General features: G+C 64.9%; 44 protein-coding genes and 1 pseudogene (2 of these 45 cut by a window edge). 23 read left to right on the forward strand and 22 right to left on the reverse strand.

All coding sequences use genetic code 11. From position 1 onward, the window contains the following. The 3 genes and pseudogenes from ACRECS_RS00255 to ACRECS_RS00265 form a co-directional block, all read right to left on the reverse strand. Nucleotides 1-214: the 5' portion of a FecR family protein gene (locus ACRECS_RS00255; RefSeq protein ID WP_431580944.1), read on the reverse strand. It extends 803 nt beyond the left edge of the window; only the first 214 of its 1,017 coding nucleotides appear in the window; its start codon is at nt 212-214; its stop codon lies off the left edge, out of view. After that, on the reverse strand, nt 211-321 hold the full coding sequence (locus ACRECS_RS00260; protein WP_431580945.1) for a sigma factor-like helix-turn-helix DNA-binding protein: 111 nt from the start codon (nt 319-321) through the stop codon (nt 211-213). Before ACRECS_RS00260 ends, ACRECS_RS00255 begins: the two co-directional genes overlap by 4 nt. A gap of 184 nt (nt 322-505) precedes the next feature. Further along, nucleotides 506-742: pseudogene (locus tag ACRECS_RS00265) on the reverse strand (RNA polymerase sigma factor); the annotation flags it as partial. Nucleotides 743-1,201: 459 nt separating this feature from the next. Between ACRECS_RS00265 and ACRECS_RS00270 the strand changes: the two are divergent. After that, nucleotides 1,202-2,245, forward strand: coding sequence for a rod shape-determining protein (locus ACRECS_RS00270; protein ID WP_431580946.1), 1,044 nt, complete (start codon nt 1,202-1,204; stop codon nt 2,243-2,245). Nucleotides 2,246-2,341: 96 nt separating this feature from the next. Beyond that, nucleotides 2,342-3,637 carry a M20/M25/M40 family metallo-hydrolase gene (locus ACRECS_RS00275; RefSeq protein ID WP_431580947.1) on the forward strand — a complete coding sequence of 432 codons (1,296 nt, stop codon included), beginning with the start codon at nt 2,342-2,344 and terminating at the stop codon, nt 3,635-3,637. Between the two features lie 330 nt (nt 3,638-3,967). On the opposite strand, the gene ACRECS_RS00280 is transcribed toward ACRECS_RS00275, so the two are convergent. The 12 genes from ACRECS_RS00280 to ACRECS_RS00335 all read right to left on the reverse strand — a co-directional run bounded on the left by ACRECS_RS00280 (nt 3,968) and on the right by ACRECS_RS00335 (nt 27,081). Next, a complete protein-coding gene (locus tag ACRECS_RS00280; protein ID WP_431580948.1) occupies nt 3,968-4,567 on the reverse strand; it encodes an OmpH family outer membrane protein in 600 nt (199 codons plus the stop codon). Then, nucleotides 4,567-5,385 carry a SapC family protein gene (locus ACRECS_RS00285; protein WP_431580949.1) on the reverse strand — a complete coding sequence of 273 codons (819 nt, stop codon included), beginning with the start codon at nt 5,383-5,385 and terminating at the stop codon, nt 4,567-4,569. The genes ACRECS_RS00280 and ACRECS_RS00285 overlap by 1 nt, the downstream gene beginning before the upstream one ends. Before the next feature lie 52 nt (nt 5,386-5,437). Beyond that, nucleotides 5,438-17,758, reverse strand: coding sequence for a filamentous haemagglutinin family protein (locus tag ACRECS_RS00290; protein ID WP_431580950.1), 12,321 nt, complete (start codon nt 17,756-17,758; stop codon nt 5,438-5,440). Between the two features lie 22 nt (nt 17,759-17,780). After that, nucleotides 17,781-18,257: a hypothetical protein gene (locus tag ACRECS_RS00295; RefSeq protein ID WP_431580951.1), complete on the reverse strand. Its 477-nt coding sequence runs from the start codon at nt 18,255-18,257 to the stop codon at nt 17,781-17,783. A gap of 8 nt (nt 18,258-18,265) precedes the next feature. Continuing rightward, on the reverse strand, nt 18,266-19,828 hold the full coding sequence (locus tag ACRECS_RS00300) for a putative porin (RefSeq protein WP_431580952.1): 1,563 nt from the start codon (nt 19,826-19,828) through the stop codon (nt 18,266-18,268). Nucleotides 19,829-19,855: 27 nt separating this feature from the next. Beyond that, nucleotides 19,856-20,575: an energy transducer TonB gene (locus ACRECS_RS00305; RefSeq protein WP_431580953.1), complete on the reverse strand. Its 720-nt coding sequence runs from the start codon at nt 20,573-20,575 to the stop codon at nt 19,856-19,858. Between the two features lie 3 nt (nt 20,576-20,578). Then, entirely contained in the window at nt 20,579-20,983 is a 405-nt protein-coding gene (locus ACRECS_RS00310; RefSeq protein WP_187760892.1) for an ExbD/TolR family protein, read from the reverse strand. A 9-nt stretch (nt 20,984-20,992) separates the two neighbouring features. After that, a complete protein-coding gene (locus ACRECS_RS00315; RefSeq protein WP_431580954.1) occupies nt 20,993-22,789 on the reverse strand; it encodes a DUF2341 domain-containing protein in 1,797 nt (598 codons plus the stop codon). Nucleotides 22,790-22,820: 31 nt separating this feature from the next. Beyond that, nucleotides 22,821-24,446: a ShlB/FhaC/HecB family hemolysin secretion/activation protein gene (locus tag ACRECS_RS00320; protein ID WP_431580955.1), complete on the reverse strand. Its 1,626-nt coding sequence runs from the start codon at nt 24,444-24,446 to the stop codon at nt 22,821-22,823. A 422-nt stretch (nt 24,447-24,868) separates the two neighbouring features. Next, on the reverse strand, nt 24,869-25,846 hold the full coding sequence (locus ACRECS_RS00325; protein ID WP_431580956.1) for a FecR family protein: 978 nt from the start codon (nt 25,844-25,846) through the stop codon (nt 24,869-24,871). After that, entirely contained in the window at nt 25,843-26,301 is a 459-nt protein-coding gene (locus ACRECS_RS00330; RefSeq protein WP_431580957.1) for an RNA polymerase sigma factor, read from the reverse strand. Before ACRECS_RS00330 ends, ACRECS_RS00325 begins: the two co-directional genes overlap by 4 nt. A 141-nt stretch (nt 26,302-26,442) precedes the next feature. Continuing rightward, entirely contained in the window at nt 26,443-27,081 is a 639-nt protein-coding gene (locus tag ACRECS_RS00335) for a DUF1826 domain-containing protein (RefSeq protein ID WP_431580958.1), read from the reverse strand. A 79-nt stretch (nt 27,082-27,160) separates the two neighbouring features. On the opposite strand from ACRECS_RS00335, the gene ACRECS_RS00340 reads away from it, so the two are divergent. From ACRECS_RS00340 to ACRECS_RS00350, 3 genes are read left to right on the forward strand one after another with little or no spacing between them, the layout of a single operon-like run. Beyond that, complete coding sequence (locus ACRECS_RS00340; protein WP_431580959.1) at nt 27,161-27,544, forward strand: MerC domain-containing protein; 384 nt, start codon at nt 27,161-27,163, stop codon at nt 27,542-27,544. 34 nt (nt 27,545-27,578) lie between these two features. After that, complete coding sequence (locus tag ACRECS_RS00345) at nt 27,579-28,742, forward strand: glycosyltransferase (RefSeq protein WP_431580960.1); 1,164 nt, start codon at nt 27,579-27,581, stop codon at nt 28,740-28,742. 14 nt (nt 28,743-28,756) lie between these two features. Next, nucleotides 28,757-29,503, forward strand: a complete 747-nt coding sequence (locus ACRECS_RS00350) for a heparin lyase I family protein (protein ID WP_431580961.1) — start codon at nt 28,757-28,759, stop codon at nt 29,501-29,503. A 514-nt stretch (nt 29,504-30,017) separates the two neighbouring features. Here ACRECS_RS00350 and ACRECS_RS00355 read toward each other — a convergent pair. The 3 genes from ACRECS_RS00355 to ACRECS_RS00365 are packed head-to-tail and all read right to left on the reverse strand — an operon-like array spanning nt 30,018 to nt 33,018. Next, entirely contained in the window at nt 30,018-30,779 is a 762-nt protein-coding gene (locus ACRECS_RS00355; RefSeq protein WP_431580962.1) for a sugar transferase, read from the reverse strand. A gap of 8 nt (nt 30,780-30,787) precedes the next feature. Further along, on the reverse strand, nt 30,788-32,005 hold the full coding sequence (locus tag ACRECS_RS00360) for a polysaccharide deacetylase family protein (protein ID WP_431580963.1): 1,218 nt from the start codon (nt 32,003-32,005) through the stop codon (nt 30,788-30,790). Further along, entirely contained in the window at nt 31,975-33,018 is a 1,044-nt protein-coding gene (locus ACRECS_RS00365) for a GNAT family N-acetyltransferase (protein WP_431580964.1), read from the reverse strand. Before ACRECS_RS00365 ends, ACRECS_RS00360 begins: the two co-directional genes overlap by 31 nt. A gap of 100 nt (nt 33,019-33,118) precedes the next feature. On the opposite strand from ACRECS_RS00365, the gene ACRECS_RS00370 reads away from it, so the two are divergent. Genes ACRECS_RS00370 through ACRECS_RS00405 form a run of 8 tightly spaced genes read left to right on the forward strand, consistent with a single transcriptional unit; the run spans nt 33,119 to nt 43,015 of the window. Then, nucleotides 33,119-34,171: a lipid II:glycine glycyltransferase FemX gene (locus ACRECS_RS00370; RefSeq protein WP_431580965.1), complete on the forward strand. Its 1,053-nt coding sequence runs from the start codon at nt 33,119-33,121 to the stop codon at nt 34,169-34,171. A 44-nt stretch (nt 34,172-34,215) separates the two neighbouring features. Then, on the forward strand, nt 34,216-34,890 hold the full coding sequence (locus ACRECS_RS00375) for an N-acetyltransferase family protein (protein ID WP_431580966.1): 675 nt from the start codon (nt 34,216-34,218) through the stop codon (nt 34,888-34,890). Beyond that, nucleotides 34,887-36,545, forward strand: coding sequence for a murein biosynthesis integral membrane protein MurJ (gene murJ, locus ACRECS_RS00380; RefSeq protein ID WP_431580967.1), 1,659 nt, complete (start codon nt 34,887-34,889; stop codon nt 36,543-36,545). Before ACRECS_RS00375 ends, murJ begins: the two co-directional genes overlap by 4 nt. Then, entirely contained in the window at nt 36,542-37,645 is a 1,104-nt protein-coding gene (locus ACRECS_RS00385) for a glycosyltransferase (RefSeq protein WP_431580968.1), read from the forward strand. The genes murJ and ACRECS_RS00385 overlap by 4 nt, the downstream gene beginning before the upstream one ends. A 37-nt stretch (nt 37,646-37,682) precedes the next feature. Further along, complete coding sequence (locus tag ACRECS_RS00390; protein ID WP_431580969.1) at nt 37,683-38,489, forward strand: polysaccharide biosynthesis/export family protein; 807 nt, start codon at nt 37,683-37,685, stop codon at nt 38,487-38,489. Continuing rightward, nucleotides 38,486-40,498 (forward strand): hypothetical protein, encoded by a 2,013-nt coding sequence (locus tag ACRECS_RS00395; RefSeq protein WP_431580970.1) that lies wholly within the window; start codon nt 38,486-38,488, stop codon nt 40,496-40,498. Before ACRECS_RS00390 ends, ACRECS_RS00395 begins: the two co-directional genes overlap by 4 nt. After that, nucleotides 40,476-41,810, forward strand: a complete 1,335-nt coding sequence (locus ACRECS_RS00400) for an O-antigen ligase family protein (protein WP_431580971.1) — start codon at nt 40,476-40,478, stop codon at nt 41,808-41,810. The genes ACRECS_RS00395 and ACRECS_RS00400 overlap by 23 nt, the downstream gene beginning before the upstream one ends. Beyond that, complete coding sequence (locus ACRECS_RS00405; RefSeq protein ID WP_431580972.1) at nt 41,807-43,015, forward strand: glycosyltransferase family 4 protein; 1,209 nt, start codon at nt 41,807-41,809, stop codon at nt 43,013-43,015. The genes ACRECS_RS00400 and ACRECS_RS00405 overlap by 4 nt, the downstream gene beginning before the upstream one ends. Nucleotides 43,016-43,147: 132 nt before the next feature. On the opposite strand, the gene ACRECS_RS00410 is transcribed toward ACRECS_RS00405, so the two are convergent. Beyond that, entirely contained in the window at nt 43,148-44,071 is a 924-nt protein-coding gene (locus ACRECS_RS00410) for a JmjC domain-containing protein (RefSeq protein WP_431580973.1), read from the reverse strand. A gap of 24 nt (nt 44,072-44,095) precedes the next feature. Beyond that, on the reverse strand, nt 44,096-45,253 hold the full coding sequence (locus ACRECS_RS00415) for a GNAT family N-acetyltransferase (protein ID WP_431580974.1): 1,158 nt from the start codon (nt 45,251-45,253) through the stop codon (nt 44,096-44,098). A gap of 1,022 nt (nt 45,254-46,275) precedes the next feature. Here ACRECS_RS00415 and ACRECS_RS00420 point away from each other — a divergent pair. The 10 genes from ACRECS_RS00420 (at nt 46,276) to ACRECS_RS00465 (ending at nt 56,198) form a co-directional block, all read left to right on the forward strand. Then, a complete protein-coding gene (locus tag ACRECS_RS00420; RefSeq protein ID WP_431580975.1) occupies nt 46,276-46,989 on the forward strand; it encodes an RHS repeat-associated core domain-containing protein in 714 nt (237 codons plus the stop codon). Nucleotides 46,990-47,002: 13 nt separating this feature from the next. Then, nucleotides 47,003-47,395 carry a hypothetical protein gene (locus ACRECS_RS00425; RefSeq protein ID WP_431580976.1) on the forward strand — a complete coding sequence of 131 codons (393 nt, stop codon included), beginning with the start codon at nt 47,003-47,005 and terminating at the stop codon, nt 47,393-47,395. Nucleotides 47,396-47,436: 41 nt separating this feature from the next. After that, complete coding sequence (locus ACRECS_RS00430; protein WP_431580977.1) at nt 47,437-48,426, forward strand: transglutaminase family protein; 990 nt, start codon at nt 47,437-47,439, stop codon at nt 48,424-48,426. A gap of 376 nt (nt 48,427-48,802) precedes the next feature. Then, nucleotides 48,803-49,708, forward strand: coding sequence for a LysR family transcriptional regulator (locus ACRECS_RS00435; RefSeq protein WP_431580978.1), 906 nt, complete (start codon nt 48,803-48,805; stop codon nt 49,706-49,708). Nucleotides 49,709-49,820: 112 nt separating this feature from the next. Continuing rightward, nucleotides 49,821-50,294 (forward strand): formate dehydrogenase subunit gamma, encoded by a 474-nt coding sequence (locus tag ACRECS_RS00440; protein ID WP_431580979.1) that lies wholly within the window; start codon nt 49,821-49,823, stop codon nt 50,292-50,294. Beyond that, complete coding sequence (locus ACRECS_RS00445) at nt 50,291-51,781, forward strand: NADH-ubiquinone oxidoreductase-F iron-sulfur binding region domain-containing protein (RefSeq protein ID WP_431580980.1); 1,491 nt, start codon at nt 50,291-50,293, stop codon at nt 51,779-51,781. Before ACRECS_RS00440 ends, ACRECS_RS00445 begins: the two co-directional genes overlap by 4 nt. Nucleotides 51,782-51,785: 4 nt before the next feature. Beyond that, nucleotides 51,786-54,629: a formate dehydrogenase subunit alpha gene (gene fdhF / locus ACRECS_RS00450; protein WP_431580981.1), complete on the forward strand. Its 2,844-nt coding sequence runs from the start codon at nt 51,786-51,788 to the stop codon at nt 54,627-54,629. After that, entirely contained in the window at nt 54,626-54,865 is a 240-nt protein-coding gene (locus ACRECS_RS00455; protein WP_431580982.1) for a formate dehydrogenase subunit delta, read from the forward strand. The genes fdhF and ACRECS_RS00455 overlap by 4 nt, the downstream gene beginning before the upstream one ends. Beyond that, the gene (fdhD, locus tag ACRECS_RS00460) at nt 54,862-55,653 is read left to right on the forward strand and encodes a formate dehydrogenase accessory sulfurtransferase FdhD (RefSeq protein ID WP_431580983.1); all 792 of its coding nucleotides are present in this window, start codon (nt 54,862-54,864) and stop codon (nt 55,651-55,653) included. Before ACRECS_RS00455 ends, fdhD begins: the two co-directional genes overlap by 4 nt. Continuing rightward, nucleotides 55,650-56,198, forward strand: a complete 549-nt coding sequence (locus ACRECS_RS00465) for a molybdenum cofactor guanylyltransferase (RefSeq protein ID WP_431580984.1) — start codon at nt 55,650-55,652, stop codon at nt 56,196-56,198. The genes fdhD and ACRECS_RS00465 overlap by 4 nt, the downstream gene beginning before the upstream one ends. 269 nt (nt 56,199-56,467) lie before the next feature. Here ACRECS_RS00465 and ACRECS_RS00470 read toward each other — a convergent pair whose 3' ends face one another. Both ACRECS_RS00470 and ACRECS_RS00475 read right to left on the reverse strand, forming a co-directional pair. Continuing rightward, nucleotides 56,468-57,388, reverse strand: coding sequence for a polysaccharide deacetylase family protein (locus ACRECS_RS00470; protein WP_431580985.1), 921 nt, complete (start codon nt 57,386-57,388; stop codon nt 56,468-56,470). Next, nucleotides 57,385-57,671, reverse strand: partial view of a polysaccharide deacetylase family protein gene (locus tag ACRECS_RS00475; RefSeq protein ID WP_431580986.1) — the 3' end only. It continues 604 nt past the right edge of the window; only the last 287 of its 891 coding nucleotides appear in the window; the start codon falls outside the window, past its right edge; its stop codon occupies nt 57,385-57,387. Before ACRECS_RS00475 ends, ACRECS_RS00470 begins: the two co-directional genes overlap by 4 nt.

Raw genomic sequence — 57,671 nt, forward strand, 5'->3', positions numbered from 1 at the left:
CCGCCATGATCTCGGGATCCTGCCCGACCGACCCCAATATGGCCCAATAATGTTCGAGCTCCTCATAGGCGTTGCGATGCGCGGGCGCGCGGTCGAGCCATGACAGGAAGATGCGTTCGTCACGCGCGGTCATGTCGCCCGACCGCTTGAGGTTGAACCAATAGGTCGCCTCCGAACGCAGCGCGTCATTATATGACTGCGGCCCCGCGCTCATCTGTCACCTCCCATCTCTTGCGAGATGCGGACAATGGCACGGTGCATCAGTTCCTTTACCGATTCCTTGGAAATGCCCATTCGGACAGCAATGGCCTGATACGTCATGTTCTCGAACCGATGGAACAGGAATACCGCGCGCGCGCGGGGGAAGGTTGAGGATCACCTCGACGGCGCGCGAATATTCCTGCCGCCCGATCACGATCCGCTCGGGCGACATATCGTCCGCCATCTCGAGCGTTTCCTCATATCCTTCATGAAGGGAGTGGAATCGGATCTTTCCGCGGCGGTACCGGCTGATCAGCACATTGCGCGCGATCGTGAACAGATAGCGTTCGACATTGTCGATCGGCGCATTCAGCTGGACTGCCTGCAATCGCATGAAGACATCCTGCACCAGGTCATCGACATCAGCGTCATGGGCACGGCGGCTGAAAAAACGTCGCAATCCCGGACCATAGCTCGTCATCCACGCCGCGAGGTCGCGCTCCGGTTCAGGCGAAGGCCTGTTCAAACCGGAGTCCGGCATGTTGACCGCCGAACCAATGTCGGACCCGAATCATCCTGCGCGCTTCCCCTGTCTGGCGGCACGAAACCACCATTCACATGCCCAGACGCCCGATATCGCCAACAGGGGGGACGAGATGCGAGATTTAACCGACCCGAATTTTTCCGTCAGGCAATTGTGGCGGCAAGGAAGTTGCGCTTTTGTCGGAAGAACGCAACCGTCTCGCGAACGTGCGATTCCATATGAGCGCTACCCTGGCCTGGGCGGGCATGGCCTGCGCGATCCGACGGAATGGACGCGGCGGGGAAAGAACCGCTTTTTCAAGCCCCGGCACGACCTTCTCCGCCAGTTCGTCACGTTAGCGGGGCGTCGGGCCGAATGTGCGCTTGACCTTGCCAAAAGACCTCCACACCGCAGATCGCTGCGTACGGCAAGCCCGAGAGTTTCGGTCACGCCCTGTTTGAATTGAGACTGTTGACGATGTGGGCTTCCCGATTTCTCAAATTTAATTCTCGCGACATGGCGATCGATCTCGGGACGGTGAACACGCTGGTCTATCTTCGCGACCGAGGCATTGTCCTGAACGAGCCATCGGTGGTGGCGCTGGAGACGATCAATGGCGTGTCACGGGTCAGGGCCATCGGTACCGATGCGCGGCTGATGCTGGGCAAGACTCCGGAAAATGTCCGGACGATCCGCCCGCTTCGCGACGGCGTGATCGCCGACATCGACGTCGCCGAACAGATGATCAAGCATTTCATCGACAAGGCGCATGGCGGCCCGAGCAAGATCCCGCGGCGCCCGGAAATCGTGATCTGCGTCCCCTCCAGCTCGACCATGGTCGAACGCCGCGCGATCCGCCAGGCCGCCACCAATGCCGGCGCGTCGAAAGTGCTGCTGATCGAGGAGCCGATGGCCGCCGCGATCGGCGCTGGCCTGCCGGTCACCGAGCCGGTCGGCGCGATGGTGGTCGATATCGGCGGCGGCACAACCGAAGTCGCCATCCTGTCGCTGCGCGGCCTTGCCTATAGCCTGTCGGTCCGGGTCGGCGGCGACAAGATGGATGAAGCAATCGCCAGCTATACACGGCGCAAATACAGCCTGATGATCGGCGAGGCGACGGCGGAGCGGGTGAAGATCGAGATCGGCCGGGCCTGCAAACCCGCCGAGGGAGTGGGCCCGGTGATGGGCGTGCGGGGCCGCGATCTGGTCGCCGGCGTACCGCGCGAGATCGAGATCAGTCAGCTGGAGGTTGCCGAGGCGCTTGCCGAGCTGATCGGCCAGATCGTCGAGGCGGTGATGACCGCGCTGGAGAATACGCTACCGGAACTGGCTGCCGATATCGTCGACCATGGCATCGTCATGACCGGCGGCGGCGCGCTGCTGCGCGGCATTGACGAGGTCCTCGCCCGCGCCACCGGCCTGCCCGTGGTGGTGGCCGACAATGCGCTGATGTGCGTCGCGACTGGCGCCGGCCGCGCCCTGGAGGATCCGGTCTATCGCGGTGTGCTCGCGTCGCAATAGCCCCTGCAGGAACAGTCCTGGCGAGCAAATTGCGGGATCGCGCAACCGCGAAAGCTGGGGTAGTCCGGGCTGGAATCGCCAACCAGGAGTTTGCCCATGATCCGTTCCTGCGTCGCGGGGTTCGCCGTCCTGCTGCTGTCCACGACATCGGCGATCGCCACGCCGCCCGCCACGCCGGCGGAGCGCGCGGTCGCGGCAATCGCGAACAGTCCGTCCTTTGCCAAGGCGCGCGCGACGCTCGACGCGCAACATGATCAGTTCGTTGCGGAGATCATCAAGCTGACCGAGATTCCCGCGCCACCGTTCAAGGAAGCGGCGCGCGCGGCCGCTTATACCGAGATGTTTCGAACACTTGGGCTGCGCGACGTGACGATTGACCCGGAGGGCAATGTCACCGGCATCCGCCCTGGATCCGATCCCAAGGCGCCGATGATCGTCATGTCGGCGCATCTCGATACCGTGTTTCCCGAAGGGACGGTGGTGACGGTGCGGCGCGAGGGCACAAAGCTCCACGCGCCCGGCATCGGCGACGACACGCGCGGGCTCGGCACGCTGCTCGCCTATATCCGCGCGCTCGACGCAGCCGATATCCGGACCCGCCATTCGATCCTGTTCGTCGGGACCGTCGGCGAGGAAGGCCGCGGCGATCTGCGCGGCGTGCGGCATTTGCTGACCAAGGGCGTCTACAAGGACCGCATCGGTGCGTTCTTCTCGGTCGACGGCAGCGACCCGCAACGTGTCACGCATGGTGGGGTCGGATCGAAGCGCTACCATGTCGTGTTCAAAGGGCCCGGCGGGCATAGCTATGGCGCGTTCGGGATCGTCAATCCGATGGTGGCGATGAGCCAGGCGGTGACCGATCTCTACAAGATCAACCTGCCCGGGACCCCCAAGACCACCTATGCCGCGAGCGTCACGGGCGGCGGCACCTCGGTCAACGCAATCCCTTCCGAAGTGTTCATGGATTTCGACATGCGGTCGGCCGACCCGTTGGCGCTGGCGGATCTGGAGAAGCGTTTCCTCGCGATCGTGAAGACCGCCGCCGACAATGAGAACAAGGCGCGCTCCATCCGGGTCGGCAGCGTCACGGTCGATCCGCAGCCGGTCGGCGATCGCCCGGCGGGCAGCACATCGCGCGATGCGATGCTGGTCCAGACCACCGCCGCTGCGATCGAGTCGATCGGGTATGAGCCGATCTACGACGCCTCTTCCACGGACTCAAACATCGCCATGAGCATCGGCATCCCCGCCGTCACGATCGGTTCGGGCGGCGTGGCCGGCCGGGCTCATTCGGCCGACGAATGGATCGACGTCGCCAAGCCGGAAAGCCTGCGCGGCATGACGGTCGGTCTGCTCGCCTTGCTGACCGCGGCGGAAATGGCGCCGCGCTAGGACCGGGACCGACAGCGATTCAACAAAGCTGCGGGATGCGGCATGGTGACGGTCGGACGAGATGCCGGTCAGGCGCTCTTGCCCCGCTCTTTCTCATGGCCGCGAAGCGTCGGGCGCAATCGCCTGTTTCGATCAAAACGGCTCCTGTTATGGCTCCTGTTCCGCTCCTGTTATCAGTAACAGGGTGGTACCACTAAGTTGTTGAAAACAATCCGATAACCTGGATATCGATCCAACAATAACAGGAGCGAAAAAATAATGCCGCAAAACAGGAGGTAACAGGAGATAACAGCTGGTCGCGGAGGTCGATCAACTCGGACCGAAAATGCGCTAGCGCGCCGGCGCGGGGTTCTGCGCGGGCAGCACTTCACGGTCGAAGCTGATCGTGTCCATCGTGCCGTCCAGTGCGGCGACTGCAGCGGCGGTCAGGTCGTTGTTCAGATTGCCGCCCAGCACCGTATTGCGATCGATCAGCAGACCGCAATTCTTCGCCGTATAGACCTTGGCGATCACCGGCTGCAGCGCAGCGGCGATGCGCGCCATCGCCTTGGCGCGGGTCGCGTCGATCTCGCGGATACTGTGCTGCGTCTTGTCCTGCACGGCCTTGAGCCTGGGCGCGAGCGCCTGTTCGCGCGTGCGGCGCTGTTCCGGACTGAGCTTCGCGGCTTCGGCTTGGAGCGCCTGAACCTCGGTCTCGACCGGCTTGCGCAGCGTATCGACTTCGGCCTGTGCCTGTTCGGCGAGCTGCTGCAGCCGCGCCGTGGCGGCCTTGCCGGCCTTGGCATTGGCGAAGATCGCCTCGCGCGACAACAGGCACACGCCGGGCACGGCCGGCCCGCCCAGGCCCTGCTGCGACGCCGGGGCCGATTGCGCCACGAGGGGTGCTGCGGTGAGCAGCAGGCTCATGGGAAGAGCGCGGAGAGTCGACATCATGATGTTCCTTCGGAATGAGCGGAGGGCGTCGTAACCGCGCCGGCCCGCCGATCAAGCAGGGCCTGGAACCGGTCCAGCGAGGCGAAATGGAACTGGATGGCGGCCAGCCAGCCCTTACGATGCCAGTCGAGGACCGTCGCATCGTCAAGCGCATCGAAGCGGTCGCGGTCGACCAGCTTGAAGCCGTCAATGTCGAAGGCGCCACCGCCGGGCAAGGTCACCGCCGCACGGCGATCGACCAGCAGGTCGCGCTCGAGCAGCGCATCGGCAAACAGCCGCGTGACGGCGCAGTCGCGGCGAAAGGCTTCGCAAAACTGCAGTGCCTGAGCAGTGGCTGCGCTTGCAGCATCGCCATCAAACAGCGCGACACCCCGGTCACCGCCACGCGCGATGCGCGGCGAGGCAACGTCGATGCCCGGTACGAAGCGCTCGGGCTCTTCGGTGGCGTAGAAAATGAACGGATGGCGGCGGATATAGGCCGGGACATAGGTGTCCGCCGTCCAGCGCCCGGATGCGACGAAGTCGTTGTGCCGTTCCAGGCCAAGCAAGGCGATGGGCAGGCCGTCATTGCCGGCAAACAGGATCGGGTAGGAGCGCGAGGCGGCAGCGAACTCGCTCGCCGCCAGCATGACGCTGTTCGCGTCGCGCGCGAATGCCAGATCACCCGGCAGCAAACGCCACGCGCCATGCTTCTCGGCCGTGAGCGGCTCGGTCAGGTCATAGAATTGCGGCGATTCCGCCATGTCCGCCACCGTATCGCCTTCGCCAATCGGCGCAACCTCGGCGCCTGCCGCCAATTCCGTCATATCGATCATGCCCTGTGTCCCATCGAATGGGTGGCGGGGCGCGAACGCCCCGCCGATCCGGTCAGCTGGCGCGGGTACGGCGCAGGATGATGGTCCTGGGCCCAGTGCGCATCGCCGTGATGCCCTGCCGCGCTAGCAGCCGGCTCAGCGCCTGTTCCGGAGTCATCCTGCCGCGCACCGCCGGTGCCTGGCCCTGGGCGAGCGCCGCGTCGTCGTACAGGATGCTGAAGCCCGACGCGCGTCCGACGGCCTGGACCGCGCTGCGGACATCCTGCTCGCCAATGTCGAACGGCATTTCCTGCGCGACATGACGCAGTTCGGCGACCTTGATCGGGACCACTGCCGGCGCCGCTGGAGCAGCTGACGAGACCGTCGCATCACCCTTGGCGCAATCGCTGCGCGCCGGGTCGCACGCCTCGCCATAACCGGTCACCCGCACTTCGATCAGCGATGGCGTCTGGTTCATGTTGTTGTCGCGCACCTTGGCCGTCGCCTTGGTGATCGCGGCGATCACGTCGTTCGACTTGGCCGACAATTCGCCGGTGTCGAGCGAGGTGGGCGGCGCGGCCGGGGTGATCGGCAGGCCGGTCTTCACGCCCGCCACATCGATATTGTCGGTACCGAGGATCTGGACCGCGAAGACGTTGAAATTGCCGCTGACCCGGATCCCGGCATCGCCCGCATCGACGATCCCGTTCGGCGCGATCAGATCGACATCGGCCGGCGGCGACCCTTCCTGCGTCGCCAGCGTGCCGATGCCGGCACCGGTCGGCAGGCCGGCTGGCACGCGCTCCATCGCCGCCCATTGGCTGAGCGTGTAATTGTAGAATTGCGGGCTGATCGAGGTCTTGGCGCCCTTGCCCGCAGCGATGTCGCCATAGGACGACCAGATCATGATGTTGCCGCCCTTGGTGGTCAGCGTGCGCGATTCATTCAATGTCACGCTGTTGTGCGCGAACAGGTTGATCGCGCCGCCATCGGTGGTGACGATACCCGAGCGTAGCGCATCGCCGCGCGGCTTCAGTTCCGAAGGCTGACCATTCTGGTCCGCCGTCGCGGCCGGGTTGGACAGCTTGATCGCACCCCCCGGCGAGACAATCTCCACCTTGCCGCCACCGAACGACATCACCCGGCCGGCATAGGTCTCATAATCGCCGGTCCAGCGCGATTCACCCGCACCGAGCGCTTCATCGGCCTTCTTCTCGGCCCCCGGGAACAGGGTTGCGATCGCGTTGTAGCCGCGGAACGTCGTGCCGAGGCGATCGCTCTTCGGATCATTGGCCTCGCGCCCGGTCGTGCGCAGTTCGAGGAAGAAGACATCGCGGTAGAACGGGGTCTTGAAATCGGTCGCGAGCGTCGACCAGTAACTCCAGGCGGTGTCGAGATAGGCATATTGCTCCGCCTTGGTCTTCAGCGGATCGAGCCCCTGGAGACGCCGGACATAATTGACCAGGCCTTCGCGCCCCTCGGGCGTGGCGAATTCGCCCTCCGCACCGGCGGCGCGGGGATAATCCCGGTCGAACAGATAAGTTGGCAGCTTCTTGCCCAGCGCCCCGTCGTCGAGCAGATAATCGGCGATCTTACCGGCCGTTCCCGGGTTGAGATAGGCATCCTCGAACGCCTTGTAGGATGGCGTCTGGTTGAAACCGGTGCTGATCGCGATATCGGCCGCAGCCTGGTCGGGCCGCCACGGCGTGGTGACCGTTTGCGCCTGGTTGCTCAGCGCGCTGTCCGAATAGAGGCCGATCCGGCTGCTGGTAATGCCCAGCTCGTTGCTCGGCATATAGAATTCGGTGCCCGCCTCGATCTCGAGCCGCCCGGGGCCGGCAAGAGTGATATGCCCCCGGTTGGAACTCATCTGGATCGCATTGTCATAGATTGTGTAATTGGTGTCGAAATACAGGCCCTTGCCGGAACGGATCAGGCTCAGGTCGTTGGGATTATTATGCTGGATCGTATAGCTCGGGAAATAGATATTCCCGCCGGCCTGCATCCACATCGTCTTGGGCAGCACGATGCCGGCCTGGGTCGATGTAACGATGTCCCCGCTGCCGGCATAGATCCGCACCGGCGTCGTATCACCCTGATGCAAATCGGGCAGGATCGTCTGGGTGAAGAGCTGCATGCCGGGATAGCTGAGGCCGCGACCGGCAATCAGATATTGCTGGCGCTCGACATCGCCATAGCCGGCATTGCTCGGGTTGGTGGCGGTGCGCAGCAGGCGATCGAGCGCCTGGCTCATGATGATGCCCTGGCCACCGCTGCGATAATTGGGATTGTCCAGCGCACTGTCGAAAAAGTTCGGATTGATCGCGGTCGTGCCATAGCCGATGTACACATTGCCGGCCGCCAGCAGTTCGAGATTGCCGCGCGGCGCCGGCGCCAGCATCATCTGGCCCAGTGACGATATGTCGCCCGCCGCCGCGACAGCGGTGACCGTCGCGGGACGAAGTTCATAGCCGATCATGCTCAGGCCGCTCTCGGGCGCTTCATTGGTGCCGATGAAATAACTCGGCTGCAAGCCGCTGCGCTTGGTGAGGATGTCGATATTATAGGCGTTGTTCCACATCGTTACGTCGCCGCCAGACGAAAACAGGCTGACTGATGCGTCGGGCGTATAGCTCTGGAATCCGGCGCTGTTCTGACTGGACTGGCCGTCGCTAATATAGGCCCGGCCGATCAGTGGATCCATCACGGCATCGATGTTCAGATCACCGCCGCTCTGCAGCTTGAACTGCCCGGATGAGGTGTAGAGCAAGGCATAGGTCGCATAATCGATCTTCGCGTCGGGTCCGGTATGGATATAGCATTCGTCACTGCTACCGCAGCCGAGACCGGGTGCGCCGCGATCGATCACGCGCGCCGTGGTGCCGGACAGGAACGCGCCACCGGCGGCGATCTCGCCAGTGCCGTCGCCGACATAATAGACGCCGCTGTTGATGTTGCCGCCGGCGCGCATGCGCAGATTGCCGCCGCCGGTGGTCACCAGCACACCGACCGGCTCGCCGATCACGGTGTTACCCGGCAACCGTCCGCTGGTCGGGATGGCCACGCCCAGATTGGAGATGTCGCCACCGGCGTCGATCGAGATATCGCCGCCGCCCAGTGTGCCGATACCACCCTGGAACGCCGAGAAGTCGACCCACCAGCTGGTCTGGCCGTAACCGTCGTCGGTCTGGTCGAACAGGCCGGTGGTGGGATTGAGACGGAACCGTTGCCGCAGCCAGCCGGCCGGCGTCTGCGGTGTCGGGCTGGCCACGATATTGCCCGTTGCACGGACCGAGATATCGCCGCCATTGACTGAATAGGTCGCCCCCGTCGGCGCATAGAAGCCGGCAACCGGTGCGGCAGCCTCGCCGGCGGTGTAGATGACCGACGCGCGCTGTTTCAGGATCAGGTCGCGGCCGGCCGAGACATTGATCCCGCCAGTGCCGGTGCGGACCATATAGCCGGTCGAATTGTCGCGCTGGATAAATTTGGCCTGCTCCACGGCGCTGCCGGGATAGCTCAGCGTGCCGTCCTGTTCTTCCGACTCATATCCGCCGCCCCAGGAATAGAAGACCCAGGGCAAGGGCCGCCGCGCATAATAGCCGGTATCGACATAATCGCCCGTCACCGGGTCCTTCGGGATCGGCACGCCGGTCAGCGGATCGAGATAAGCGCCGGTCACCGGATCCCGTTCGAGCTCCAGGAAGCCGATATGGTAATTGTCCTGGTTGGGGTCGCGGATGAAGCGCCCCTGGCTGTCGGTGCGGTACAGCCGGTTTTCATTGCCATGCGCGGGATCGTAGAAATATTCGATCGTATCGGCCTTGCCGCCGATGACCACCGAGCCCTTGCCGAGCGCAAGCTGCCCTGTGGCGAGCACCGCGAGCGAATCCGGGCTGACCAGATTGGCGCCCGCGGTCAGGTTGATGCTCCATGAGGCATTGCCGTCCAGCGCGGCATTGGTTGAGCTGTCGACGAACCCGTCGCTGAGATTGGCATTGATCAGCAGGTCGCCCTTGGCCCTGAGCGTCAGCACCCCGGCGCTGCCGTCGAAGCGCAAATCGTGCAGGTTCCAGTCCTTGGTCAGCTCCATATCACCGTCACTGCGCAGCTCGATACCGGCGGCGACGCGGGCCAGGCCACCCAGCCGCGCATTGATCGCAGCGGCATTCTGCATGAACAGGCCCGCATCGGTGGACACACGGTCGATCACGCCCTGGTCGATCGTGTCGATGCCCTCATACACGCGGTATCCTTCGGCAATGACCGAGCGCGCACCGGTGATAGTCCCGCCGATCGTGCCGATGGCGAGGTCGTTACCACGCTGCGGCGCGCGCAGCCGGACCACCCGGCCGCCGGGTCCGGTACCGCTGACATCGATCAACGATCCGGCCAGCAAGTCGATTTGTCCGCCATTGCGGCCGGCGGTTTCGACCACTACCGAACCACCCGAGCCGGCAGCGGCATTGGCGCGCGCCAGCAACTGGCCGGTCGCGCCGACCGTCACGTCCTCGGCGGCGGACAGGCGGATGCTACCGCCATTGTCGCCGACCGTGCGGACCGTGCCGTTGACGGTGATCGCGCCATTATTGGCGATCGCCGCGAACTCCTGCACATTGACCGTGCCGGTGATGTCGAGATCGCCCTGGTTGATCTCGAAGCGGCGGCTCTGCAGGAAACCGCCCGTGTCGAGAATGGCGTTCAGCGCCGCGAAATCGGCCAGGCTGCGCGTGACCAGGCCGAACGACGCGCTGCGGTTGCCCGTCGCCGCCTTGCCCAAAATGGTTCCGCCCAGGCGCACTTCGCCCAGGCCCGCCGCTGCCGTGAAGGTCCCGGCATCGCCACCCGCGCTGGAACCCGACACGTCGATCTTCGACCCGGCGATCAGATTGATGTCTCCGATGTCGGCGGTCAAACCGACGGTGCCGGCCCCGACGCCGACCGACTTGTCGAACAGCTTCACCGCATCGCTGGTGACGTCGATCGTCGATCCGGCCGCCAGCACGACATCGCCACTGCGCGCACGCAGATTCACGGTACCGCCGGTCAGGCGAATCTGCCCGGCATGGGTGATCGACGCGCCCGTGATGCCGAGCGTCGCGCCGAACGTATTATAGGTCGGCAGGACATTGGCGTTGCTGGCGATCGTGACCGCGCCGGTCGCATCGAAGAACAGCCGCGATCCGCTGTCGGCCACCAGGCTGCCCGATTTGAGATCAAGCGCGCCGGGCACGAACACGGTGCCGTCACCACGGCCAACGATGCGCTGGGCGGCGTTGACGCTCAGCCGGTCGATACCGGAGAGCCATTTGCTGCCGCCTTCGAAATAGACATTGTCGGCGTTGATGGCCAGCGTGCCGGCGCCAGTGACCGCCTCGGCCGTACCGCCATTGCTGTTGGCGAGCGTGATGCTCTTGCCGCTCAGCGTCGTTTCGCCTGCCCCGCCGATGATGCGGAAGGTGCGCGCATCGAGCCGCAGCGCATCGGTCGCGCTGAGGGCGGTGTCGCCGTAAATGTCGATGCTGCTATAGCTTTTGAGCGTGATCTCGGTCGCGCGACCGAGCGCCCCGATCGATCCTCCGGCAAACACCAGGCCCCCGGTCCCGACCGGCACCGCGCCGAGCGACACGCGCGACGACGCGGCGCTGATCTGCTTGGCATTGATCGTCGCACGCGCACCCAGCGTGGTGTCCTGAGTCGCATCGAACGCGATCGCGCCACTGCTGGTCAGGGTCGCGCCATCGGCGATGTCGAGCACGCCGCTCGGGTGCAGCGGCGCCAGGCCGAACTGTGCGCGCTTGGCGTTGACCGCGGCGAGCTTCACCGGATCGGCGCGCAGTGCGGCCATCTCGTCGACTGCCTTGGGATCGCGCAGGATATCGATCTGCGCGCCGCTGGACAGGCGCAGCACTGATCCCTGGTCGAGCACGCCGTGCACGATCACATCATCGTCCGTCGTCCAGGGTTTGCCCGGGTCGATCAGCTTGGCAATGCCGGGCACGACACGCAGGTCGCCCGAGCTGCCAGTCACTGTGCCGCGCGTCTCGACGGTGCTGCCGTCCTTGACCCTGATCGCATCGCTCGAGGCGAAGATCAGCTCCGGGCCCACCAGCTTGGATCCCTTATTGTCGACGACGATGTCGGTGCCCGATACGACCAGCTCGAGGTTGGCCGCACCCTGGCGGCGCGTTCCACCGATCAACAGGCTTTCCGCGCCAAAGGCGTTGAGCTTGTCGCTGTCGAGAATGAGATAGCCCGAATAGCCACTTGTGTCCGTCCCCGCTCCGGCCACCACGATGCGGCTCGAATCGATATCGGCAAAGCCGCCGCGGCCACCCTTGCCCGCCGCCGATTTCAGCGTCGCGCCGAGATTCAGCGTCTTGCCCGCGCGGAACACCACGCTGCCGCCGTCAAGCGGGATCCGCGGCACATCGCCGACCGGGCGATTGACGCGCAGCGCCTTTTTCAGAAACGCGGGCGAGGTGAAGAAGGTGTCAGCGAGCGACTCATTATATCCCGACCGAAGCCGCAAGGTCGCGCCCGGCATCACCAGGAAGCCAGTGGTGCGCTGGTCGCTCGCACCGCCCATGCCGCCATGCAGGACATAGCCGGCCTGGATCGACGACCCATCGGTCTGGTTCGCGAACTGGCCGAGCTGCATGTCCTCGAAACCGGTCCCGCCATGTTTGGCGGTCACACGGAATGCACCGGGCAGCAGCGCATATTCGGCCGGGAGCAAGGTGTAATAACCGGCCTTGAGGCCGCTGCCGCCGGACAGATACACCTTGTCGCCGATGCCGGGACCATTGCCGGGCGTCGTGCCGAGCGGTGCGATATCGCCCTCGAACGACGGCATTACGGCAAAGATCTCGCCCGGCGCCGACACCCATTGGAAATTGGCGTCGCGATAGCCGGTCAGCCAGTCCTTGGTGCCACCAATGCCAGGGACGAATTCGCGCGCATAGAGATTGCCCCCGCCCGACACGTCGAGCGTCGACCCGGTCTGCATGTCGACCACATCGCCGGTCAGCGTCACGGTCTTGGTCGGCAAGGTAACCAGCTCGAGCCCACTATACGGGTCGAGCCAAGTGTCGCCATTGCTGGTATAGCCATAGGGGATGAGCCGGCCGTCGGCGGAAACGGAGGTCAGGCTGCCGGCGAGCAACTTGATCGTACCGGCGCCGGCAGTGCCGTCATTGGTCGCGACCAGATTAAGCGTGCCAAGCGGCGAGCGCAGCGTCCCGCCCTGCACGATGCGCGGCGCGGTGAGAGTCAGCTCGGCCGCCGCCTCATAGGGGCTGGCGTTGATTGCATTGCCAGCATCCTGTGGCAGGATGGTCAGCGTGTCGCCGGCCTTGACCGCGAACTTGACGCCGGTGCCGGCATAGACCTGGTCCGCTTTCAGGGTCAGATTGCCGCTGGTGGTCAGCTGACCGACGGGGTGCTCCAGCTGTGTGATGCTGAAACCGGCGAGGCGGATATCGCCGCCGCTGATCAAATTGGTGTCCGAATAGCCGTAGAAATTGGCATTCTCGACCTGGAGCAGAGTCCCGGCGCTGATTGCGATGCGCGTATTCGCATTGACCGGCGCAACCCCGATTTTCCCGAGCGCGATGTCATACGCATTCTGATCGACGGTTGCGCTGCGACCATTGACGCTGCCCAGCATGACGATGCCGGCATCCAGCTTCACATTCGCCCCGGCCTGACCGAAGATCCGGTCGGACTTGATGTCGATGCGGTCGAAGACATAACTGCCATCGGCCTTCTTACCGCCGATCGCGACATCGCCGACGAACATGACGCCGGGCGATGCCGACAGGCCGAAGCGCGAAAAGCCGCCTTGCTCGATTCTGGCGGTCGACAATCTGGTTTGCGCCGGCGGGGTGGTGTTGACCGGCATGAACTGGAATCCGCCGACATCCTGCAGCAGATGGAACAGGCCAGAGTCGATCTGCGGCCCCGCCCCCGGCGCGGTTGCCGGCGTCGCTGACAGGTTCCTGCCGATCATGAACACCGGCGGCGCCCCCAGCGCGTCAGCATTGTAATTGGTCAGGATCGCGATCAGTTCATCTGCATTGGCCACCGTGAAGCCGGGCGCGAAATCGAGCGAGAGGCCAAAGGGGCTGAAATCGACATTGCTGAGATCGGTGCCGTAAAAGGACGTGACCGGATTGCCCTGCTTGTCAGTGAAAAAGCCGCCTTCGAACAGATAGCCGATCGTGCCGTAAGCCGCCGATGGCGGCGGATAGTTGGCACTGCCTCCGGGCGGGCCATAGGTGCCGCTCCAGTCGATGTTGAACGTGCCGCCACGCGCACCGGTACCGCCGGCGGTCGCCAGATAGGTCGCGTCGTCGAGTGACAGCGACTCCCCGGAAATCGAGATCGTGCCGCCGTTCGACGCCAGCGTGACGGGACCGCGGATCACGCCGCCATTGGCGTCGGTGACGGGCAAGTCGAACCGCACCGTGGTGCCCGACACATCGAGCAGGGCACCCTCGCTCAGCCGCACATTGTCAGCATTCAGGCTGATCGTGCCACCGTTCAGGATGACGCCGTCGGTCAGCCCCTGGCCGGTCGACGACACGCCCATGCGCGTGACATAGGACGTTCCGCGCGACAGCAGCTTTGCCGTTGCGGAAAGAAGCACGGTGCCCTGACCGCCGCCGAGACTGATTGCGCCGCCCGGCGCGTCAAGCGTGCCGCGCACGTCGATCACATCGCCGATCACCTTGATCGTGCCGCCCGCCTCGGTCGACAGCATGCTGCCTTCACCAATGGTCGTGACGCCGACGAAACCGATATCCATGCCGCGGCGCACGGCCGCGAGACGCTGCCCGATCGGCACATAGCGCGCTTCGGCCAGAGTGAAGATATCGGTACCGGACGGTGCAAACAGTGCGGGCAGCTTGCCGTTCAGCAGCCCGGCATCCTTGAACTGCAGGTTAGCGCTGGTCGCGTTGATCCTGACGCCATCGACCATGGTGATGGTCGGCGCCTTCAGCGAAATGGCGGAAAAGCCGCTCTTCTCGAAGAAGGACGCAGCGATGCGGAACGGGCCGCGGCCAGTGCCGGACGTGGTGCCCGGCGCGCCGCCGATGACGATAGCGTCGGCCAGCTCCAGGCTGAACTTCCCGTTGCCGCCCAGGCCATAAGCGCGCGCCGAGGCGAGCGCCCCAAGGTCGAGCACATCCTGCGGCCCCATGCCGGCCGAAATGCTGATATCGCCGCCTTTGCCGAGCGCGATGTTGCCGTTGCGGTCGGCCCATGCGCCGCCGCTGGTATCGATGACCATCGTGTCGGGCATGACGAATTTGAGATCGCTGAGATCGACACCATCGACAGGCGGCGCACCGTCGAAACCGCGTCCCGATGCAAACAGCGCTACCTTGCCGCCATTGATGCGCGGTTCGGCGGTCAGCGCGAGCGGCGACGCACCCTCGAAGTCGCTGTACCAGGACCCGCGCGTGTCGAGCCGGGTCGCGGCATCGAACTCCATGGTCATGCCGCTCAGCGTGACATTGCCGCCCTCGGTCCGCACGCTGCCGAGGAACTTGACGCGCTGACTGGCGGAGATCTCCAGCGACCCGCCATGCTGCAGGACGAGGTTCGCACCCTTTTCGACCGTGACAGCCGTGTCCTTACTGTCCATGCGGCCGCTCTGCCGCAGATAATAGCTGCCCATGGTCGAGCGGTTGAAGAAATCGGCCGAGGCCAGCGTGGCATTGTCCTGCCGCGCACTGGAGCTGCCGCCGGGGCGGTCGGTCTCGCGATCGAATTCGACGCCGAACAAGGCGTCATAGGTATCGCTCAGCTTGTCCTTCAGCCCAAAACCGGCACCCAGCGCACGCTCCTGCGCCTGGATCAGGATCGTGTTGCTGACATATTCTCCTTCCGCATTGCCGGCATCGTTGAGCCGCAGCGCGCCGCCCTGGGGCAGGTTGGCGTGCTGGTAACGGCCGACCGTGGTGCCACCGAGCATTGACCCCTGCAGCACCGAATCCGGCGCCAGGATGTTGATGCTGCCGCCCTTGCCGCCTTCCTCATAACTGGTCTCGAACTTGCCCTGCACGCTCGACATCAGCGGGATGTAGTAATTGCGCTGGCGGCCCCATTTCGTGTCGTACTGAGTCCATTGATTGGCCAGGCCCATATAGAGCTCGTCCGGGCTGGCCTCGCGAATGTCGATGATCGTGCCGTCCAGCCGGCGCAGCAGCGTCGTATAGACAAAGCCGTCCTGATAGGTGGTCTTGCCGCCCGAGACGTCGATCACCGACCCCGATTTCATGATGAAATCGTCGCCGATGTCCATGTTCAGCGTGCCGCCGTCGATCAGAAACTGCGCCAGCGTGCCCTGATTGAGATTGTCCAGGCTCTGCCAGCCGGCGACATTGGTGCCGTAACGGCGGTCGACGCTGATTTCCTTGCGGTACAGCACGCCGTCGCGCTGCATCGGCGAATCCGCGAGCTGCGCCGCGAACAGCTTGCCGGTGACCTGATGATAGCCCATCGGCAGCAATGTGGATTTCCAGCCGGACAGGTCGATCGTGGCGCCCTTTTCCATCAGGAAGCGGGTGCCGTCCTCATTGTCCTGATTGGCGCCCTCGCCACGATTATTGTCGAACACATGCTGGCCGGCGTCGAGCAACACACTCATCGTGCCGCTCGGCATGTAGATCAGCGAATCGTCCTGCATATGGACGGCACCGGCGTTGATCTTCAGCGTGCCGACCGATTGCCGGCCGGACGTGACCGGGATCATGTCCTTCGAATCCAGGTCGGGCGTGATCTGGGTCAGGCTACCCTTGCCGAACACGACCGTGCCGTGGCCCGGGACAAAGGGTCCGTTGATCTGGTCGCCGGCATATTCCTGATAGTCATAGGCATAGGCCTGGAAATTGATCCCGGCGCGGAACAGCGCCGTCGAGGTGAGCGTGATTCCGCCCATCTGTTCCAGGTTCATGCCGCGGAAATCGACGCTGCCGCCACCGGTCCCGGCGATGATGCCTTCGTTGCGGGCGTGGAAGCCGACCTCGGCCGCGCGCTTGTTCTGCAGCTCGTTGACATATTTCACCAACTGCCCGGGCAAGCCGCCGCGCCCGCCGATGATCGCGGTCATTTCCTCGAAGGTGAAGACGTGCCCGATCTCGTACTTGGTGCCCGTGATGGTCAGGAACAGCTGCTGATATTCCTCGTTGGTGACAACTTGCGGCATGCCGAAATAGGGAATGTTGATCCGCGCCGAGGCCATCGGATTATAGGCGCCGATAAAGGCGTTGAGCTTGCCGTTGGTGCCGTTCGCCAGATAGATATTGTCGCCCGCCGCCAGGATGACCTGGCCTTCGTTCCTGACCGTGATGGTGCCGCGGTTGACGACATTGGGGCCGAACAGCATCACCTTGCCGCGGTCGCCGGTGGTGATCGAGCCCTTGCTCCCGACCGTGACGATGTAGCGCGTCGGATCATTGGGATCGAAATAGAGCGGTGCCGGATCGTCGAGCTGCAGGAAGCCGTCGACCAGGTCGGTGCCGTAGTACCAGCTGTTGGTGAAGGTCGGATTGGTCCGGAAGCTGTTGAGGTCGCCGGTCGACACCAGCCCGTTGGTCAGGAACTGGCTGTCGCGAATGTCGAGCGCCGAGGCGATGACCTGTTGCGCGCTCACGCTGCCGTTGATCGCCAGGCCTTCGCGCGCGATCAGATAGATATGGCCATCGGCCTTGATCGTGCCGTCGATCTTCGTCGTACCGGTGGCAAGCGACCGGTTGAGCGCGATCCAGTCCTTCTTCTCCTGCTGGAACTTGAGCACCTCGCCGGCCTGGAGACTCATATTGCTCCAGTTGAGGATCGCCTTGTCCTTGCTCTGGATGATCGTCGTGGTGTTGCCGTCGACATTGACGTCCGACACGCCGCGCCCGGTGACGAGCTGGCGGACATTGATCTTGGCGTCCTTGCCCATCAGCACGCCATTGTCGTCAAGGATGAACACCCGGCCCTTGGCCCGGATCTCGCCGTTGATCTGCGACGCCTGGTTGCCATGGACGCGGTTGACCGCGATCCAGTCGGCGGATTGCTGCTGGAACTCCAGCACCTCATTGGTCTGAAGCTGGAACTTCTCCCAGTCGAGCAGTGCCTTAGATTTGGTCTGCTCGATCGTCATCTGCGGCCGGCCGTCGGTCGACACGCCGATCACCGGCGTCTTGGCGCCCGACCATTGCGACACCTGGCCATTGGGCAGCGTGGTCCGCCCGGCCTGCATCGCGATCAGCGACCCGAACGGCTGCGACTGCGCCCGTGCAGGCGCCGGCAGGAAGCTGACCGCGAGCGACAGCGCGGCAAGGCTTGCCCCGCCCAGCAGGCGTGACTGGCGGATCGTCTTGGCGGCGAGGATGACCATGGGAAAGCTCCAGCTAACGCGATTATTTGGGGTCGGTCGGTGCAGGCTTGGCCTGCGCGTCCGCCGGATTCTTCTGGGCGAGCTCGCGCTCCATCCGCTCGGCAATGCTGGGCGGCAGCGTCGCCTCGGTCACCCGCGCGGCACGCAGGCGGTCCTCATAGGACTGAACCAGATTTTCCAGCCGCACCCGGCTCGACTGGATGAACGGCTCCCACGACCGCTTCCTGGCGTGGCGCGCGAGGATTTCGGAGGCGATCTTGTAGAGCTCGGCATTCCGGTCGCGCGCCAGCACGAGCAGCTCGTCCTTGAGCTTGATCTCGGCACGCAGCGCCTCGACCTGGAGCCGGGCATTGTCGACCGCGACCTGCTGGCGCAGATAACGATCCTCGCGCTGGGCCTCGGTTTCAGCTGGCGCCGGAGCCGATACGGGCACCGGAGCATCGGGGACGGCCGCCTGGACCGGTGTGGCGGCGATCAGGGCGAGGAGGGCGATGTGCATCATGGCGCTCAGAACCTCGTGCTGAGATTCAGCTGCAGGACATCGACCGAGAAGGGGGCGCGCTCAATCGAGTCCGTGCTGTACCAGTTCACCCCGATCGAGGTGTTCTTGTAGATGCCGAGCTCGCCCTCGATCAGGTAACCCTTCACATCGGTGCCGCCCAAGCCGAAGTCGCTGTCGGTGAAGATGTCGAGCACGGCATCGGTCTCGACCCGCTTATAGGCCGCGGCGAAGCGCCAATCGCCCCGCTTGGTGACATGCGCCTGGCCGACATCGAGCCGGACCTGCCAGCCGAGCGCGCCGGGCTTGATCAGCGAATTGCTGTCGAGCCGGAGCAGGTCGGCGCGGCTGATCAGCGCGAGATTCCTGACGATATCGCCGGTCAGGCGCACCCGGGTATCGCCGAACCCGGTATAGGTGATCGCGCCGGTCACGTTGAGCAGGTTGAAGTCGGAGGCAAGCCCGGCCAGCGTGGTCAGGCCGTCGGTGCGCATGTTGAACAGCGAGTTGCCCTTCGCCAGCGCGCCGGGCGCGGTATAGTCGTTCAGGCGCGATCCGTCGGGTGCGTTCTTGATGCTGTTGATGTTCTGATAGTCGTAATAGGCGGCGGCGGCCTCGACATGCACATCGTCGATCACGGTGCCGCGCACGCCGACCTGCCCGGCATAGAAACGCCGGTCGCGGCCGAAGATCTCATTCTCCTGCAGCGGGAAATAGCCCGCCGTCGCAAAGATGCTGCGATCGCCGCCCAGGCCATGTTCGAGGTTGAGCACCACGCCCTCGGGGTTGATGTCGGGATCCCAGACCATGTCGGTCGACACGAACGGATTGGGGATGCGGCCGCCAATCAGATTGACCCCCTTGATCGGCGTCAGCCGGATAAAGGCGCGATCGATCCAGATCTGGTCCTTGTTGAAATAATCGCCCAGCGTCTTGTTGGTCGAAATCGCGCCGGCATCGTCGCCCGAGGCGAGCTGCAGGCCGACCGAGACGAAATCATTGATCTTCGCATCCAGGCCGAGGCGAGCGCGATACCGCACCCGGTGTCGGTCGATGGTCGAATTGATGATCGGGAAGCCGGCGGCATTGGTGACGCCGCGGGCCGCGTTGATCGCGTTGAAATCCGGGAAGCTCGGGAAATTGCCGATCTGATGCAGCGGGTCGCTCTTGGGGAAGAACTCGCCCTGGTAACGGAGCCGGAAATCGCCCGAGATGGTCAGGCCGTGGAGCCAGTCGGGCATGGAATTGGGCGCGATCCAGCCGCCGGTCTTCGCTTCGGCGATGACCTCCTTCTTGATCTGCTCGCGCAGCTCGACGCGGGTCGCTTCGGGCACATAAGACACGTCGATCGTCGTCGCGCTGGGCGGCGCCTCGCGCTGGCGGCGCAGCTCCGCCGCCACTTTGGCCTTGGCGAGGAGATCCTGCGCCTTTTGCGCCGGGATGACTCCTTCATCGACCAGCAACTGGAGGATTTCGACGCCGATATCGTCAGTGCTTTGGGCATGAACAGGCTGCGCCGCGACAAGGGCGGTACCGGCGAGCAGCAGCGGCATGAATCTGCGAGAGAACATGTAAAATTCCTTTGATCGCGCGCGGCGTCAGCCGGTCAGGCGTTTCATGTTGATGGTTGCGAAGGTCATGCCGCTGACCTTGGGCGGACGACCGCGAGACAAGGGCGGCAGGGATGAAAGGACATCGCGGATCGCGAGATCGAGCCTGGCGTCGCCAGTGCTCGAGCGCAGCGCGGCGGACGTGAAGCGGCCATTCTCGTCAATCGTCACCGCGACCTTCAAAAACCCCTGTGCGGTGCGCGTGCGCGGGTCGCGTTGCAGCGCGCGCCGGACATGGGTTTCGACGAACTCGCCCCAGCCACCGCCGCCACCGCCGCCGCCCCGGCCGAACAGTCCGCCACCGCCGCCGGCGGCGAGCCGGAAGCTGTCCGATCCGGCATCGGCCGGCTTGTCGAGCCCCGCCGCCTCAGTGCTCGGCGCCTCGGACGGCGTGTCGCTGGGCGGGTCGTCGGACGGCGTATCGACATCCTGTTGCGGCTTGGGATCGTCGGTCGGCGTGACGATCTCGGTCTCCTCCATGATCTTCTCCTCCGGCTCGGGCGGCGGAGGCGGGGGCGGCGTGACCAGGGTGATTTCCTGGATGACGCGCTCGCGCTGCGGCGCGCCACTGGTCGGCCAGACCAGCCAGGCCAGCAGCGCCAGCACCGCAATGACGCCAATGGCGATCGCGACGGGCTGGTAACGCCGCCAGCCGGGGCCGGCTGATCCGGGTGCGGCCACACCGGACTTGGGAAGCGAGACGGCCACCGATCAGGCCTTGGTACGTTCGGTGACGATGCCGAGCTGAGTGATCCCGACCCGTCCGCAGATATCGAGCACTTCGGCGATGCGGCCGAACTGTGCCACGCGGTCGCCCTTGATCACCACCGGGAAGTCCGGCGTGACCTGCTTGAACGAGCGTAGCTGCGATTCCAGTTCGTCCAGCGACACCGGAAAGGTGTCGAGATAGACCGCACCCGAACTGTCCACCGTGATCGCCTTGGTCGTCGGCTTTGCCAGACTGACCGAGGAGCTCGCCTTGGGCACATTGACCTTGATGCCCTGAACCGCGGCGGTGGTCATGATGATGAAGATGATTAGCAGCACATAAGCGAGGTCGAGCATCGGCGTGATGTTGATCTCGTCGTACGGCTTCTTCTTTTTCCCGACTTGCATCATCGCCTCCTATTCGGCCGCGAGAGCGTGGGAGGCGGGCTGATTGCGATAGGTCTCGGCGAACCTCTTCTCGAGCTCGTCGACGAAGATCAGGTTCTCGGTCTCGATCTCCTCGACCTTGGAGAGGAGGTAATTATAGCCGAACAGCGCCGGGATCGCGACCGCGAGGCCGGCGACCGTCGCCAGCAGCGCCGCGGCGATACCCGGTGCGATCGCGTTGATATTGACGTCGCCCGCCGCCGCGACCGCAGCGAAGGTGATCATCACGCCCAGCACCGTGCCGAGCAGCCCGATGAACGGCCCGCCCGAAATGGCGATCGTCAGCAGCACCATGCGGGCGTTGAGCTTCTGACCCTCGCGAGCCAGCCCGGCATCAAGCGTCGAGCGGATCGCGGCGACCGATTGCGGCGCCAGCGCGAAGCGGCTGACCGAACCCGAATGCTCGTCAAGGCGTGCGCCAAGCTCGCGCTTGCCGATCGTGAAAAGCCGAGCCAACGTGCTGTCGCCCGACAGTCGCGCGACATCGGGGTCGGCGAGGCCGTCATGTGCACCACGGCCCTTGGTCTGATCCTGATAGACTTTCAGGAATGAGGCGTTGGCCTTGCGGGTGCGTTCCAGGAACAGGCCCTTGGTGATCATCACCACCCAGGACAGCAGCAGCATCACGCCAAGGATGCCGATCACCACCCACGCATCGAGCGTCAGCGCACCGAACAGAATGCCGAAATAATTGGTGTGGCCGCTGCTTGCCTGTTCCGCTTCCGCGGCGACCGTCGCCAGCGTCGACGAGCGGCTCTGCGACGCCGCCGCCAGAGCGATCGCCGAGGCGGACCGCGCGCTGTTCGCCCGGCCGACTTCGTCCACATCACCGGCAAAGCCGGGCGTGCCGCCGATCGTGCCGATCACTTCGTCACCGCCGAGCGCGGGCAGCTTCGCGGCGATCGATCCAACCGACACGCCATTCACGTAAAAGGTTACCGCGTCGCCTGCGACCACCGCGACATGCGCCCAGGTTCCCGCCGCCAGCGGCACCGATGCGACCGCTTCGCCGCCCGCTGTACGGACATAGGGAATGCCGTCGCGCAGCCCGACCGTCAGGCGGTTGGGATCCGCATCGCCGGCTGCGCCGAGCTTGGTGTAGAGCACCGCATCACCGGGCTGGCCGCCGGCCACCGGCTTGATCCAGGCCGACCAGGTCATCTTGCCCTCGGCCGGCACGGTCAGCGAGGCGCTGGCGGCGACGCGCAGCTGGCTTTGCGGCGTGAAGGTCGCCCCGCCGCCCGACAGGCCCTCGACCGTCGGCCGCGCGGTGAATGCCGCGATGCGATTGCGATTGGCGGTCTGATCGGCCGGCGCGCCCGCTTCGCTGAAGTGCAGCACAAGCGACTGCTCGCCGTCATAGCTGGCGGCGGGATTGCTCACCGGCTTGGCCGCCTGGTTGCCGTAATAGAGCCAGATATCCTGCGACGCGCCCGGCGCGATCGAGGGCAGGTCGATCCAGACAAGGCCAAGCTCGGCGACCGGATCGAAACGCTCGATATGATAGTTGAGCGGCGTCTTCCCATCGCTGGCGACGAAGCGCAGATCGCCGCCATCGGGGCGGACCTGGCTGAAATCGAGCACGCCGCTGTGCAGCCGCACCAGCACCGGTGCGCGCGCGACCGCTTCGGTCTGGCCACGGATCGGCCGGCTGTCCAGCACGACCTTGCGGCGCTGCGTCCATTCATTGTTCCACCAGCCATCGGCCGCGAAAGCCGGCACGGAGACCGTGAGCAGTGAAAGGGCTATCAGGATTTTCTTGATCACGTGTTGCACCCCAAAGAAGCGGCCGAAGCCGTCAGAATTCTGACCAGAGACGAAATTGGCCGCGCACCTGCTTGCCGATATCGATCAGCGTCGACTCCGGGCGGACCAGCGGTACGGACATCAACAGCGAGGCATTGAGATGCCCCAGCACGCGCAGGCGAAGACCGACGCCGGCGCTGGCCAGGCTCTCGCCGCCATCGACCTTGCCGTTCAGGTCGGTGAGCGGGTTGCGGATCCACAGCCGCGCACTGTCGAGAAAGGCGAAGCCGCGCAGTTCATTGACGCCCTTGCCGAACGGCTTGTGCAGCGATGGGCTTTCGACATCGAGCTGGCTGAAATAGCCGCTGTCGCCCAGCGCCTGGCTTTCATAATAGCCGCGCACGCTATCGAGTCCGCCGGCGCTGAACTGCTCATTGCTGATCAGCGGCTGGCCCGATAGCTGGCCGCCGAACTTCACGCCGACCTGCACATCGCCGGGCAAGCGATAACGATAGGCGAGGTCGGCGCGCGCATAGACCCAGCTCGCACTGGCGGTGAAGCGCTTGAGGCGGAATTCCTCCTCATTCGCATCAAGGCCGCGAATGCCGAAATTGAGCGCGACGCTGAAATCCAGGTCGGACTTCGCCCCGCGCCGCGCGAGCGCATATTGTGCGGTCAGCGGGATATAATCGATCGGGGTCGCCGCCGTGTCGCTGCCCAGGATCAGGTCTTCGCGGAACGATTTGTAATCCACGCCCAATGTCAGCGTGTGGAAGACATGCTCGCTCGACGAGAAATTATAGATGCCGCGCAAGCCGACAATGTCGCCGCTGCCCAGCACGCCGATACCGCCGATCGCCGCCACATCGCTGTCGGAATGGACCGCATAGCCGACGATGGTGAAGGGCGTTCCGGCGATCGGCGCGGCATAGGAGCCCGACACGACCCAGGATTGTTTCGGCTGTTGCGGCGCGAACTGACCCTGGATGCTGACGCTGTGATCCATCTGGAACAGGTTCGAATAGCTGACCGAGGCGGAGGCGCGCAGCCGCTCGGTCCGGCTGCTGGTGCGGTCGTTCAGCTCGAACGTCGCGTGCAGCGGCAGCTTGTCCTCGACCTGCAGGTCGATATCGACCGTGCCCGGCGTGTCGCCCGCGCGCAGCGCCGGGGTGATGGTGCGATCCGCCGATTTGTTGAGTGCGGCGACATCGCGGTAAATGGCGGGATAATTGGGCACCGCGCCCTCGGCGATCGACGGCGCCCGCGCCTTGATCGCGCCGGGCGAAATATGACGCGCGTCGGTGACGCGCAGCCGCCCGACGCGCAGCTCGACCACATTGAGCCGGACGATGCCGCCGCGGACATCCTGTTCCGGGATTTCGACATCGACGGTTTCGAAGCCCTTGTCGCGATACGCCTTGACCAGCGCGGCGCGCGCGCTCTCGACATCGCCCGGGCTGCGCTTGGGTCCCAGATAGGGAAGCACGGCCTTTTCGACGTCGATCCGCGTCAGCACGGTATTGCCGTCGATGCGATAGCGCAGAATGTCGATCTTGCGCTGCGCACTATCGCCGGTCGCCGCGACCGGCGCATCGTCCGCCGGCGCGTCCTGCGCAGCGGCGGCATGTGCCCCGGCGAGCAGGGTTACGGCCATCCCAATACGATACGCGATGTGCATCAATGCCCCCCAGCCGCCCCGCGAACATCGCGGGCCGGTTTCATTCCTCAGCTGATTCGAGTCCCTGTCCTCAGCCGATGTCGGCGAACTAGGAATGAATTGTATAAGTTTTGTGACAAAATGTTGCTCAATGAGCAGTTTTGATAAATTATTGAGAATTCATCGCTGAATCTCGATGATTACTCTCAAATCAATTCAGGAATTTTGCGAATTTATATTCAGGCATCACTTATCATTTTCTTGAACTGATCTTATCAGCCCAAGATTCTATACATTGATAGTGGCCACAGCATGTGCTGATCTTCTGCATTCTCATGACAGATGCGGGGCGTTATCGCCCTCAGGATCAAGGACGAACGATGCCGTTCAAACCACACCGAGGCGGCAAGATTTTTTTTCAATGTTGAATGCAGGCTTTGGCGTTACCGCGCCGGCGCGCCCTGCAGCACATGGCCGTCGGCGGTCTCAACCGCCCTGAGGCCATAGATCGCGGCAAGATTGCGTGCGAACGCCTCGCTCTCGCCGGTTTCGAAAACGCCGCTCAGCCGCGCGTTGCCGGGCAGCACCTCGCGCAGCACGACCGGCCGTGCGCTGTAACGGTTCATCTCCGCGACCGCCACCGGCACCGGTGTCGCATTGAACACCAATTGTCCGCGCCGCCATGCGGTGACATCGTCGATCACCGGCCGGTCGATCGCCGGGGCGGTCCCCACGCCGAGCCGCAACCGGTCACCAGGGTTCAGCGTAAGCCGCGGCTCAGCGGCGCCGGTTTCACCGACGACCACCTTGCCGCTCAAGAGCATGACCACGATGCCGTGCGCGTCGCGGCGTACGGTAAACACTGTCCCGACCGCGCGGACATAGTCCTTGCCCACTTCGACATAGAAAGGCCGGGCGGGGTTATGGGCAACCTCGAACAGCGCCTCGCCGCGGTCCAGCACGATGCGCCGCCGCTCAGCGTCATAATCCACCTTGAGCTCGGTGTCGGTATTGAGCACCACCTTGGTCGCATCGGCCAGCCGGATCGTCCGCTGCTCGCCGATCGCGGTCGCATAGACCGGATCGGTCACCCGGAATTGCTGGGTGAGCGCGACCACCGCCAACAGGCAGGCCATCGCCGCCACCGCCCATGCGGGACGCAAAACCCCCGAAAACCAGCGGGGCGGGGCTGCAGTCGCAGGATTCGGCGCGGGCGCGCGCGCGATGACCGTGCCGAGGTCGCGAAACACGGCGGCTGCATCGGCAAAGGCAGCGCGGTGATGCGGATGCTCCGCGATCCATCGTTCGAATCCGGCATCGCGCCGACCGGCGGCACGGTTGCCGGCGGTACGCACCAGCCACAGCGCGGCTTCGGCCGCGATCGCGTCGCTTGACCGCATCGCCGGATCGGTCGCGCTCATGCGTCTTCCATCCATTTGGTCAGGAGCAGCATGCCCTTCGCCAATCTCTTTTCCACCGCGCTCTTGGTCAGGCCATGATAGCGCGCAATCTCATCGACGCGCAGCCCTTCGAGCCTTTGCGCGCGCAGCATCTGTCTTGTCAAAGGGTCAAGCGCAGCGAACGCCTCGTTCAGCGTTTCGAGGCGCTTGCTCGATATCCACACCTCGTCGGGCCGGGGCGCATCGTCGGGTACGTCGAACTCCATGTCCGTTTCGACAAAAGGCGAGCGCGCGCGCCGGCGGCTGGCGTCGATCGCGAGATTGGAGGCCGCCCGCACCATGAACGCCTCGGGCTCGCGAACCACAGTGTCGCTGCCATAGTGCGCGAGCCGGAGATAGGCGTCGTGCACGATATCATCGATATCCTGATCGGGCACGCCGCGCCGTCGCAACGCCTGCCCTACGCTCCGGAGCATTTTCTGCAGCGATGCCATGACACCCCAAGCTCTCGCCGCCGGCAAGCGACACCCCAAGGCCGCACACGCCCGCAACCTTGCCGCAATCCTCCTGTGCCCTAGACGACGATTATGACGGATCGATTGCAGGCCGTTGAAGGATCAGAGACGCTGCTCCCGATCATCCATCGCAACAGGATCGATGACCAGCAGCAGCCGCTCCGCGTCCGCCGCATCGGGCGGGGGCGAGCGATGGATGATCGCCCTGTCCCCGGCCCAGGCCTTGCCCTTGAACAGGCCGACCGTGCCGGTGCCGAGCTGATGCTGGTCGCCGGCAGCCGGAGGATGGTCGCATCCGCGACTGAGCCACTGCGTGCCCGGCCCGATATAGGTGCAGATCAGCCGCGCGGTGACATAGTCCGAATGCCATTTCCAGCAGGCACGACCCGTCACCCGCTCGAGCCGGATCTCGATCGACGCGCTGCGCATGATCGCCGCGAAGTGCCGCGCGAGCATCGCGACATCCGCGATCAGCAGCGCGTGCCAGCTCTCGCTGTTGATCAATCGGGCCGTCAGATCGGCCGCTACCTGCGCACCGGTGGTGACGACACGAGCATCCTCGAAGCCGGCCAGCGCGCCATCCCGAAGCGGAGATGCGCGCTCCCACAGCGCCAGCGAAATGCCGTCATCGGCAATCCGCTGCAATATCGCCGGATCCGATCCGGCAATCATATGACCATGGGCAACCGGAAGGACCGGTGCCGCCGGGCGTGCTGAGACAATTGTCGAAACCTGATTCATGCCTGTCCTGGCTTGTAATGATATGATCTATCATTACTTGAGCTGAAATCGGAAAAGCAAGGTGCAGCGCGATATGACGATGAAGAATGACTCAGCGCCAGTCGACTGGGTCGAGCGCGCGGCGGTGAGTGCGTCCCTGCTGTGCCTGGTCCATTGCCTTGCGCTGCCCTTCCTGCTCGCCGCACTCCCCGCGCTGGCCACAATCGTCCCGGTGTCCGAATCCTTCCATCTCTGGGTCCTTGCCTTTGCCGTCCCCGCCTCCGCCATCGCGTTGCTCAGCGGCATGACCCGGCACGGCACGACCTGGCTGCTCGTGCCCGGCGCGATCGGACTGGCGCTGCTTGCCAGCGGCGCGATCCCGTTCGGTACCACGCGCTGGGAAACGCCGCTGACGATCATCGGCAGCCTGACCCTGGCCGGCACGCATCTGTTGAACTGGCGACGGCGCCACGCCGCGCGTTAGAGCGTCGGCAAGGTTTACCGTGTAAGGTGCGCGCGTGGAAATCATCGCGCTCCTCCTGCTGGCGACGCCGATCCTGGTCTATCTCGGCTATCTGCTCGTGCTGGCCGCGGCCGCGGCGTTCGCCAAACCGCGGATCGTGCCTCCCGCCGAGAGCATCCCTTCGCTCTCGATCCTGATCTGCGCGCACAATGAAGCGATGCGGATCGATGCGAAGCTCGAAACCGTCATCGCCGCGGCATCGCACTGGCCCGGCATGTGCGAGATCCTGGTCGCCGATGACGGATCGAGCGACACGACCGCGGCGATCGTTGAGAGCTTCGCTGCGCGCGGTGTACAACTCATCCGGCTGCCGCGCGGCGGCAAGGCGGCGGCGCTGAACCAGGTCGTGCCGATGGCGCGCGGCGATATCGTGGTGATGAGCGACGCCGATCCGCTGTTCGATGACGCCACGCTGCCGGCGCTGATCGCACCGTTCGCCGATCCGCGGGTCGGCGCGGTCGCCGGCGCGGTCGAGACGATCCGATCGGGCAAGCGCGGCCGCTTCGCCGGATCCGACATCCTGTTCCGCTGGTATGAATCGACTCTGCGCAGCGCCGAGGACCGGCTGTTCGGCTGCATCTCCGCCGATGGCGGCCTCTATGCGATCCGCACTGCGCTGGTGCCGGTCGTCCCGGCCAGCGTCACCGACGATTTCTGGATCAGCACCGGCGCGGTTGCGGCGGGGTACCGCATCGCCTTCGCGCCCGATGCGCGCGTCCATGAACAGAGCATCGCCGGCGATCGCCAGCAATTCCGCCGCCGCGTCAGGATCACCGTGCGCGGGCTGACCGGCCTGTGGCAGCGGCGCGCGCTGATGAACCCGGCGGCCACCGGCTGGTATGCGGTTGCGCTGGTCCTTCACAAGGTCGCCAGGCGGCTCGCCCCGCTCGCGCTGGTCCCGCTGCTGCCGCTCTCGGCTATCCTGGCGTTCGGCGACAATCCGGGGTGGCGCTCGATCTTCTGGGCGCTGGTCTTTGCCGGCCTGCTGGGCGCCTGCCTGCTCGGGCTGGTCGGGTTTCTCACCCGGATGCGGCTGCCGCGCCCGCTGGCGCTTGGCTATGGCGCGGTGCTGCACCTGGCAGGACTTACCGCAGGCGTCACTCTGTTCGCTCTCGGGCGACGCTACGCGCAATGGACCCCCGACAAGAGCGCGACCTGAAGGGGAGGACGAGCATGAACCGACATCTTGCCTCGATCGGACTGGCGACAGGATTGGGCGCGATTCTCGCCGTCGGCGTATATGCCCAGAGTAGCGCGCCGGTACCGCCCTTCTCGCGCGGCGATAATTTCAATGCCGGGCTGTGCACCGGATCGTGCCCCGGTGCGCTGTGGGCCATCCGCCAGGAAGTGAACGGCACGGTAGCGGCCGCGCCGTCGCCGGGCCGGCCCGGCCTCGCGCTCTACGCCCGGGCGGCGGCCAAGGGCGCGGGCGTGGCCAAGGCCGATATCGTCTTCCGCAGTGGTCCGATGCCGGTCGGCACGATCATCACCACGGCGTTCGATCTCTACATCCCCGCCGCGACGCCGATCAATTCGATGCAGCTGCTCGATCTGGAATGCGCGACCTGCGGCGAGGAAGGCAATCCCGGCATCAGGCTCTATCTGCGCAATGGCCGGCTGCGCATCGACCGGTCGAAGATCGGCATCGCCGATGCCTGGGTCCGCGACACCGCCCCCGTGCTGACGCCGAATCGCTGGCACCGGATCGTCATGACCATCCGCGTCGGACTGGAGGATAGCGGCACGGCCCGCGTGACGCTGAATGGCCAGGAAGTCCTGGCGGCACAGGGCGCGACGATCATGCCGCTCCCCGTGCGCCATATCGACCGGGTCCAGATCGGCATCACCGCCAATTCCAACCCTGTGCCCGTGTCGCTCTATTTCGACAATATCACAATCAACGCCCGGCCCGCGCGTTAGGGACCCTGGAGCATCATCGGACTGGGTGGAATCACTCGGGCGGCCGTTCGGCCCCGGACTTGATCCGGGGCTGCCGAAGCCCAGGCGTTGCGCATGCCCTTCGACAGGCTCAGGGCGAACGGGGCGTGGATGTTCGACCCCCGATTTTCACGCCGGCAACAGGGGATTTGGTACGTCAGACCGCCCAGCTATCCATCTCATTTATAGCTGAACGGGATTTTGGCCGCTTTTGCTGATACCAGAAATCGCCCATATATCGATAAACCATTGTATTTAAACGATTTTCCTTGGATTCAGCACAATCGGGCGCCTGTCTCGCGCCCATGCTCCGGAAATACGACACAACCGGTGTCCCATATCTCCCGCCGCAGCCCGTCGCCGGCGAGGATTCAACCCTCACACAGGATCGGCCATACCCCCCCGTGCCGGGGCTGTTCCGGCGCGCTCTTTCTCAATGTCGGGAACCACAATATACGCCGGGCGGGCGCCGCCCGCCCTGAGAGGACGCCCCGTATCAGTGCGCGCCGTCACCGCGCCGCACGGCGCTGACCGTCTTGACCATCAGTTCTAGGTCGCGCTGCGCCGACATGGTGCGGATATAGGCGATGTCCATCTCGACCCGCTCGTCGAAGCCGATATCGGCACGTCCCGACACCTGCCACAATCCCGTCAAGCCCGGCCGGGCGGCAAGCCGCGGCAGATGCGACATCGAATAGGTCGTCGCGTCGAACGAGGTCGGACGCGGCCCGACGATCGACATCTCGCCGCGCACGATGTTGAGCAGATTGGGCAGCTCGTCGATGCTGGTCTTGCGCAAGATGCGTCCGATCGGCGTGACGCGGGGGTCATGGATCAGCTTGAAATCGGGCGAATCCGCACCGTGGATATTGGCGCTGCGCAGGCTTTCCTTCAACGCCTCGGCATTGGGCACCATGGTGCGGAACTTGAACAGCGGGAACCGCTTGCCGAGATAGCCGGTGCGCTGCTGGACGAAGAAGATCGGACCGCGATCGGTCAGCTTGATCAGGATCGCGACGATCAGCAGCAGCGGCGACAGGACGATCAGCGCGACCAGCGCAATGACGCGGTCGATTTGCGGCTTCACCAGCCGCGCATAATTCCCCACCCTGAGTTCGAGCGGCAAGGGTACGGCACGCATGTCGGATTCGAACCGGACACGCCGCGCCATGTCGCGGCGACGCTCTGGCTGAAGGTTGCCGGGCTGGGGTTTGTCGGGCTGGGGTTTGCCGGGCTGGAGTTGATCGGATCGGGACATATCGTCGCTCATGACAATTGGCCGAAGCGCCCGCGCATCGCCAGGACGATGGCGCGCAGCCGGTTCATCGGAGCAACCAGCAAATACCAGTAGTGATTGCCCTGCGCGAGGCGGACGGTGGCGCGCAGGTGCAGCCCTTCCGCGAACTGCCAGCGGAACCCAAGCGCGCGGTCACCGATATGGATGCGCGAGATGATCGCGGCCGGCTCGGCCGCCGTATTGCGCCCCCGCCCACCCGTCGTGGCGCGATACCCCAGCGCCGCGGCGATCCGGCGGCCCTCGGGCCCCACGGCGTTTTCGGGCCAGCAAAAGATGCGCGGCGACCGGCCGAGGCGCTGCTCGAACACCGCCTGGCAATGTTGCAGATCATTGGTGATCCGCTGCTCCAGGCTCGACTGATCCTCACGCCCATCGACGGTCCAGGCACGCTCGGCCAGCGCGAGCCCGGATTCGGGAACGACGGTACCGAGTGGCACCGCCACTGGCTGCTCGGTCCTGAACCAGTCATGCTTCGCTCCGGGCGTCGCGGCCCATTGCATCCAGGCCAGGCTGCGCCAATTGTCCGCCGTCAGCCGGCCGACCTGACGATCGGAAACCGGCACGCGCGCATGATCGACGCCGTGCGGCTCGACCTCGAACAGGGGATGTTCCTCGATCGCGGCGATCTCGGTCCAGTTCATATAACCGCTCGTGTCGCCGTCGCGGGCGCGCACGCGTTTCCCCGGTGCGATGAAGTTCAGCGACACGAAAAAGGTCGCGCGCATCCCGTACCGATCGAGCGCGGGTACGGCATTCTGCCAATTGTCGAGATAACCGTCGTCGAAATGGAGGATCACCGTGTCGCCCGGCGGCGCTTCGCCCGCCAGCCGGCGATCGAGATAGTCGCGCGTGCCGACGATTCCGCAGCCCATTTTGTGGAGCGTTGCGAGATGCCGCTCGAACGTCGCCGGGTGAACCGATATCTCGCGCGACCAGGGCAGCCAGGCCTGTTCCGCGCTGACCGAATGATAGGTCAGCACGGCCACACCCTTTGGCCCCATCATCCGCCGATGTCCGAGGACCAGGGCGGCGAGCACGGGAATGGCGGCGGCGGCAAGGCCGAATGACAGATCCCAGATATAGGCCGACAGCACCGCGCCGCCGACGATCAGCAGCGACCATAAGGTGACGCGGCGAAGGCGATCCTGCTTGCGCGTCATGCCGGCTGCGCCGATCGCGTGCGCCAATAGTCGCGCGCCTGCTTCGCGCGGTCGCGGCCGGCATGATAATAGTGCATCAGCCGTCCCCGCCAGCCGTCGCCATAAAGCGTGATGCGGTAGAGCGTATCGACGATGTCGGCAAAACGCAGCTTATGTGTTCCGGGCGTCATCCCGTTACCCATATTGTCGTACCATGCGATCGCCGGATCGTCGCAGCAGTGCCGGATATGCATCACCGCCAGGACATGGCCGATCGAGAACTCCGCAAAACGCTCGTCATAGCCGACCTTGAGCAGGAACAACCGGTCGCCGCCCAATATGCCATATTCGAACGCGACGATGCGCTCTGCCTGTTTCAGCACCGCGATCCGCAGCGCACCGGCCGCGGCGGCGCGCTCGGCAAGCCGGGTATAGAAGAGGAGGTCGGACGGATTGTCGCGAATCGATGTGCCTTCCCGCCCCTTCCAGCCCGATTGCTCGACCGCGAAGATCTCGTCGAGCAAGGACTGCAGGCCGGTACGCCCGTCGAAGATGTCGAACCGCATCCCCTGCCCGTCGACCAGCTTGCTCTCCAGCCCGGACCAGCGCTGGCGCGCGCGCTTGCTGCGCCGCGCGCGCCATTGTTCGTAAGGCGTGCGGCAATCGGCCAGCGGCGACAGCGCGTGTGGGCGGATCGCCACGCGGTCGGCCGGCCAGCGCCGTGCCGCCGCGAGCAATCGCGACTCGCCGGTCACATAATCGATCGTCACCAGGTCGCGATCGCCGAGCAGCCGGTCGAACAGCGTATCGGCGATCGGCTGGCTGGCCGGCAGATCGAACAGCGCGGAATGGACATTGGTCTGCGCGCGCAGCCGCGCATAGCCGACCGGTCCCAGCCGTCCGCGATCGGCGACCATCGGCAATCCGTCGATCACGCAGGCCGTCATGCCCGGCGCCAGATAGGCACTCCGCCACGACTCGAACCACCCTGCGCTCAGGTGGAACGCTTCCGCGTCCGGAGCCGATACGGCGAAATGTTCGGAAGGCAGGGGCAAAGTCATCTTGCGGATTTAATCTCTCGGCAACTCACCTCGGTTAATAGACCGTACGTGGATAACAGTAATTTTTTGTGAACTTGGGACCGCCGCAGGATCACAGTGTATGCAAGTAACGGCCCATCTGTCGAGCGATCTGGACGTCGAGTCCGGAGTTGTGTTCGATCGCTTTGCGTCGGAAAGTCCGTTTGCCGCCTATCAGCAAAGTCGCGCCTGGGTGGATGCCGTCCCGCACAGCAAGGTGCAGGACTATCTGTTCTTCCGCTGTCTCGATGGCGACACGTTGGTCGGGACGGCTGTAGTCCGCCGCACGCGCCTGTTCGCCGGGCGCTGGCTCGGCACCGTGCAACGCGGGCCGATCGTCCATGACGCGGCCTTGTTCGCAACCGTCCTGTCGAGCCTGGCCAGGACAGCGGCGGCGCAGGGGTGCTGCACGATGCAGCTCGCACCACGCGTGCGCGGACGCGACTTGCCGACCATGGCCGAGGCTTTGCGCGGCGCCGGTTTCGCGCCGCTGCCCACGCACCGCCAGCCCCTGCACAGCGCCACCGGCATCGTCTGGCTCGACAAGCCGGAAGAGGAAGTGCTGGCCAGCTTCAAGCAGCGCGGCCGCCGTCAGCTCAAGGCGGCCGCCAAGGCAGGCGTTACGGTTCGTCTCGCGACCGGTGCGGCGGATGTCGCTGCCTATCAGCACGTGCTCGATGCCTTCCGCGCGGCCAAGGCCGATTATGACATGAACGGCCTGCCCGATGCGGCGGGTCAGGCGGCGCTGGTCGAACGGCTGGGCGGTGCGGTGCTGCTGGCCGAACGCGACGGGGTCGTGATCGGCGGTCATGTTTTCGTCCGTCAGGCTGATGAGGCGATCTGGCTGTCGCTGGCGACGTCGGACGATGACCCGTCGGTGCCGCGATCCTATCCGTTGCTATGGGAGGGAATGCGGCTCGCACGCGAGATGGGCTGTATCGGCTATGATCTTGCCGGCCTGCCGGTCGCCGACGCAGCGGATGGCGGCGAAGCCAACCGGTCGCAGTTCAAGAGCGCGTTCGCGCCGACTCGCCGGGTGATGCCGCCGGTCCATGTCGCGGCGCTGAAACCACTCGCCCATACTTTGTTGTTCAACGCGCGGCAGATCTATCGCGCGGTGCGTGCGGCGGCGTAATCATGGCATCCGATACATCCCTCCCCTCATCCATGAGCAGTTCCATGGCCACCAAGAGCCAACGCCTGATCCAGCGCTTCCGCGAGCTCGGCATCACCGCGACGCTGCGCAAGCTGTTCGCCGACCGGGTCATGCGCCGCAGTACCAGCGTGATCGTCGAATATCAGGCCGGGTGGAGCGTAGTCGGCGACGGCGCCCAGACTCCGTCCTGGCTGTCGTTCAGGACGGTGCGCAAGGGCGAGGAACTGCCGCCGCTCAACGACTGGCTCGCCTGGCGCGACGCCGGGTTCGCGGCCATGCTGGAGAGCGGCAAGGTCGGCATCTTCGTGCTCGACGAGGGCGTCGCGATCGGTTGCGTCTGGCTGTCGCTCACGGATCATCACGATCCTGTCGCGCGCGAACATTATCCGGTGCGCGAACGGGAGGGCTATCATTATTGCTGGCTGGTCGATCCGGCCGACCGGCGGCGCAACGTCGCCTTTCCGATGTGCCGGTACATGCTGAACAATTTTCCCGCGCTCGGGATCGACCGTACGTTCGGGGTGGTCGACCGGGACAACCGGCCCTCCTATCTGATCCAGCTGCGCATGGGCTATCGCGAGCGCGGCGTGAAAGTGGTCCATTTCCATCTGTTCGGATGGCGCTGGACAACCATGTCGCGCTATGACGGCGTCCTCGGCACGACCAATCCGAAAGACCGAAAGATGATCCGCGGATGAGCGGTACCGCGACACCGACACCCAGGCGCGAAGCGACGGCCACGCTGGTGCGCTCCACCGTCGTGGTGGCGGCGATTCGCGGGATCGATATCGGGTTGAGCTTCCTCGTATCGGTGCTGCTCGCCAACCGTTTCGGCACCAGCGGCCAGCTCGACGCCTTCTTTCTCGCACGGCGTACAACGGTCGGGTTCGCCGATGCGATCCGCAAGCTGGTCGGCCATATCGTGATGCCATCGGTCGTCTCGAAGATCGATCGCGGCGAGCATCTGTCGATTCACGGCTTGCCGCGGCGGGTCTATGTGTTCGTCATCTTGTTCGTCCTGCTGACGCTGGCCGGGACGCTGGTGCCATCGGCTTTGGTCAGCGCGTTCGCACCGGGCTTTACCGGTGAACGACATGACCTGACCGCGCGGATGATGGCGATTATGATGCCGTTGCTGCCCGTCGCGGTGATCGGATCGCTGCTGGTCGCCGTCCTTCAGGCGAACCGGCGCTACTGGCTGAGCGAAGGCACCAATATCGTCCAGCGCGCGATCCTGGTGTTCGTCCTCGCGGTCGCCATCCCTCCATTGGGGATCATCGCCGGCGCGTGGACGATGCTGGTTTCCGGGATCGTCGGCACCGCCATCCTGTTCGTGGGCGCCTGGCCAATCGTGCGGCGGCGCCCGGAAAGCCTGTTGGCGTCGCAGTCCGGTGACGACACCGAAGATGGCAGCCAGGTCGGTGCGCAGACCGGGACTGGAGTCTCGCCCGCCGCGGCGCTGGGCGGCGGGGTGGCGGCGGCGATCGTGCTGAACGCCTATTTCCAGGCTTGCTCGCTGCTCGATTTCGCGGTCGCCTCGACTGCGCCGGCGGGGGGTGTCGCTGCGCTGGAATATGGCGCGCGGCTGGTGTCGCTGGTCCCCGGCCTGCTGATGTCGAGCCTCAATACCGTGCTCCAGCCCGAACTGGTACGCGCGATGCAGCACCCGGATCCGGCCGAAGCGTCGACAGGGCTGGCGCGGTTTCAACGCATCGCCTTCTTCGCGCAAATGCCGGTGTCGATCGGGATGATGATCGGCGCGCAACTGATGGTGACGATCCTGTTCGGTCACGGCGCGTTCGACGCGCACAGCATCGCGCTCGCCACCGGTACGACCGCCGGCTATGCGGCTGCGGCGATCTTTCTCGCGCCGATGGGCGCGATCACCCTGGCGATCTATGCCGATCCGCGCGCGCCCAGCCTGCGTGACCTGTTGGTGATCGCGATTGGTGGGCTCGCCATCCGTGGGCTGATGCTGGCGTTCGCGGCGCCGGCCTATGGCGCGGTCGGGATCGCCTGGGCAGCGGCGGTATCGACGCTGCTGGCGTTCGCGCTGGCGCAATTCGTCGCGACCCGGCGCTTCCGTGAGTTCGACATGATCGTCCAGCTGGTCGATTTCGCCCGCACCGCACTATGCGGCGCGGTGGCGGCGGCGGGTGCCTATTCGTTGTGGATTTTTGCGCCGGCTGCCGAGACGACATTCGCGCGCCTCTTGCTGCTGATCGCGATCGGCGGTGTCGTGGTCGCGCTGTATATCGGTGCGGCGATCCTGCTCCATGTGCCTGAACTCGCCAAGGCACGGGCGATCCTGGGGGGCATTGCCGCCAGGAAATTCAGGCGCCGCGCCGCATGACGCCGCAACGTATCGCGTTCCTGCTGCCGCATTTCCGCGCCGGCGGCGCGGAACGGGTGGTGCTCAACTATCTCACCGCGCTCGATCGCGACCGTTTCACGCCCCATCTGTTCCTGACCCGGGTGGAGGGCCCGTTCCTCGACCGCTTGCCGGCCGACGTGACCCCGATCGCACTCGGCGCGCATCGCGCGCTGCACTTGCCGCGCCATATCGCGGCGGCGCTGGCCGAACACGATATCGCGCTCGCCTATAGCGCGACCAACGCGATGAACCTTGCACTGCTCGCCGCGCGCGACGGCAAGCGGACCGTGCGCATCGTATCGGAACACACGCCCCCGCAGCATTATCTGGCAAGCGCCAAGCTGCCCTGGATCCGGCAGCGCGCGATGCGCTGGCTCTATCCACGCGCGGCCGCGATCGTGGTCCCGACCGGGCGGATCGCGACCGAGCTGGCCGAAGTGATCGGCCGGCCGATCGCGACGCGGACTCTGCCCAATCCGGTGGTGCCGTCGGTCGTATCGCCGCTCCCCTCTCGCACGCCCGGACGACCGGCGCGGATCGTGTCGGTCGGGCGGCTGGTCACGGCAAAGGGGTTCGACACTCTGATTGACGCCTGTGTGCTGCTCCGCGCCGCGGGAGCCGAGTTCAGGCTCGACATTTTCGGCGACGGCCCGTTGCGACACGATCTGCAGATGCGGATCGATGAGGATGATCTCGGCGACGTGGTGACCCTGAAGGGCCATGCCGACAATGTCACCGCGGCGATCGGTGACGCCGACCTGTTCGTCCTGGCGTCGCGGCGCGAGGGGTTCGGCAATGTCCTGATCGAGGCGATGGCAGCCGGCGTGCCGGTGCTCGCCGCCGCCGCCGGGGGACCCCAGACCTTCATCCGCGACGGCGCGAACGGCTTTCTGGTCGAACCCGACAATCCGCTGGCGATTGCCGCCGACATCACCCGGCTGCTTGCCGACCCGGCGTTGTTGAACGCGGTGCGCGCGCCGGCGCTGGAAACCGCACGCGATTTTGCGATCGACGGCGCGACGCGCCGGTTCGAGGCGTTGGCGAGCGAGCTGCTCGCGGCGCGGTCAACGGCGGGTTAACAATAAAGTTACGCCGTTCTGCCAAGGATGCTGATGGGTGCCTTCGCCCAAAGCCGATGATCAGGTGGGTCCCTTGCCGACGATATTGCGAACCCTTCCAGCTCCGCGCCTGGTCATCGCCTTGTCCGCACTCGGCGTGCTGGCGAGCTGCGCGCCGGCGTTGAACTATGCGCCCGCCCCGTCGATCCCGCTGGAACGGCCAAGCCTCGACCTGGCGCGCGACGTCAGCGCGAAGCTGGAGGATCATTTCGCGCTGAACGGCGATTTCCACCCCAATGACCTGATCCGTTTGAGCTTCCCCTATGCTCCGCTGCTGACATCGGACCAGCGCGTGCAATTATCCGGGTTGATCAGCCCGCCGTTGCTGGCGCCGATCCAGACCAAGGGCCTGACCGTGGAGCAGTTGCAGGCCAGGCTGACCACACTCTATCGCCCCAAGCTGAAACAGCCGTCGGTCGCGATTTCGGTGCTCGAATATAACCGCCCACCGCCGCTGCCCGAGATCTTCGTGCTCGGCGAAGTGATGAAGCCAGGCAACTATCCCTATCGCGAAGGCATCAGCCTGTATGAGGGGCTGGCGCGGTCCGGCGGCGGCAACCGCGATGCCGATCTGTCGCGCGTCGTCCTGCTGCAGCCGGTCGACGACCATCTGGTCGCGCGCATGGTCGACCTGCGCGCGGTGCTGACCGGCGATGCCAATTCGCTTGGCTATCTCAGCCCGTTCAGCATTCTGATCGTGCCGCCGACCAAGATCGCGCGCGACGTCGATCGAGCACGTCAGATCCGCCAGATCATCGGGTTCAACGGCATCACGGTCGGCTCCGCGGTCACCCTGCTCCAATGACCCCACTCGGCCTTCAATATCTGCGCATCATATTGTCGCGGTGGCGGCTGGTCTTCGGACTGGTCATTGGCTGCACGCTGGGTGCGTGGCTGTTCAGCACGCTGGTGCTCGCCAACGACCCGCAATTCGAAAGCGCGTCGCGGCTCAACATCGTGCCGACCAGCGAAGAGCTGGGCTATGCCAACCGCTTCGTGCGTGGATCGACCTTCGACGGCGGCAGCGTGCTGCTCCAGACCTATGCCGAATTCGCGCATACTCGCCCGATCGTCGAGCCGATCGTCGACCGCTATATCGCGGAACAGGCGGCAAAGGCCGGGATCACCCCCGAGGCGTGGATCACCAAATGGTCGGTGCCCAATCCGTGGAGCCCGGGCGCGATCTATTCACGGCTCAATTATGGCCTGGCGCCGCAAGCATCGCTCAAGGACCAGCTGATCGACGCGGTGATCAAATACACCCTGATCGAGACGGTCGAGGGCACCTATCTGATCCGCATCACCGTCACATGGGACGACCCGCAATCGGCGGCCTGGTTCTCGAACGCGCTGGCCGATGCCATCATCGCGCGTGCCGAGCGGATGTCGCGCGCATCGGGCACGCAGATCGCCGGATCGCTGACCGCAAAGCTCGACGCGAAGAAGGTCGAGCTGGCAACGGCGATCGCGCAATCGCGCGCGCTGAAGAAGTCGCTCGGCATCGTCGATATCGACCGCCAGAAACAATCGCTGCTCGAGGCGCGGCTGGGCGAACAGGCGCAGCTGACCAACGATCTCGCCACGCTGAAAGCGAACCAGGGGCAGGTCGCCGGGCTGCGGCAGCAATCGAGCGGCAAGCTCACCTCGGCCCAGCAAGTGCTCGAACAGACGCTCGCGGTCGAGGGCCCGCGCGGCGCCGGGCTGCGCGACGGCATTGCGATCCGGCAGCGCCGCATCGGCGATATCGACGGCCAGCTCGCCCGGCTTGGCCTGAGCGACGATCGCGTCAAGACGCTCGACGACCGCGCCGCCGCGCTCCAGGCCGAGGTCGCCTCGCTGACCGAACGTGCCAGCTTCAGCGAAGTCGAGAACGTCGCCAACGGGCCGCGCATCCAGCTGATCGAACGCGCTGTGCCGCCACTGGTGCGCAGCTCGCCCAAGATGCTGCTCAACACCGCGCTCGGTTTCCTCGCCGGCTGCGCGCTCGCCGGGTGTGCGCTGCTGCTGCTTGGCCCCGGACCGATCCGGACGCCGCGCACGAGCGAGGATGAAGATCAGGAAGAGGCAGAAGACGAAGAGGACGACACCGATGCTGTCGCCGTTCCCGCCGAGGTGAGAGCGGAAGTGCCGCCGGAGGCCGAGACCGCCCGCCCGGTCCATGCCTATCACTCGGCATCTTCGTCGCAAGGCTGGACGATCCGGCCGGGCAGCGCCTTTGCCGCCGACACGGCCGTGGCGCAGGCCGTCGCCTATGCGCCGGAACCGGACGACTGGGTCGAGGAAGAGCCGGTCGCCCCCATCGTCGAGGCGCCGTCGGTCGTCGCCGAGCGCAAGATCGGTGACGATCATCTCTTCCCCCAGGTGCTGCCCCGGCCCGCCGACGCCCAGGGCTATGATCCGGATGAGCAGGCCTGGCTCGCGCCGCATATCGCGACCTGGCTCGCCGGCCCGCTGGTCGCGGACGGCCGCCCCGTCCTGGTCGCGAGCGACACGCATGACAGCGACGCGCGCAACCTCTACCGCCTGATCCATCAGCATCTGCACGATCAGGGCGTCACGGTCCGGACCTTCGATGCGACCGGCGCGGCGGCGGTCCCGGCGCAGGACGAGCCGGGCACCAAGCCGCTGATCTATGGCGGCGGGCTTGGCGAAAGCGGCAGCCGCGAGATGCTGACCCGCGCGGGCGCGATCGATGTCGTGATGGCGGCCGGCGTCGATCCGGGCGAAAGCGCGATCGCCCGCGCCCGCGCCTGCAGCCGCGACATCGACGGCCTGGTGTCGAGGCGGGCTTATGTCGTCGCGATCGGCGGATAACGCCACGCCCGTCGCCGACTGGCCGACGATCCCGACCAGCGCCGTCAATGCCGCGCCGATCCGGATCGCGGCATTGTTCATGCTTTGCCTGTTCGCCTTTTTCGGGCAGCTCGACGCGGTCGCCAACCGGCTGTCGGGCGGGTCGCCGGTCTCGCTGCTCGAGATCGTTATCGGCGCGCTGGGCGCCTGCGCCATGCTGGCGGTGATCGTCGGTCGCGAGACGCCGGCGATGGCGACCGGCAGCACCGGCATCCGCCTGGTCCTGCTGGTGCCGCTCTGGGCGATCGTGTGCTGGACTCTGTCCGAGCATCAATCGGAAGGCATGAAGTATCTCTCGCATTTCGCGACCGCCGTGCTGCCGGCCTGTGCGGTGTTCCTGATCGTCGACAAGCCGTGGAAGATCCACGCGGTGCTGTGGGCGATGATCGCGGCGGCCGGGCTGTCGGCGGCGATCGTCATCATCGAGGCGAAGACCGGCACGCGGCTGGTCGCGACTGCGCTCGCCGCCGTCTCGGCCGATTTCGACGGCGTTGCGCGCTCGTCGGGCGGGTCGGACCAGAACCCGACCACCGCCGCGCAGATGCTGATGGTCGGCGTGGTGCTGGCGATGGGCCTGCTCTTCGCCGGCGAGAAGCGCGGGCGGCTGATGTTCGCCGGCGTGCTGCTGGTCGGCAGTGCCGCGCTGGCGCTGATGTCGGCGCGCAGCGCGATCATGGGGCTTGGCGTCGGCGGCGGGCTGGTGCTGCTCGGCTTTCGCTCGCGCAGCTATTTCCCGGTGATCGTCGCCGGCGCCGTGATCGTCGGCGCGACCGCGATCCTGTTCGCGCCCCCCACGCTGATCGAGCGCTTCGCCGCGATCGGTGACTTCGGCAAGGACCAGACGCTCTATCGCCGCATCACCTATTTGCGCATCGGCGCCGACCTGATCGGCGGATCGCCGATCTGGGGGGTCGGGCCGGGCAATTTCCCGCTTCACTATATCCAGGACGCCTATCGCTACATGCCCGGGCGCGAGCTTTATCCGCGCGAGCTGCACAACACCTATGTCGATGTCGCGACTGAATATGGCCTGGTCGGCTTCGCGATCTTCGCCGCACTGATCGTCACCGCGCTCCGCGCCGCGCGGCGCGGGTTCGAGACGGGCGCATCGAAGCTGCTCGCCAGCGGCAGCTATGCCGTCGCGATCACGCTGGCGGCGCTGCTGGTCGCGTGCTTCTTCATGCCGCACAAGGATCTGCGCTATCTCTGGCTGCTGTTCGCGCTGGCGATCCAGTGCGGGCGGCTGCGCGCGGGCGAGGAAGCACAGGCATGAAGCTGGCCGTGATCGTCACCGAATATCCCAAGTCGACCGAGACCTTCATCTATCGCGACCTGGTCAAGTTCGCCGAGCTGGGCACCGAGATCAGGCTCTATCACCTGACCGCGTTCCGTCATGGCCAGACGCTCCATGCCTTTGCCGAGCCGACGCGCGGCTGGGTCAGGCCGATCGCGCTGCTCGGCGGCCCCGCACTGGCGGCGTTCGCGCGCGCGGCATTGCGCCATCCATTGGTGCTCGGCCGCACATTACTGCAGATCGCCTGGGCCTATCGCGCGCATCCGAAGATCGCACTGAAGTCGCTCGCGCTTGCCCCCAAGGCACTGGCGATCGCCGCGGACGCGAAGGACTGGGGTGCGGCGCATGTCCATGCCGAGTTCGCCGGCCATCCCGCCACCGCGGCATGGATCGGCCACCGGCTCGGCGGCCCGGCCTATTCGGTCAGCTGCCGGGCGCACGACATCTTCCGCACCCAGCAACTGCTCGACGCCAAGCTGGGCGAAGCGGCGATGGTCCGCACGGTCAGCGACTTCGGCCGCGCCTTCCTGAAGGACAAGGTCGCCGGGATGGCAGCGCGCGACATTCAGGTGATCCATTCGAGCGTCGATGTGACGCGGATCACGCCGGTCGACACGGTGCCGTCGACCGCGCCGTTCCGCATCCTCTATGTCGGCGCGCTCGAGCCGAAGAAGGGCGTGCAGCATCTGCTCGATGCGCTGGTCGAGGCGGGGCCGGCGCTCGGCGACTGGCGTTGCGAGCTGATCGGGCATGGCCCGAGCGCCGAGGCATTGCGCGCAAAGGCGGAAGCACTTGGCCTGTCCGACCGCGTGCGCTTCCTCGGCATGCGGCCGTTCGAGGCAGTCGCCGCTGCCTATGGCCAGGCCAGCGTGTGCGTCGCGCCGAGCGTGATCGGGCCCAATGGCCGGCAGGAGGGCATCCCCAATGTGATGATCGAGGCGCTCGCCTATCAGCGCCCGGCGATCACCACCGCCATTTCCGGCATCCCCGAGCTGATCCGCGACGGCGATACCGGCCTGCTGGTCGCGCCGGGCGATGCCCATGCGCTGGCCGAGGCATTGCTGCGCGTACAACGCGATCCGCAGGCCGCGCTGGCGATGGCGCGCCGCGGGCGGGCGCATGTCGCAGCCGAGTTCGATCTGGCGGTGAATGCCGCGCGGCAGCTGGCGCTGTTCGCGGGCTGACAGCCCAACTACGCTACCCATCCCCGTTTGTGCTGAGCTTGTCGAAGCACCGTCCTTCTCTCTCGGCGCCGAAGCAAGAACGGCCCTTCGACAAGCTCAGGGCGAACGGTTGTTGTGCAGGTTCTGCCGCCCTCAATAAGCGGCGCGCGCGGTCTTCTTGCCCATCAGAGTGCGCAAGGTGCGCGTCACGCCCTTCACCACATGGTGCGCGGCAACCTTGGCCGCATCGAGCCGCGGTGCATCGCCCGGACAGCCCGGATTGATGCCAAGCTTGCGCAGGCGGTGATTGACGCGGTGCAGCCGGGCGTCATTGTCGCTCGACCGCGAGCGCCAGGTGACGCTGAACGAGATCGACGGCATCGGCCCGTTGCGCACCCAGTGCGGCGCCTTGACCGGGACGTAGACCGCATCGCCGGGCGCCAGCACGAAATCGATGCCGTACGCGTCGAACGCGGGATCGAAGCGCATGTTGCGATGCCCGCCGGCACGGTGGAACGCCTCCTGATGCTCCTGCGGCACAAGGGTGAAGCGGTCGGCGGAGAAGACGCGCATCGTCTTGAAGCCGGCGACCTGGAACAGGATGTTGTGCTCCGGGTCCATATGATAGGGCGTGACCGAATTGGGCGAGGACAGGAAGATGAACGCCTCGCGCCGCATGTTCGCGCCGGTGCGCGGGCGGACGACGGGATCGATCTCCGCCAGGCAGGCATCGATCAGCTCGGCATAATCGGGGTCCTCATCGACCTTCTTCAGCACCATCCAGCAGCCATTATCGGCAATGGTGCGGACGATCTCATCGACCGGCAGCGCCGCGCGGGTGACGCCGTCCGGGTCCTGGTCGATCGCCAGGTCGCCGCGGCTATGCTCGACATGGCTGGCGGGGAGCCGCGCGGCGAGATCGGCCAGCGCATCGAGCGCGAACTGCGGATGGCCGTGGAGCAGATGCTGCACCCCGACCGGCTTGCCGGGATAGGCGGATGCGAACGCGGCGAGCCCGTCCGGCGCGACCCACTGGTTGGTGGTATCCCATTGATTGACGAGCTGAGCGACCGACATGAACACTGCCTAAACTGGACGTGGTTAAGGATCTGTGTCCATTTCGGACCGATCTAGCGTACCGGGCGGCTGTGCGCGAGCCTTGGCGCGCGCCCTGACGCGACGCGCCAGCCGCTGCGCCCGCACCGCCAGCCGCGAGCTCCAGCGGTCGAACGGCACCGCCAGCGACACCACCGGCAGGCGGTCGACCCAGATCCGGTCGATCATCGGATGACCGGCGCGCGCGCAGCTGTCGACCAGGTCGGGACCGCCCGGCGCCAGCGCATGATCGAGATAGGCCATTTCAAGCAGCACGCCGGGCGAGAACGCGCCATAGGCCTCGTCATAGGCAATCTTGAGCTGGAAGGCGGTGCCCCCGGCGGTGATCACCGCGAGCAGGCTCAGCACATCGTCGCCGACGCGCAGGCGGTGGAACTCAAGCCGCCCGCGCCGGTGCGCCTCGACCAGGATGGCGCGGAAGCAGCGTTCGGTATCAGCATTGGCGGCGGCGGCCACGCCGTCCCGCCCCTTCCAGCCCGACATTTCCAGCCGGAACAGATCGTCGATCCAGGGGCCGGGATCACTATCGGCGGCGAGCAGGTCGACCGTCGCCGCGCCACGTTCGGCGAGGCGATTGCGCAGCCGGCGATGCTCCTTCACCACCTTCTTGCGGATATGGGTGGCGATATAGTCCTCGGCGCTCAGCCCCTTGCGCAGCACGGCGCGGGCATGCGCCCGGGTGACGTCGCAGGGCAGCCCGCGCGCCGCGAGCTCGGCTTGCAGCGCCGCGGTCGAGGCGCTGTCGGCGATCAGCGCGGAGAGCCGCAGATACAGGCCATTGCCGCGCGCGGCGCGCAGCGTGCCGAGCGCCGAGCGCCAGAACGCCGCCTCTTCCCCGGCGCGGATCAGCGGCTCGCCCAGCGCACGCACGCGCTGCTCCCAATTCTGCAGCACGGTGCGCACCCGGCCATTCAGCGCCGTGCGCCGCTGCAACGGCAACACCGCATCGAGCCGCGCCGACCCGTCGGGCAGGTCAGTCCAGCCAAGCAGCAGCATCAGCCCGCCGGATTCGGGCAAGAGCAGCGACGGCCCCGCGACCCAGGGTTCGTAGAAGATATTGGCCGTGCCGGCCGCCTCCGCCAGCGCCGCCCAGGCCTCCGCGACGCCGGGTGCCGGATCGCCCGCGATCAGTTCGGTACGCACGGGCGCGATCCAGGTGTCACCGTCACTCTCCATCCGGCCCGGGCGCGCCGGACATGGCGGAGGTATGACGGGAAAGGTCTTACATCGGGTGAACGGAAGTGGGCGCCGGTGTTCGCCGCTGTTTTACCCCTGATCATCCGGAAAAAACGACGACCCCTGTTATGATGGATTTATGGAATGAGATTCTGGTTTGATTACAATGAGTTAGGAGCGCCCCTTGTTCCGGATAACTGGGGTCGATTTTCGCCGGAGCAGGGGTGGCGAGGTGGTTGCGCTGTTGTGTGGCGGGATGTGGTGCTCGGGGGAGTATATGCGGGTGGCGGAGGTGGGGCACCTCCCTGTTCTCCCTGTTAATTTGCCGAGGTAATTTTTTGGCGGTTTTTCTCCCTGTTATGTTGGAGATTTCCGGGAAATTTCTGGATGTTTTTCATAGACTTGATCGTCGATCTCCCTGTTATCGATTATCAGGGAGATTTTCGGAGATAACAGGGAGCGAGTGCTCGCTGTTTCCGTTGGAACAGGGAGGTGAGTGGTTGATCTTCATCATGTCAAAGAGCGGGATTGGTACGATTACGGTCGGTCTAGAAGACACTGTCATGGGTGATGATGAAGTTGAATCAGTAGGCAGATTGAGGGTAACTCGCGCTCCAACTCTGTTGACAGCGGCAGCTGACTCTTAATCAGCGGGTCCTGGGTTCGAACCCCAGTACGCCCACTCTATTTAATAAAAATATCAATATCTTACGATCAGAATGCCGCTCGACTTACTGTGCCCGTTCTCTGCCTAGGTAACCGTGTAGGTATCGGCGGTATCAAACGAATATTTTCTCTCAAGGCCACCCCGATGGTCCGGAAATCGCTCGATGGAGATTTTGCCCTGCGAGCGATTGCTCTCCCATATTTTTGCCCCATGCCCTGATTGAGCAGCATTCCCATAGCAATTTCAAACCAAATCGAAGCGACCGGCGATTGACGTATCTGGCTTTGCGTGTGCAACTTACAACTTAACCGGGGGCTAAGGGATGATGCAGACTCGTTGGATGATCGCGACAGCGACGGCTGTGATCGGCGCGTGCTTTGGCAACGGCGCAGTAAATGCACGTTTTTTGCAGGTCGATCCTGTGGGATACAAAGATCAGGTCAATCTCTACGCCTATGTGAATAATGACCCCACAAATGGGAAGGATCCGACAGGGCTATATGAATGTGCAGTTGGGAACGATTGTACTAAGTTCGAAAGCTACCGCCAAAGCCTTATTTCCGCTAGAGACAGCTTCAAACCAAACACTCCAGATTACAAAGCAATAGATGGATCATTGCAGAAAATCGGCGAGCCCGGGGTGAAGGGGGTTACTATTGCAGAAGGTGGAGTCAACAAAAGTAATCCTTCTGTAAGCGCAACAATGGACCCTAGTACGTCCACAATGACCGTTTATACTCCGACATTAGAGAAATTGGCGGGAATGACGGCCAATGATCCGACTAAGTTCGGCGCAACTACCATCGGACATGAAGCTAATCCGGATCACATGCGCTCTATGACTGATCGCGCGGATCGCCTAAGCAACGAAGTAGGCGGTTATACAACCCAAGAAGCTACGAGCAGAGCTCTTGGTGTCTACGATTCCACTCAAGCAACAGCGTTTGGTGCGGATAGAGCTACCAGAATCCTAAACAATGCGATCAACTCAGTTAATGCTGCCTGCAAGGGTTCTCAGCATCCAACGTGCATGTAACTTGGGGCAATTCATGAGATACATTGCAATCGTTAGTGCATTGCCATTCGTCACCGTAGCCTGTGCCCACGCCAGCCAGATTAATACTACTCATCCAACCGTATGTTCCTCCACATACGAAGGCAATTCCGATTTAATAAACATAGATATTTTAGTGGTGTCTGATCAACATGGCAGTGTCGCAACCATTAAATCATGCCCTGATCGCTCATTTTCGATTGATTTTTCGGATAGCAATCTTTTCACAAAGCAATACTCTCCTCTTCTTGATAAAATTCAGCTCGATTCAGTTCGCGGCGGAAACCCCATAGAAATGCAAATAACCGGCTTGCTCAGAAAGAGCACTGGCTCCGAGGTGAGAGACACAATCATGGTGCGTTATATTGGAAAATACCAATTTAACTGAATTATTCCTGCATGCCGCCCCTAACTCGTTGGCAAACTGCCTTGATTGTACTTGTTTTATCTACATTTCGTTTGCGTGCGATCGTCTCTAAGCTTTTCGCCATTGCCTTTATCACAACGGTATTAGCCACGTTCGACGGCGAAGCTGACGCCAGCCCCATATCTCGCAATTTGACGGTCGAAGTACGCCGAATGCTCGATGCGCCGGAATCTCGCCTCGATTATCTCGAAGCAGCGACCACTTTTGACCGGCTAGTCGACAAGGACAGCAATGTCGCCGCGACAAATGCGATTGTCGCGAGGCTGGTCGATGCTGCCCGCCAGATGGCCGGCCCCAAGCCGAACGACTCCTACAAGCTCTCAGCGACGCGCCAGGCGATCTACGTCGCTGGGGCATGGAACTACAATCGGGCGTTCAGCTACGATCTTGACGATCCGCTCGGGAGACATGTCAAAAACCGCCTGCTCTCGACCTATATCCAGACGCGTAAGGGCAACTGCGTCTCGATGCCGACGCTATTCCTGATCGTTGCCGACAAGATCGGGTTGAACGTCCACCTCGCAACCGCACCGCTGCACCTCTTCATCCGCTACACGGATTCGAGCGGCATGGACCACAACCTTGAGGCGACCAGCGGTGGACATGAGGCGCGCGCCGAGTGGTATCGCGAGAATTTGCCGATGACTGATCGGGCAATCGAGAGCGGCGTTTATATGCGGACGCTCACCAAGCGCGAAACGATCGCTGAAATGGCAACCACGGTAATGGATTACCTGCTCGACGAACACCGCTATCAGGAAGCAATCGAGATTGCCGATGTGATCCTGGCCATTCTGCCACGCGACGCCTACACGATGGTCAAAAAGGGCAGCGCATTTGCGGGGCAGTTGCAAGTCGAGTTTATCGACAAATATCCCAACCCTGCCCTGATCCCCTCAACGCTTCGTCCTCGCTACCAAATGCTCGCGGCAGCGAACGAAAAGGCATTCAAGGATGCCGAAGCGTTGGGTTGGCGGGAGCCGGTGAAATAGGCTTAGCAGGCGATGGCGCAAGCCTCCTGTTGGCTTCTCCACCGACCGTGCGACAGCGGGCGACCACTATCAGGTGCTCACCCGCTTTCCCCATATCCATGCGCATCAACAGCAGTCGCTGGCCGCCACTTTCAGGGTCTTGCTCGATGGCCTCCGACCATATTCGGAGAACCTGCTGCTTGATTGTCTGATCCTTGGCCATGACCTGCTCCTTGCGTTGCGAACCTATGGGGTAACAGGTCGGAGCCCATGCATTTGCGGCGGACACGCTTACCGCCGTTAGGGCGCAGCATAGGTGGTGCAGACGTGCCTCCTGGCCACAATCGACACTCCCGTGATAGAGTGCCCCTATAACTCCGCAAACCCCGAGCCCACCGTGCAACTCCGCCTCCTGGAATATTTCGTCGCACTCGCCCGGGAGGGGCATTTCGCGCGCGCCGCGGCATCCTGCAACGTCACCCAACCCACTCTCTCCGCCGGACTGGCCGCACTGGAGGAGCAACTCGGCAAGCGGCTGGTCGAACGCGACCGGCGTTATATCGGACTAACCGACGAAGGGCGCGCGGCCTTGCCCTGGGCGCAGCAGGCGATTGCGATGATCGACGGGCTGGAACAGGCGGCCGAGACGGCACGCGGGCCGTTGCATGGGGCGCTGAGGCTGGGTGCGATCCCGGCGTCGATGCCGATGGTCGGGCATTTCACCCGTGCGCTGCGCGCCGCCAATCCCGAGCTGACCGTGTCGGTGCGATCGCTGACCTCGCGCGAGATCGAACAGGCGCTGGGGGCGTTCGAGCTTGATGCCGGGCTGACCTATCTCGATCATGAGCCTCCGACCCAGGTGATTGCCGTGCCGCTTTATGCCGAGCGCGCGGTGTTCGTGGCGCGGACCGGCAGCGGCTTTGATTGTCACCGCACGGTCGCGTGGCCGGAGGTGCTCGCCCAGCCGCTTTGCCTGCTGCATGAAGGGATGCAGAACCGGCGCATCTTCGACGCCCATCTCGCCGCACGCGGCTTTGCGGTGCATCCCGGCGCGACGGCGGATTCCTATGTCGCCTTGCTGGCGATGGTCGAGGCAGGCGGGTTCGCGACGGTGGTGCCCAAGGGCTATACCGCATTGATCCCGACCGACAGCTGGGCGCGAGTGCTGCCCTTTGCCGAACCGTTCCCGGCGAGCCGGGTCGGGCTGGTGGTGCTCGACCGGCGGCCGTCGAGCCAGCTTGCCCAGGCAGCACTTGCCGCCGCCAATGCCATCAAGCTGCCGCGCGGCTATCGCGAGCGTTGATAGAGACTCTCTATCAACCATGAAGTCAGTCGATTTGACCTGACGCCTCGAGCGGGGCCTATCTTCGCCCGATATGCGCAGGACGAGAGAGAGTGAGCGGCCGGCCCCGATATTGACGGCGGAAGCGGTTGCGTATCGCGAGGCGATCGGCCGCTTCATGGCCGGCGTGGCGGATGGGCGCGGTGTGCTGTTGCCGCTGCTCCATGCATTGCAGGAGGAGTTCGGCCATATCGACGATGCGCTGGTGCCGCATGTCGCCGAGGCGCTGAACCTGAGCCGCGCCGATGTGCACGGCGTGGTCACCTTCTATCATGATTTCCGCCGCCAGCCGGCCGGGCGCCATGTCATCAAATTGTGCCGCGCCGAAAGCTGCCAGGCGCGCGGCGGGCGGGCGATCGAGCGCGCGGCGGTCGAGCGGCTCGGCGTGGCGATGGGCACGACCAGCGCCGATGGCCGGGTGACGCTGGAGCCGGTCTATTGCCTGGGGCTGTGCGCGACCGGGCCCAATGCGCTGGTCGATGGCGTGCCGGTGTCGCGGATCGACGGCGCGCGGCTCGAGCGGCTCGCCGTACAGGTGGCGGGATGAGCCGGGTTTTCATCAGCCGCGACATGGCCTCGGTCGCGCTCGGCGCGGACGAGGTCGCCGAGGCGTTCGTGCGGGCCGGTGCCGAAGTGGTCCGCACCGGCAGCCATGGCCTGTTCCGGATCGAGCCTCTGGTCGAGGTGGATACGCCGGACGGGCGTATCGGCTATGGCCCGGTCGCGCCGGATGAGGTTGGCGCCGTACTGGACGGGAGCCATGCCAACCGGATCGGCAAGGTCGCCGACCTGCCCTTTTTCGTGTCGCAGCAGCGCTTCACTTTCTCGCGCTGCGGGGTGATCGATCCGCTCGATCTCGACGATTATGCCGCGCATGGCGGCTGGGCCGGGCTTGCCGCCGCCCGCGCGCTGTCGCCCGCGGCGGTGGTGGCGATGGTCCGGGACAGCGGACTGCGCGGCCGGGGCGGCGCGGGGTTCCCGACCGGGATCAAGTGGCAGACCGTGCTCGATACGCGGGGCGCGGAGAAATTCATCGTGTGCAATGCCGACGAGGGCGACAGCGGCACCTTTGCCGACCGGATGCTGATGGAGGGCGATCCCTATGGCCTGATCGAGGGCATGGCGATCGCCGCCCATGCGGTCGGCGCGGGCCATGGCTATGTCTATATCCGCTCCGAATATCCCTTTGCCGTGGCGGTGATGCGCGAGGCGATCGCGCGGTCGGCGGCGCAGGTCGCGCCCTTCACGCTGGAGGTGCGGGTCGGCGCGGGCGCCTATGTCTGCGGCGAGGAAACCGCCTTGCTCGATTCGATCGAGGGCAAGCGCGGCCAGGTGCGCGCCAAGCCGCCGCTGCCGGCGATCGCCGGGCTGTTCGGCAAGCCGACCGTGATCAACAATGTGCTGAGCCTCGCCGCGGTGCCGTTCATCCTGGCCCATGGCGCCGAGGCCTATGCCGCGGTCGGTTTCGGCCGGTCGCGCGGCACCATGCCGGTGCAGCTGGCCGGCAATGCCCGCAATGGCGGGCTGTACGAAATCGGGTTCGGCATCACGCTGGGCGAGCTGGTCGAGGAAATTGGCGGCGGGACCGAGAGCGGTCGGCCGGTGCGCGCGGTGCAGGTCGGCGGGCCGCTTGGTGCTTATTTCCCGCCGGCGATGTTTCATCTGCCGTTCGATTATGAAAGCTTTGCCACAGCCGGCGGGCTGATCGGCCATGCCGGGATCACGGTGTTCGACGACAGTGTCGACATGGCGAAGATGGCGCGCTTCGCGATGGAATTCTGCGCGGTCGAAAGCTGCGGCAAATGCACGCCGTGCCGGATCGGATCGACGCGCGGGGTGGAGACGGTCGACCGGATCATCGCCGGCGATCGGATCGACGACAATATCGAGATCTTGCGCGACCTGTGCGACACGATGAAGTTCGGGTCGCTGTGCGCATTGGGCGGCTTCGCGCCCTATCCGGTGCTGAGCGCGCTGGATCATTTCCCGGAAGATTTCGGTGGCGCGACGGCGCTGCCCGTGGCGGCGGAGTAAAGTCATGGCGTGGCGCGGCGAAATCGACCTGGGCACCAAGCCCACCGCCCCCGGCGCGGCGATGGTGACGATCACCATCGACGGGCAGCCGGTCAGCGTGCCCGAAGGCACATCAGTGATGCGTGCCGCTGCGCAGATGGGGACGAGCATCCCCAAGCTGTGCGCGACCGACAGCCTGGAGGCGTTCGGATCATGCCGGCTGTGCCTGGTCGAAGTGGAGGGCCGGGCGGGCTATCCCGCCTCCTGCACCACGCCGGTCAGCCCGAACATGGTGGTGCGGACCCAGACCGAGAAGCTCAAGAAACTGCGCCGCGGGGTGATGGAGCTGTATATCTCCGATCACCCGCTCGATTGCCTGACCTGCGCCGCCAATGGCGATTGCGAGCTGCAGGACCAGGCCGGCGCGGTCGGCCTGCGCGATGTGCGCTATGGCGATGCCGGCGCGAGCCATCTTGGCCAGGCCAAGGACACATCCAACCCCTATTTCGATTTCGATCCGTCGAAATGCATTGTCTGCTCGCGCTGCGTACGGGCGTGCGACGAAGTGCAGGGCACGTTCGCGCTGACCATCGAGGGCATGGGGTTCGGCAGCAAGGTCGCGGCGAGCCAGGGGGAGGATTTCTTCTCCAGCGAATGCGTGTCGTGCGGCGCCTGCGTCCAGGCCTGTCCGACCGCGACCCTGATCGAGAAGAAAGTGGTCGAAATCGGTACGCCCGACCGATCGGTCATCACCACCTGCGCCTATTGCGGCGTTGGCTGCACCTTCCGCGCCGAGATGCGCGGCGAGGAGCTGGTGCGGATGGTGCCGTGGAAGGAAGGCAAGGCCAATCGCGGGCATAGCTGCGTCAAGGGGCGCTTCGCCTGGGGCTATGCCAATCACCAGGAGCGCATCCTCAATCCGATGATCCGCGCCTCGATCGACGATCCCTGGCGCGAAGTAAGCTGGGACGAGGCGATCGCGCATACCGCCGCGGAATTCCGCCGCATCCGGAACCACTATGGCAAGCGCGCGATCGGCGGCATCACCTCGAGCCGCTGCACCAATGAAGAGACGTTCCTGGTCCAGAAGCTGGTCCGTGCCGGGTTCGGCAACAACAATGTCGATACCTGCGCGCGCGTCTGTCACTCGCCGACCGGCTATGGGTTGAAGACCGCGTTCGGCACCTCGGCCGGCACGCAGGATTTCGACAGCGTGATGGCGGCCGATGTGGTGGTGATCATCGGTGCCAACCCGACCGACGGGCATCCGGTGTTCGCCAGCCGGCTCAAGCGTCGCTTGCGTCAGGGCGCGCAGCTGATCGTGATCGATCCACGCCGCACCGATATCGTGCGCTCGCCGCATGTCGAGGCGGCCGAGCATCTGGCGCTGCGTCCCGGCACCAATGTCGCGGTGCTGACCGCGATGGCGCATGTCATCGTCACCGAGGGGCTGGTCAACGAAGCATTCGTGCGCGAGCGCTGCGACTGGTCGGAATTCGAGGACTGGGCCGAGTTCGTCGCCGATCCGCGCCACAGCCCGGAGGCGACCGAGCTGATGACTCAGGTGCCGGCCGCGAACCTGCGCGCGGCGGCGCGGCTCTATGCGACCGGCGGCAATGGCGCGATCTATTATGGCCTTGGCGTGACCGAGCATAGCCAGGGGTCGACCACCGTGCTCGCCATTGCCAACCTTGCCATGGTGACCGGCAATCTCGGGCGCGACGGCGTCGGGGTGAATCCGCTGCGCGGGCAGAATAATGTCCAGGGCGCGTGCGACATGGGCAGTTTCCCGCACGAGCTGTCGGGCTATCGCCATGTCTCCGACGATGCCGCGCGCGACATGTTCCGCGACCTGTGGGGCGTGGAGCTCGATCATGAGCCGGGCTTGCGCATTCCCAACATGCTCGACGCGGCGGTCGATGGGACGTTCAAGGCGCTGTACATCCAGGGCGAGGACATCCTGCAGTCGGACCCGGACACGCGGCATGTCTCGGCCGGGCTGGCGGCGATGGAATGCGTCGTGGTGCACGACCTGTTCCTCAACGAGACCGCCAATTACGCGCATGTCTTCCTGCCCGGATCGACCTTTCTCGAGAAGAACGGCACCTTCACCAATGCCGAGCGGCGCATCCAGCTGGTGCGCAAGGTGATGCAGCCGAAGAATGGCTATGAGGATTGGGAGATCACGCAATTGCTCGCGCGCGCGCTCGATTGCGACATGCATTATGGCCATGCGTCGGAGATCATGGACGAGATCGCCGCGGTGACGCCGACCTTTGCCGGTGTGTCCTTTGCGCGACTGGATGAGCTCGGGTCGATCCAGTGGCCGTGCAACGAGGCGGCGCCCGAGGGCACGCCGGTCATGCATATCGGCGGCTTCGCGCGCGGGCGCGGCAAATTCGTGCGCACCGAATATGTCGCGACCGAGGAGCGCACCGGGCCGCGCTTCCCGCTGCTGCTGACCACCGGGCGCATCCTCAGCCAGTATAATGTCGGCGCGCAGACCCGCCGCACCGAGAATAGCCGCTGGCATGAGGAGGACCGGCTGGAAATCCACCCGCATGATGCGGAACAGCGCGGTATTCTCGACGGCGACTGGGTCCAGGTGGTCAGCCGGGCGGGCGACACGTCGCTGCGCGCGCTGATCACTGACCGCGTCGCGCCGGGCGTGGTCTATACGACCTTTCACCATCCGAGCACTCAGGCCAATGTCATCACCACCGACAATTCGGACTGGGCGACCAATTGCCCCGAGTACAAGGTGACGGCGGTGCAGGTCGGGCGCTCCAATGGCCCGAGCGACTGGCAGGAACGCTATGAGGCGCGGTCGCGCCTCTCGCGGCGGATCGAAACGGTCGCCGCCGAATGAGCGGGACGATCGACAAGCTGATCCGCATGGCCAACCAGATCGCGACCGAGTTCGAGAACCAGCGCGGTGCGGACCCGGCGGCGGCGACCTGGGATCATCTCTGGCATTTTTGGGATCCACGCATGTGCGCGCAGATCGTCGCGCATCTCGACCGGGGTGGCGAGGGCCTGAACCACGTCGCGCGGGGCGCGGTCGCGATGCTGCGCGACAAGGGCGGGACGGCGGCGGCCGGATGAGCGACACCAGCCGGCCGGTCGCCTTTGCCCGGATCGCCTCTGCCGGCGGCCGCGACGACGTAGCGCGCGCGGTTGCGGTGGAGGCGCCGGTCTCGGTCGAATTCAACGGCATCGGCTATGCGGTGATGATGGCGAGCCCGGCCGAGCTGGAGGATTTCGCGACCGGCTTCGCGCTCAGCGAACGGCTCGTCGAGCATGCCGACGAGATCCTGGCAATCGATCACCATGCCTCGCCCGCCGGTCATATCCTGCGCATCACCCTGGCGGACTCGCGCACCGAAACCCTGCTGGGCCGGGTCCGCCACCGTGTGTCGGATTCCTCCTGCGGGCTGTGCGGGATCGAGAATCTGGAGCAGGCGCTGCGCCCCCTGCCCGTCGTCACCACCACGAGCACAGCGGACGATGCGGCGATCTTCGCGGCGCTGGCATCTTTACGCGATTTGCAGCCGCTCAATCGCGAAACCGGCGCGGTCCATGCCGCTGCGCAGTGCCGGGCGGATGGTACGATCATGGCCGTGCGCGAGGATGTCGGGCGGCACAATGCGTTCGACAAGCTGATCGGCGCGATGGCGCGTGACGGCCGGGACTGGGATGGCGGCTTTGCGCTGTTGTCGTCACGCTGTTCCTATGAGTTGGTCGAAAAGGCGGCGCTGGCAGGGTGTCCGATGCTGGTGACCATTTCAGCGCCGACCACGCTTGCCGTCGAACGCGCGCGCGCCGCCGGGGTCCGGCTGGTCGTGCTGGCGCGGCCCGACGCCGTGCTCGTCGTTGAAGGCGATGAGGCGTGACGAGATTGCTCGGCGCAATCCTCGCGGGCGGGCAATCGCAGCGATTCGGATCGGACAAGGCGGTGGCGCTGCTTGCCGGGCAAAGCCTGATCGACCGCGTGGCGGCAGCGCTTGCGCCACAGGTCGACGACCTTGTGCTGGCCGGTCGCGAAGATGTGGGCGACATCGTGGCGATACCCGACCGGCCCTCGCCCGGGCTCGGCCCGCTTGGCGGGCTCAACGCCGCGCTGCATCATGCACGGGCGCGAGGCTATGCCGCGGTGATGACAGTCGGCTGCGACATGCCGGTCCTGCCGCCGGATCTCGCCGAACGGCTGCGGGCGGCGGGGTGCCCGTGCTTTGTCGCGGCGGTGCCGATCATCGGCCTGTGGCCCGCCGGGCTTGCCGACCGGCTCGACCTGTTCCTGGCCAGCGATCCGCGGCGATCGATGCGCGGCTGGGCTGCCAAGGCCGGCGCAGCAATGCTGTCGCTGGGGGAGGAGTTGCCCAACATCAACACGCCGGATGATTTGGCACTGCTCGCACGGACATTTCCGGGGGGCTGAGAGGGGTCATCTCGCCAAGCCGCGGCTTCAAGAAACAAATCTAACGCAAGCAATTGATATCACGGATTATATTAGCGCACCGACGAAGTGATGGCGGAGAGAGATATGGTACGCTCCGGTGTAACATATCTCCCGAGCTTGCTTCCCGGGCCCTGTTGCCAACGACGATTCAACCATCACGCAGGATCGGGCATATCATCCCTTGCCGGATTTATACCGGTGCGCTCTTTCTTATGGTCGGAAAACTTTATTGCCACAGTGCTGCCAAGTTAGGCGCGCTGCTGGCCGTTCCACTGATTCACGATCGCATCGCCGGGCGCGACCCAGGCTTCGGGGCGGCTGGCGAGATCCTGGAGCAGCGCTTCGAACGCGTCGATCCGATAGGGCAGCGCCATGATGTAGGGCGTGATGTGGAGCGGCAGCAGGCGCCCGCCATGGGTGCGCCCCTCCCCGGCCAGCCAGTCGAACGCGTCGCGCATCTGTTCGGCATAGCTGTCGGCCGATTGCTGCTGCACGGTGATGATCTGGCGATCCGACAGTTCATGGTTGAGCGGCAGGTTGATCAGGCCATTGGCGAAGCGATAGGGCAGTTCGTCATTCACCCAGTCGCAGGTGTAATCGAGCCCCGCTTCGCGCAGCAGATCCGGGGTGTTCCAGCTTTGTGATCGCGCGATCGACAGCCAGCCGCGTGGCCTGGTCCCCGACACACGCTCCAGCGTGTCGAGCGAGGATGCGATCAGCGCGCGCTCATCCTCGATCGGCAAACCAGTCGCGATCGTGCCGTTCATGTCGGTCGAATGCGCGATGATCTCATGTCCGGCGGCGATGATGTCGGCGATCAGCTCGGGATAGCGTTCAGCGATGGCGGCATTGGTCGCGATCGATGCCGTGACGCCGGCCTTCGCAAAGGCCTCGAGCAAGCGGTAGATCCCGACCCGGGTGCCATAATCGCGCGAGGTGTAGTGGCGGTAATCGGGATAGGGCGTGACCATATGGCCGGGCGCGCGGAATGGCGTGTCGGTCGGGGTGATCGGAAACCATTCAAGGCTTACGCAGACCCACACCGCCACCGTCTTGCCGTTCGGCCATGACACGGGCGGACGATCGAAAATCGACGACCAGAGATAGAGTTCATGGTCATAACCGAGGCGGCGTTTCGGATAAGTGAGATAGGCCGGGTCGAGGCTCATGCCGCGTCCCCCGTCTGAGCGCGCCACGCATCGACGATCTCGCCGGCGCGCGCGATCCAGGCACGGCCGTCCGCGGCGATATGTTCGAGCACGCGTTCGAACGGCCCGATCCGGTGCGGCTGACCGATCAGATAGGCGTGCAGGGGGATGCACATCACCGTGCCCGATCGTTCGCCTTCGGCAGCGAGGCGATCGAACTGGCGGATCAGCGTATCGGCATAGTCACGCGGGCTCATATTATAGACGAAGAAGCCATAATGGTCGTTGACCTCCAGGCTGTACG

This window comes from Sphingomonas sp. (assembly GCF_050725575.1).
GTDB lineage: Bacteria > Pseudomonadota > Alphaproteobacteria > Sphingomonadales > Sphingomonadaceae > Sphingomonas.

Excerpts from the sequence above, each read along its gene's own strand:
- ACRECS_RS00260 (WP_431580945.1), bottom strand. The coding sequence starts at position 321 with ATGACGTATCAGGCCATTGCTGTCCGAATGGGCATTTCCAAGGAATCG.
- ACRECS_RS00270 (WP_431580946.1), top strand. The coding sequence starts at position 1,202 with ATGTGGGCTTCCCGATTTCTCAAATTTAATTCTCGCGACATGGCGATC.
- ACRECS_RS00275 (WP_431580947.1), top strand. The coding sequence starts at position 2,342 with ATGATCCGTTCCTGCGTCGCGGGGTTCGCCGTCCTGCTGCTGTCCACG.
- ACRECS_RS00280 (WP_431580948.1), bottom strand. The coding sequence starts at position 4,567 with ATGTCGACTCTCCGCGCTCTTCCCATGAGCCTGCTGCTCACCGCAGCA.
- ACRECS_RS00285 (WP_431580949.1), bottom strand. The coding sequence starts at position 5,385 with ATGATCGATATGACGGAATTGGCGGCAGGCGCCGAGGTTGCGCCGATT.
- ACRECS_RS00290 (WP_431580950.1), bottom strand. The coding sequence starts at position 17,758 with ATGGTCATCCTCGCCGCCAAGACGATCCGCCAGTCACGCCTGCTGGGC.
- ACRECS_RS00295 (WP_431580951.1), bottom strand. The coding sequence starts at position 18,257 with ATGCACATCGCCCTCCTCGCCCTGATCGCCGCCACACCGGTCCAGGCG.
- ACRECS_RS00300 (WP_431580952.1), bottom strand. The coding sequence starts at position 19,828 with ATGTTCTCTCGCAGATTCATGCCGCTGCTGCTCGCCGGTACCGCCCTT.
- ACRECS_RS00310 (WP_187760892.1), bottom strand. The coding sequence starts at position 20,983 with ATGCAAGTCGGGAAAAAGAAGAAGCCGTACGACGAGATCAACATCACG.
- ACRECS_RS00320 (WP_431580955.1), bottom strand. The coding sequence starts at position 24,446 with ATGCACATCGCGTATCGTATTGGGATGGCCGTAACCCTGCTCGCCGGG.
- ACRECS_RS00325 (WP_431580956.1), bottom strand. The coding sequence starts at position 25,846 with ATGAGCGCGACCGATCCGGCGATGCGGTCAAGCGACGCGATCGCGGCC.
- ACRECS_RS00330 (WP_431580957.1), bottom strand. The coding sequence starts at position 26,301 with ATGCTCCGGAGCGTAGGGCAGGCGTTGCGACGGCGCGGCGTGCCCGAT.
- ACRECS_RS00335 (WP_431580958.1), bottom strand. The coding sequence starts at position 27,081 with ATGAATCAGGTTTCGACAATTGTCTCAGCACGCCCGGCGGCACCGGTC.
- ACRECS_RS00340 (WP_431580959.1), top strand. The coding sequence starts at position 27,161 with ATGAAGAATGACTCAGCGCCAGTCGACTGGGTCGAGCGCGCGGCGGTG.
- ACRECS_RS00350 (WP_431580961.1), top strand. The coding sequence starts at position 28,757 with ATGAACCGACATCTTGCCTCGATCGGACTGGCGACAGGATTGGGCGCG.
- ACRECS_RS00355 (WP_431580962.1), bottom strand. The coding sequence starts at position 30,779 with ATGTCCCGATCCGATCAACTCCAGCCCGGCAAACCCCAGCCCGACAAA.
- ACRECS_RS00365 (WP_431580964.1), bottom strand. The coding sequence starts at position 33,018 with ATGACTTTGCCCCTGCCTTCCGAACATTTCGCCGTATCGGCTCCGGAC.
- ACRECS_RS00370 (WP_431580965.1), top strand. The coding sequence starts at position 33,119 with ATGCAAGTAACGGCCCATCTGTCGAGCGATCTGGACGTCGAGTCCGGA.
- ACRECS_RS00375 (WP_431580966.1), top strand. The coding sequence starts at position 34,216 with ATGGCCACCAAGAGCCAACGCCTGATCCAGCGCTTCCGCGAGCTCGGC.
- murJ (WP_431580967.1), top strand. The coding sequence starts at position 34,887 with ATGAGCGGTACCGCGACACCGACACCCAGGCGCGAAGCGACGGCCACG.
- ACRECS_RS00385 (WP_431580968.1), top strand. The coding sequence starts at position 36,542 with ATGACGCCGCAACGTATCGCGTTCCTGCTGCCGCATTTCCGCGCCGGC.
- ACRECS_RS00395 (WP_431580970.1), top strand. The coding sequence starts at position 38,486 with ATGACCCCACTCGGCCTTCAATATCTGCGCATCATATTGTCGCGGTGG.
- ACRECS_RS00400 (WP_431580971.1), top strand. The coding sequence starts at position 40,476 with ATGTCGTCGCGATCGGCGGATAACGCCACGCCCGTCGCCGACTGGCCG.
- ACRECS_RS00405 (WP_431580972.1), top strand. The coding sequence starts at position 41,807 with ATGAAGCTGGCCGTGATCGTCACCGAATATCCCAAGTCGACCGAGACC.
- ACRECS_RS00410 (WP_431580973.1), bottom strand. The coding sequence starts at position 44,071 with ATGTCGGTCGCTCAGCTCGTCAATCAATGGGATACCACCAACCAGTGG.
- ACRECS_RS00420 (WP_431580975.1), top strand. The coding sequence starts at position 46,276 with ATGATGCAGACTCGTTGGATGATCGCGACAGCGACGGCTGTGATCGGC.
- ACRECS_RS00425 (WP_431580976.1), top strand. The coding sequence starts at position 47,003 with ATGAGATACATTGCAATCGTTAGTGCATTGCCATTCGTCACCGTAGCC.
- ACRECS_RS00445 (WP_431580980.1), top strand. The coding sequence starts at position 50,291 with ATGAGCCGGGTTTTCATCAGCCGCGACATGGCCTCGGTCGCGCTCGGC.
- fdhF (WP_431580981.1), top strand. The coding sequence starts at position 51,786 with ATGGCGTGGCGCGGCGAAATCGACCTGGGCACCAAGCCCACCGCCCCC.
- ACRECS_RS00455 (WP_431580982.1), top strand. The coding sequence starts at position 54,626 with ATGAGCGGGACGATCGACAAGCTGATCCGCATGGCCAACCAGATCGCG.
- fdhD (WP_431580983.1), top strand. The coding sequence starts at position 54,862 with ATGAGCGACACCAGCCGGCCGGTCGCCTTTGCCCGGATCGCCTCTGCC.
- ACRECS_RS00470 (WP_431580985.1), bottom strand. The coding sequence starts at position 57,388 with ATGAGCCTCGACCCGGCCTATCTCACTTATCCGAAACGCCGCCTCGGT.